Raw genomic sequence first — 56,908 nt, 5'->3', positions numbered from 1 at the left:
CAGCGCGCGCTGATCCGTGAGTTCGCCACCGGCGCCGACGTCACCGAGGTGCCCTGTCCCGGCCTCGCCGACGCCGTCGAGCACGCCGACGAGGCGGCGATCGACGCGGCCGTGGCCGCGGCAGCGGCGCTCACCCCGTCCGGCGTAAGGGCCGTCGTCCTTGGCTGCACCCATTACGAACTGGTCGGTGAGCGGATCGCCGACGCCGTCCGGCAGCACGGCAGCCCGGCCGCCGAGCTGTACGGCTCGGCCGGGGCCGTGGCCGCCCAGGCCCTGCGCCGCATCGGGGCCGGGTCCGCATCCGACAGCCCTCCCGGCTCCCGGCTGACGGTGCTCCTCGGCGGTCGCGAGGGACCGCTTCCCACCGCCGCACTGACCTACGCGGAAGGGCGTCTGCTCCAGGCCGTCAGCCCCGCTCACTGAGCGCCGCTCCCTCCGCCGGACCACCGCCGCCCTCGCGGAAGGTGAGTAGGCTGCTACGCATGAGGGACCACACCGAGCCCGGCTCCCGGGTCTGGACCGGCCATGCGACCAACCGTGTGCAGTGGCTGCTCTCGTTCGCCGGGGCCGCGTGCCTGGCGCTCGGGATCGAACTTGCTGTGGACTCCACCTGGACCGCGGACAGCGTGCCGCTGCTGATGGCCGTGATCGGCTGTGTGCTGGCCGGCCTGATGATGCTCTACGGCACGCTCGCCTTCGTGCATGTCTCGGTGAAGGTCGACGACCAGTCCTTCGAAGTTCGCTGCGGCTACATCGGTCTGCCGCGCCGCCGCATCCTGCTCGACCATGTGGTGGGCGCCGACTTCGATCCGGCCGTGACCCCGCGCCAGTGGGGCGGCTGGGGATACCGGTGGCGACCCGAGAAGGGGACGGCCGTGGTGGTGCGCCGCGGAGAGGGCCTGGTCCTCACCCTGGGGGACGGCCGGAGTTTCACCGTCACGGTCGACGACGCGGAGGCGGCCGTCCGGGTCATCCGCGACCGGCTGCGGCTCTCGCCGGGCTGACCGGCCGCCGCCGGACGCCGGGCACCGGGCACCGCTCCGGTCCGCCCGCGCCGCCCGCCGCCGCTGCCCGCGGGCCGCGCTTGCCCGACGCACAGCCCGCCACCGTAGACTCCGCCTGGTGAGCGCCCCCACCACACCCACGGCCGAGTCCGAGCGGCTCGCCCCGCAGCCCGCCGACGAGCCGCGCGGACGACGGCTGGCCCGCCGCCTCGTACGGCCCGCCGCCGCTGCCGCGTCCGGCCTGCTGCTGTACGCCAGCTTTCCGCCGCGGCCCTTGTGGTGGCTGGCCCCCGTCGCCTTCGCCGTACTGGGGCTCGCCCTGCACGGGCGCCGGGCCCGGACGGGACTCGGCCTCGGCTACCTCGCGGGCCTCGGGTACCTCCTGCCGCTCCTTGTCTGGACGGGCGTCGAGGTCGGACCAGGCCCCTGGCTGGGCCTGGCGGCGGTCGAAGCGCTCTTCATCGCTGTCGCGGGCGCGGGCATCGCGTACGTCTCCCGGCTGCCGCTCGGGCCGCTCTGGGCCGCCGCGGTGTGGATCGCCGTCGAAGCGGCCCGTGCCCGGGTGCCGTTCGGCGGGTTCCCCTGGGGGAAGGTGGCCTTCGGGCAGCCCGAGGGCGTCTTCCTGCCGCTGGCCGCCGTCGGAGGGACGCCGCTGCTCGGCTTCGCCGTCGTCCTCTGCGGCTTCGGCCTGGGTGAGCTGGTACGCCGCTGGGCCACTCTGCGGCACTTCGCGGACCGCCGGATCGTCACCGCCGCCGTCCTCGCCGTCGCGCCGGTCGCCGCCGGGTTCGCCGCGCTGCCGCTGGTCAGTACCAGCGCCCAGGACGGCACGGCCACGGTCGCCCTCATCCAGGGGGACGTGCCCCGGATGGGCCTCGACTTCGCCACCCAGCGCCGCGCGGTGCTCGACCACCATGTGAAGGAGACGCTGAAGCTGGCTGCCGAGGTGAAGGCGGGCCGGGCCAAGCAGCCGGATCTGGTGCTGTGGCCGGAGAACTCGTCGGACATCGACCCGTACCTCAACGCCGACGCGTACGACGAGATCGACGAGGCGGCCAAGGCGATCAAGGCGCCCATCTCGGTCGGTGCCGTCGTCACCCCGGACAACGGGGCGGGTTCGCCGCTCAACCAGCAGATCCTCTGGGACCCCAAGAAGGGCCCCGTCGACACGTACAACAAGCGCCAGCTCCAGCCGTTCGGCGAGTACATGCCCTACCGGTCGTTCTTCCGGCTCTTCAGCTCCGACGTGGATCTGGTCCGCAAGGACTTCGTGCCCGGGCACAAGGCGGCCGACTTCGACATGGCGGGCACCAGGGTGGGCCCTGTCACTTGTTACGAGGCCGCGTTCGACTGGGCCGTACGGGATCAGGTGAAGGCGGGGGCGCAGATCATCTCCGTACCGAGCAACAACGCCACCTTCGACCGCAGCGAGATGACCTACCAGCAGCTCGCGATGTCGCGGGTACGGGCCGTCGAGCACAGCAGGGCCGTGATGGTCCCCGTCACCACCGGGGTGAGCGCGGTCATCCGGCCGGACGGATCGGTCGCTCAGAAGACCAAGATGTTCACCGCCGACGCGCTGGTGGCCGATGTGCCGAAGCGCTCGTCGCAGACCCCGGCCACCCGGATGGGAACGCTTCCCGAGTGGCTGCTCGTCGCGCTCGGCGCGGGCGGCGTCGGCTGGGCGGCCGCCCGCTCGGTGCGGCGGCGCAAGGCGTGAGGGAGCCCGGCCGGGCGGCGGTTAGGGTCGGGGCATGGCTACTCCTGACTTCATCCGAGAGATCCGGGCCACCGCCGGCCACCAGCTGCTCCTGTTGCCCGGTGTGAGTGCCATCGTCTTCGACGACGAGGGGCGGGTGCTGCTCAACCGGCGCGCCGACACCGGCAAGTGGTCGATCATCGGCGGCATCCCGGAGCCGGGTGAGCAGCCCGCCGACACGGCCGTCCGGGAGGTCCACGAGGAGACGGCCGTACGGTGTGTGGTGGAGCGGGTGGTCCTCGTCCAGGCGCTCAAGAAGATCCAGTACCCGAACGGCGACCACTGCCAGTTCATGGACATCAGCCTGCTCTGCCGGGCGACCGGGGGAGTGCCCCGGGTCAATGACGACGAGTCCCTGGACGTCGGCTGGTTCGCCGTCGACGCTCTCCCGGAGCTGGCCGATTTCGCGCTGACACGGATCAAGCGGGCCCTCGCCGACGGCCCCACCTGGTTCGAACCGGCCACTTTCGCTCCCGGACCCGCTGTCTAGGCTGTGGCCCCATGACCATCCACACCGCTCCCGCGTCCGCGCCTGCCCCGCTCGGTCTCGATCTCGCGGGCCGTACCGCGCTCGTCACCGGGGCCGCGGGCGGCATCGGCGCCGCCTGTGCGCTCCGCCTCGCCGCCGCCGGTGCCTCGGTGCGGGCCGTCGACCGCGACGAGGCCGGGCTCGAAACGCTCGCCGGCCGGGCCACCGGGCTGCCCGGAGCCGTCGAGCCGTACGGGCTCGACCTGACCGATCTCGACGCCGCCGAGCGGGCCGCCGCCGGTACGGACGTCCTCGTCAACAACGCGGGCCTGCAACTGGTGCGGCCCATCGAGGACTTCCCGCCCGAGGTCTTCCACACCATCCTCACCGTGATGCTGGAAGCACCCTTCCGGCTGATCAGGGGCGCCCTCCCGCACATGTACGGACAGGGCTGGGGCCGGATCGTCAACCTCTCGTCCGTGCACGGGCTGCGGGCCTCCGCGTACAAGTCCGCGTACGTGTCGGCCAAGCACGGGCTCGAAGGGCTCTCCAAGACGGCAGCGCTCGAAGGTGCCCCGCACGGTGTGACGTCGAACTGCGTGAACCCCGGCTATGTGCGCACCCCGCTGGTCGAGCAGCAGATCGCCGACCAGGCCGCCACCCACGGGATCCCGCGTGAGCGGGTGGTCAGCGAGGTGATGCTGAAGGAATCAGCGCTCAAACGGCTTGTCGAGCCGGACGAGGTCGCCGAGGCCGTGGCTTATCTCTGCACACCTCAGGCCGCGTTCATCACCGGCACCTCACTCTCGCTCGACGGCGGATGGACCGCGCGTTAGCTGCCGGTTCCCGGAGCCGGTGCTCAGGCGAGAGCCTGAAGGCCGACCGGCCACAGCAGAGTGGTGGCCGCCCAGGTGAAGCCTGCTCCGAAAGAGGTCACGAGGACTCGTTGCCCGGCTTTCAGCTGCCCGTCGAGCGCGGAGTGGCTCAGTAGCAGGGGGACGGAGGCCGCAGAGGTGTTGCCGACGTGGGCGATGTTGGACGGAACACGCTCCGGCGGGATTCCCAGCTTGCCGGCCACGGCTGCGCTGATGCGTGCGTTCGCCTGGTGGACGATCAGTCTGTCGATGTCCTGGACGGCCCATCCCGCTGCCGTGGCTGATTCTTGAGTCACCTGGGCGATACGGCGCACCGCGTGACGGAACACTTCGTTGCCTTTCATGTGTACGTACTGATTTTTCAGGTCGCCGGTGGTGTGTGAGGGGCGGCGGGAGCCCCCGTCGGGGATGTGGATGGCGTCCGCGTGTTCGCCGTCGCTGCCCCATGCGGCCGGCCCCAGGGCTCCTGGTTCGTCGGCGCGTCCGGTGGTGAGTACGACTGCGCCTGCCCCGTCCCCGAAGATCGGCGCGGTGGACCGGTCGGCGGGGTCGATGACGGCCGACATCTTCTCCGCTCCGATGACCAGAACGGTGCCGGCGGTTCCCGCGTGGATGAGGCCCGCTGCGACGGTTGTTGCGTAGACGAATCCCGAGCAGCCGGCGCCGATGTCGAAGGCGGGGACCTGACGCAGGCCGAGTCGATGGGCCACCAGAGGCGCGGTGCCGGGCACGTGATGGTCCGGAGTGGCGGTGGCCAGGATGACGGCGTCGACGTGTTCGGCCTTCGCCGATTTCATCGCCCGTAGCCCTGCCTCTACCGCCAGATCACTGGTGGCCGTCGCTGGACCGGCGATGCGTCGCTCGGCAATGCCGATACGGGTGCGGATCCATTCGTCCGTGGTGTCCAAGCGTGACATCAAGTCGGCGTTGCTCACCTTGCGCTGCGGCAGGTAGGACCCCAGGCCGATCAGCCGTGCAATACGTTCCGGCGACGGTGCCGTGGTTCTGCGTGCGAAGATCAACGGATTCGTCTCTTCTGTGCTTGCTGGTTGGCGTCGCCGGAGGCGGAGGTACTGCCTTCGGGCCCGGATGGCCGGTCGCTCCGGTGGTCCCGCTCTCGCCGCTGTGCGGCCGCTGGTGTCCGCGGGCCACTGGCCGGAGCCTCTGGCCGGGGGCTGGGCGCGGCTACGCCTCAGGTACGGCGTGTGTGCGGTCCGACGGTGGGTGAGGGCTCTGTTCTCCCGGGCTCTCGTGGTCGGAGCGTGACGCTGCCCGTCGCGCCACCAGGCTGACCAGGTCGGCCACGGTGGGTGCCTGAGCCAGCTCGGTTTCGGTGATCACGACGCCCATCCGGTCCTCAAGTGTCATCGACAGCACGGCAATGGCCAGGGAGTCGATGCCGGCTTGTGCCTGCGTGGCCCGGAGAGCGATCGGTGCAGCCGGCAGACTTCCCTGTTGGACCAGAATGTCTTTGATGAGCTTGAAATCGATGACAGGTGTGGCATCGCGGTCAGCGGCGGGTGCCGGGAACGTCACGCCGGTGCGGGGAGGTTGGCCCGCCGCCCTGCCCGCCTGCGGGTCGTCCTGAGGCTGCGGGAGTTCGTCCACAGCGTCGTGGAAGAGACCGGGCAGCTCGTCCAGTCCGGGGAGAGCGGCGTCGGTGACAAAGCAGACGCTGGTGACGTCGTTGTAGCTGCAGGCCACGATCGAGGCCGGCTGGTGCCGTGGGAGCCAGTTGAAGGGCTGGATACGGGTGACGGGATCCAGCCGGTAGCGAAGGGGCCGGGAGACGGCGAGGTAGGAAGTGGTGATGGCGGACCGGTCGGGTGTGGTCATCCGGGTCGCCAGAGCCTGGAAGGCGCGTACGGGGACGGCATCCATCAGGGAGCGCATGGCCCTGTGGCGGCCCGGGTCCTTCACGGTGCGGGTGGCGGCGATGACTTGGTCGAGTCGGCCGTCAGCTGTCGGCTCCTGGCAGGGGAGGAGCGCGGGGGCGAAGGCGATGTGGTTTCCGGGCCGGTCCTGTTCCCCGGCGCGGCGCGTATTGACCATCGTGATGGCGGGAAGCGGCCTGTCGGCTCCCCGGGGCCAGGATTGTGATGTCCACGTGCGCAGGGCTCCGCTGAGGGCTGCCAGGAAGCCGTCGTTCGTGTCGCCGCCGCGGGCCGTGGCGGCGTTCCGCAACCGGTGGCTGGGTACATGCGCCCAGCTGATGTCACGGTTGCCGGTGAGGGGCAGTGCGGTGTCGTTCCAGACGTTGTGGGTGGCGCTTGCGGAGAGCATGTCGCGCATGGTGCCCAGGTAGGCTCTGGCGCCTGCCCGGGGCGCGCGCTGCTCGGTCGGCGCGGGCGCGGTGCCGAACAGAGTGGTCAGGGTACCGACCATGCCCATGCCGTCCTGGGTGCTGTGGTGCGCTCGCAGGCAGATGGAATACCGGCCGGGGGCGTATCCGGCGAGCAGCCAGATGTCCCACAGCGGGCCCGTGCCGGGCAAGGGGCGCGCGACGAGGTCGGTCAGGGCCGCTTCGAGGTGCTGCTCGCCCGATGGGCAGTGCTGCTCGCGGACGCGGTTGTTCAGGTCGGGGGAAGGGTCGTGGTGCCAGCGGGCTTTGAGTCCGGGGCCGCGGAGGTAGTGGGTCAGGCGTGGCATGTGCTCCAGATGGGAGGCGACATACCGGCGGAGTTCGCCGAGGGGAGGAGCGTCTCCGTCCAGGTGGAGGATCACTCCGATCGTCTGGGAGATCGAGGGATGGGCCTGAGCCATGGTGTGCATGGTCAAGTCCATGGAGGTGGGACGAAGGGGCACGGTCACGGGGTTCTCCACTGTGGTGGGTTCGACGGGGAGACAGGGTCGGGCCGGTGAGCAGGAACATCCGCGAGCTGCGTCCTGGACGTGGAGCGGAGGAGATGCCGGCGGCCCGGCACGAGGACGCCTGACGGCCGGATGCGTCGGGTGAGGTGGCCCAGGGCGAGCAGGGCGAACGCGTCGGTCAGCAGAGGGACGTGGTACGGGAAGGGGCGCGGGCCGAGCATGTCGGGAACGGACACGATGCCGCCGTCGGAACGCTGTTGGGTGAGCAGGTGGCGGGCGGCGCGCGCAGCGGGAGCAGGGTCGGGCTGCCCGGCCAGGATGATCAGGGCGTAGGCGGTGCTGATGGCATCGCTCGGGGCGTCGTTCTGCTGTCCGAAGCCGCCGTCCGCGTTCTGCGTGGTCCGCACCAGGCCGGCGATCCGGCTGCTCATGTCATGGACGGCCGGTGGGGACTGCCGGTGATGGGAGCGAGTGGCGAGGTACGCCCTGAAGAGGGTGTGCAGGCGGCTGCCGCTCCAGCCCGGGGGAAAGGACCCGTCAGGCATCTGGCGGTCGGCGAGAAAGCGCAGAGCGGCCTGGATGACGTGATGGTGGCGGCCCTGGGCGCTGAGCGCGTTGATCACGGCGGCGGTCATGCACGGCTCGGAGGGAGTGCCTGATCCGTAGGTGGGGAATCCGCCGTCGGCGCCGCGGACCGCGATCAGTGCGTCCACAGCGCGCCGAATCGGGGCGCGGTAGACGTCCGCATCCAGCTGGTGCAGGAATTCGACAGCGACGGTGGTGCAGTCCGTGTCGGAGAGCTGAGCGCGGTCGGTGTAGGACCAGCCGCCGTTCGCGTGCTGGACGCGCACGAGGTGCCCGGCGATACGGTGCAGTACCTCACGTGGCGCGTCGGCGCTGCACAGGGCAAGGCCCGCGATGACGGTGCACCATGTATCGGTGTCCGTGACGAAGGGCAGGCCGCCGTCCTCCCGCTGGTGCGTGAAAGCGGTGCGCAGTCCGTCGTCGACGACGCTCTCCATGCCGGCCACGTCGGCCAGGGCATGCAGCACCGACAGGTGGATGAAGAGGTTTCCCTCCCACACAGTTCCCGGGCACTGGGTGGACACCAGCAGGGTGACATCGTCCCGGTCGACGGGGGCTTCGCCTGTCGCCAGGATCGCTTTCACGGCAACGGCCTGCACAGCAGCCCACGGATGCAGCGTGCCCGTATCGACGGCACGTGAGTCACCGTCATCGCCGGCGTTGTCCACGCCGAGCATCGTGAAGATGGCGTGTACCAGGGCACGTTTGCGAGTTCGTGCGAAGTCCGGCACACGGCTGACGATGCCCTCAAGGGCCTGCTGAGGCGACGGATGCCCAGTGCCCCGGCCCAGAGCGGCAGCGGCCACGGCCGCGTCCATCAGACCTCCACTGCCCCGGTGGCGCTCCAGGTAGCGCACCATGCGGTCACGTGCGCCGACGTGGCCGGATCCGCGCCGATCCAGCAGCGCCAGGGCCAGTGCGGATTCAAGGACCCGGCTTCGACAGGTGTCTCGCACGGCACCGTCCGCTCCCACCCGGTTCAGCACATACGCCAACAGACGACTACGTCCGGCAGGCAGCGCTGCCGGGAAGTACGACGACGGCCAGGCCGGGGAAAGCTGCTCGGCGGCAGGGAGTCTCATCGGGAGCACAGTCCTTGAGGGCACGGCGAACACGGTGACGTGCGAACCGGAGGGGGAGGGCGAACGAGAGCAATCACATGGACCGGCGGCCGAGCGACCAACGGGCGTCGAAGCGATCAGTGACACCAAGCCAATACAGCGTTGCGGCCACGAACGACCCGAGGGCTGCCACAAAGCTCCGTACCCTGTCCGACCGAGACCAGGTCACTGGTCCAGCCGGCCACATCAGCCGCAGCCAGCCGCAACGCACTCATGAGGTCCTCCCCACCGGGAAGCCCGGGCATCACCCGGCAGGCCAGTACCGGTAACGCCGACGCCCGATTCCCCCAGCATCGAGACTCAGCCCAGCGCCGGGACCACATCGACACGGGCCGCGACCGTGGCCAGACTGCTCCCCGTGGGAACCGGCGACGCACCGTACGCCCGGGAGAACACCGCCGCACCGTCCTGCGTCAGCATCGTGTCGAACGGCTTGGCCACGACCGAGCCGGGCGAGCTCAAGGACGGCATGGTGACCGTCATCTTCGTCATGTCGAGTTCGTACGTGGAGAGATCAACGGGCTGCGGGGCTTCATCTCCGACAGCGGCATTTGCCGACAGGGTCCGCCGGGCCAAGTCACCGTGCGCCCCGGTGAAGCTCAGGCTGCGCCCGTCCGTGGCCCTGGTGAAGGTCATGCGACCGTCGGCAGCCCAGGACCCCTCCGCCAAGTCCAGACTGATCTTCCCCTTGATCGGCCACTGCACGCACGGGGCCGGCCCCGAAGAATCGAGCACAGCCGGAGCGGCGGCCGACACCACGACCTTGTCAGCCGCCAGGTGTTGAGCAGCCGCAGAGGACAAGCACCAGGTGACCGTCCCGGCAACAGGCATCACAGGCCCCGCAGCCACAGCGGCAGACACGGCAATGGTGGACAGGGAAACCAGAGCAGTGGCGATCACAGCACGACGCCGCATGGGCAAGCCTTCCGTTGCAGAGGCGCCAGAATCGCCCACAATCCTTCCAGGGCTGGACGAATAAAGGTTTTGGCCCTCGAAGTTCACCTGAAGGCGTGAAGCGGCGGATTCACCGCAGCGCGTACCTGCCCGGTTCTCGGAGGCCGGCCCGGAAGCACCCGGTGCGCAGGTCGTTGAGGTGGGGCTCAGGGCCTGCTTGCGACATAGGCGCGCGCGTCGTTCTCCAGCCGGGACTGGAGCGTGAAGAACAGCTCGGCGGCCCGGATCCCGACCCAGTCGTCCGGAAGCAGCTCCGCCGGGAGCCCCGGATCGAGGTACGGGAGCTGCCGCCAGTCGGTCAGCACGCGGACGTAGTCCACGAACGCGTCCCGCTCGGCAGCTCCGGAGCCGGTTCCGTCGTGGCCCTCGCCCCCGGCCGGCAGGCGGTCCGGCACCCCTGCGTGCTTCCGGACGAACTCGCCGTACAGCAGCTCCAGTTGGTCGAGATCCCACCATTCCCGGACCTTCTCGTCCAGCGGGCCGAACGCCAGATGGTCGGCGCGGAAGAGGTCGGCGTAGCCGTCCAGTTCCAGGCGGCGCAGCATCTCGGCCGTGGCGTCGTACAGATGCGCCGGAGCGATGTAGACCCCGGCGGAGGCCGTGCCGAAACCGAGCCGGGTCAGCCGGGAGCGCATCAGATGCCGCTTGCTGCGCTCGGACTCCGGTACCGAGAAGACCGCGAGCAGCCACCCGTCGGCCGGTGTCGCGCGGTCCCGGCGGAAGATCCGGCGGTCGCCCTCCCGCAGGACCGAAAGGCCCTCGTCGGAGAGTGCGTACCCCGCCGAGCCGTTGCGCCGTTCGGCCCGAAGGAGGCCCCGGCGCTTCAGCCGGGAGATCGACGACCGTACGGCGGGAGCCTCGATGCCCAGTTCCGCGAGCAGCCCGATCAGGGTCGCCACCGAGAGCCAGCCGCCCTCGGTCCTGGAGTACAGGCCGTACACCGTCACGATGAACTGCCGTGGCTGCGCGGAACCGGCTGCTGGCTCCCCCTTCGCGGGTTCATCCGCTTCTGCTGCGATCGTCACCCGGGGAGGCTATCAACGGGGCCGGTCACGGGCCGCGCCGGCGAAGGGCCGGGAGGGGCAGTTCGTACGGCTACGATTGACAAATCCTCTTGCCGGGATGGCAAATAGGGAGAGCGGCGGACCGGGCGACAGTGAAGGGGCAGGGCATGGCCGGAGTGACGACAGGGGCGACGGGCGACGACTTCGCAGGCGTGCTGACCGCGGTGGGCCCCAGGCTGCGCGCGCTGCGCCGGGACCGCGACATCACCCTCGCCCAGCTGGCCGAGGAGACCGGGATCTCCGTCAGTACCCTGTCGCGGCTGGAGTCCGGGCGGCGCAAGCCCACGCTGGAGCTGATGCTGCCGCTGGCCAAGGCGTACGGCGTGCAGCTGGACGAGCTGGTGGACGCCCCGCCGACCGGTGACCCGCGTATCCACCCCCGTCCGGTCAAGCGCCACGGGATGACCTTCATCCCGCTGACCCGCCACCTCGGCGGGCTGCACGCCTACAAGCAGATCATCCCGGCCGGAGAGCGGCGGCCGGGGCAGCTGGAAACGCGGGTGCACGAAGGCTACGAGTGGCTCTACGTCCTGTCCGGGAGGCTGCGGCTCGTCCTGGGTGAGCACGAACTCGTCCTCGGCGCGGGTGAGGTGGCCGAGTTCGACACCCGTACCCCGCACGCGTGGACCGGCGCGGGCCCGGAAGCCGTGGAGTTCCTCAGCCTGTTCGGGAAGCAGGGGGAGCGGATGCACGTACGCGCCCGTCCGGCCGGAGAGCGGCGGACGGCGGACGAGGAGACCGGCGACCGGTGAATCCCGGCTGCGCCCGGGGCTGTTGATCCACCACGGGTCTACGATGTCGTTCTTCCGCGTGCTGCTGCGTCAGGAGGCCGGTGTGCCGGACAGGAGGACCGCACGTCGTTCGCGCCGTGCGCTGATCGCGGGCTGTGCGGCGCTGGCCGCCGTACTGGCGCTCGCGGGAGCCGGGGCCGCCGGGCTGCTGAGCGGCCACGGTCACTCCACCGCCGGGCCGTCCGACGGTCTGCCGCACACCCGGGTCGACGCGTCGGCGGGCAGCTGCGGAACGGGCTGGCACGACCCGCGCCCCGGCACCCAGGTCTTCGATGTGCACAACACGTCGGCCACGCCGGTCGAGGTGTATCTCAAGGACACGTCGAGCGGCGCCGTGTACGGCGAGCTGGAAGGGCTCGGGCCCGGCACCACCCGGGCGCTCCGGGCGACCATCGCGGGCGGTTCCTACGCCTTCGCCTGCTTCCCCGACGACGCTGCTTCGGTCACGGGGCCCACCGTTCGGGTACCGGGCGGCGGTGGCGGTGGCGGCGGTCCGGCGGCGGTGCCCGTCAGCCAGCACGATCTGATCCCGCCGACGCTGAGCTATCAGAGGTGGGTCACCGGCCGGATGGGCTCACTCGTCGGCGCCACGCGGAAGCTCGGCGCCTCGGTCCGCGCGGGCGACCGGGCGCGGGCCCGGAATGCCTGGCTCACCGCGCACCTCGACTACGAACGGCTGGGTGCCGCCTACGGCACGTTCGGCGACGCCGACGCGGCGATCAACGGAACGACCGCGGGCCTGGCCGGCGGCGTCCACGACAAGGACTTCACCGGCTTCCACCGCATCGAGTACGGGCTGTGGCACGACGAGTCCGCAACCGCGCTGCGCCCGTTCGCGGACCGGCTGGTCAAGGACGTACTGGCCCTGCGTACGGACTGGCGGCAGGCCCGGATGGACCCCCTGGATCTCGGGCTGCGGGCCCACGAAATCCTGGAGAACACCGTGCAGTTCGAGCTGACGGGCCGCACCGACTACGGCAGCGGCAGCAATCTCGCGACGGCGCGCGCCAATCTCGACGGCACCCGGGTGGTCCTCTCGCGGCTGCGCCCGGTACTGACGGGCAGGTACCCGCGGCTGAAGCAGCTGGACGGTGAGCTCGACCGGACCGGGGCGGTGCTCGACCGTCAGGAGCACGGAGGGCACTGGACTCCGCCCGCCCGGCTCGGCCGCGCACAGCGCGAGAAGGTGAACGCGGCCGTGAGCGGGCTGGTGGAGCGGCTGGCGGACATCGCGGCCCTCTGCGACGTGCGCCGGTCGTCCTGATCCGGCTTCCTGCCCCACCGTCCTGACGGGCCGTCCGACCGGTGTGTGGTCCAAGCGGTCGACTCAACAGGTTGTTTGCTCAATTTTGTTTTCCCACCGGATGCCAGATGTTCACTCCCGTGTCATGGTGATGCATCGTGTCAGCATATTGAGCAGTGCATGACAGGGTGCACGGCCGGAAGCGGAAGGCGGAAACGCATGGGCAGCAAGGGCAGAGGAGCGGGCGCGCGCCGCTGGGGAGCGCTGGCCGGTGCCGCCGCGCTGACCGTACTCGGCGGCGCCGCACCCGTCTGGGCCACGGCGCCCGCCGCAGTGCACCACGGGAATCACGGGAGTCCTACGGCGACGCCCGTCAAACACCTGGTCGTGCTCTTCGACGAGAACATCTCCTTCGACCACTACTTCGCGACCTACCCGCACGCCGCGAACACCGACGGTACGAAGTTCACCCCGTCCCCGCGAACGCCCCGCGACATCGACAATCTCCGTACGGCCGGTCTGCTCGACAAGAACCCCAACCAGTACCTGCCCAAGCGGCTCACCCCCGACCAGGCCATGACCTGCGACCAGAACCACTCGTACGGTCCCGAGCAGTACGCGTACAACGGCGGCAAGGCCGACAAGTTCGTCGAGAACACCGACTCGGGCAAGTGCTCGGGCAACCTCTTCGGCGAACCCGGCCTGGCGATGGACTACTTCGACGGCAACACCGTCACCGCGATGTGGAACTACGCCCAGCACTACGCCCTCAACGACAACTCCTTCGGCTCCGCCTACGGCCCTTCGACACCCGGCGCCATCGAACTGGTCTCGGGCCAGACGCACGGGGTGGTGTCCACCGACCCCACGTCATCCACCGAGAATCCGAAGCGGACCGACAAGCCCGATCCCGCAGCGGTCGCATCGCCGGACGCGCACGGCGTCGGCACCATGATCACCGACCCGGATCCGGCCTACGACGACTGCTCCGGCAACGACCACACCAGCAAGTCCTCCCTCGCCGAGCTGGGCGGCAAGAACATCGGCGACCGCCTCAACGAGAAGAACGTCAGCTGGGGCTGGTTCCAGGGCGGCTTCCGGCCGAGCACCCCGTGGGACGGCACAGAGGACCATCTCGCCAAGTGCGGCGGCACCACGCACGCCAACGTCGGCGGCGAGCAGGTCGTGGACTACAGCCCGCACCACGACCCCTTCCAGTACTACAGGTCGACCGCCAACCCGCACCACGTGGCCCCGAAGTCGGTTGCCGAGATCGGCCACGCCGGACAGGCCAACCACAACTACGACCTGACGGACTTCGACGCCGCCCTCAAGTCGGGCAACCTGCCGTCGGTGAGCTTCCTCAAGGCCCCCTCCTACCAGGACGGGCACGCCGGATACTCCGACCCCACCGACGAACAGGACTTCCTGATCGGCCAGATCAACAAGATCCAGCAGGCCCCGCAGTGGAAGGACACGGCGGTCGTCCTCGCCTACGACGACTCGGACGGCTGGTACGACCACGTGTACGCGAAGCCGGCCAACGGCTCGCAGGACACCAGCAAGCAGACGAACGGCAGGACGGTGGACTCACCGGCCTGCCAGAACGGGCCGAAGGCGGCCGGAGGTTACGCCGACCGGTGCGGTCCCGGCGCCCGTCAGCCGCTGATGGTCATCTCCCCGTACGGCAAGGTCAACCAGATCGACCACACCAGGACCGAGCAGACCTCCGTCATCAAGTTCGTCGAGGAGAACTGGCACACCGGCCGCATCGGGGACCACTCCTTCGACACCCGGGCCGGATCGCTGGCCGGGATGCTCGACTTCCGCCACCCGAACGGCCAGCAGGTGCTGATGAACAAGGACGGCTCCGTCAAGTCGGCCGGCCCGATCCGGCCCGTGGCACCGGTCGCCGCGCAGATCACCGACCCACAGCGTCAGCGGGTCGCCATCCAGGAGCTCTCCGGGAGCGGAAGTTCCCAGCCTGGGCTGCTGACCGCCGGTGTACTGGGGGCCGTGGTGGTCGGTGGCGCCGGTATCGTCCTGGCGGTCCGCCGCCGCCCCGGCCGGGGCGCCGCCTGAGCCGTACGGCATGACGTGGGGGACCGGGCCGCCCGGCCCGGTCCCCCACGTCATGCGCCGCCCTGCTCCGGCCGTTCTCAGGTGGAGTTGGCCGGGCCGACCGGGGTCCGCAGCTTCGAGATGTCCACCGACTGGTCGGGCGACGGAGTGCTCGAAGGTACGGGTTGGTCGAACCCGGAGAACCCCACGGTCGCCAAGGTGGTCTTATCCATGGCCTTCACCGTGACCTGGACGGGGTAGGGCTTGCCGTGCGTCGCCACGTACAGGGTCTCCCGATGACCGCCGCGCACCCCGCTGACCGGGACGACGTCGATTCCGTGGAGCTTCGTCACCTTGCCCTTGGTGAGGTGACCGCCGCCCGAAGTGTCCGGTGTCGTACTCGTCTTGAGGAACGAGTCCAGATCACAGACCTGCGCGATGCCCTGCAGCGGCAAGTTGCTCGACGAACCCTGGAGGTAGCGCCCGTTGAGGGCCGCCTCGGCGGCGCTGCCTCCCGGCACCTGGTTCTTCCAGAACGCGGCGTCCGGCTTGATCCAGATCTTGCCGCCCCGCTTGACGATCTGGACGGAGCCCTGTCCGCCCAGGCTCACCGAGCCCCGGCAGTTGGCCTGCCGGTCGAGGGTGAGCTCCATGGAGGTGGGGGTGCCTCTCGAACCGAATCTCCCGTGGACGCTGATATGCAGCGACGAGGTCCCGAAGAGGGCGTCGTGTGCCTTGTTGGCGATCTCCTGGGCCGGCAGCGATGCTGTCCCGCCGTCCGCCACGGCTGAGCTGCCCGCGGCGATCGTCAGAACGACTGCTGCCGCACCCGCTGCCAGTGGCTTGGCCATGCGGTGTCCTGTCAACGTCGCCTCCTGAGATGTGCCTGGTCAAGGCCTGTGAGACGTACACGACGAGGCTACGCCCGCCATGCGTGTGCCGCACGGCGGGCGGTTCGCCGAGGCCCGGTGGCCCCCGGGCGCCTACCGGGCGAACACTCCGCGCAGTGCCGCGATCTTGCGCGGCACGTCGTACTCGGCGCCGCCCTCGTGCCCGTTGTACGGGAACACCTCGATCTCGGCGGGACCCGCATAGCGGTGATAGGCGGCGAAGACCGTGGACGACGGACAGATCCTGTCCATCAGCCCCACCGAGAACCACGCGGGCGCGGTGGCACGCGCGGCGAAGTTGACCCCGTCGAAGTAGGAGAGCGTCTCCATCGCCTCCTCGATCCGGAACCGGTGACCGGAGAGCCAGCGGGCTATCTCCGCGTACGGACCCGAGTCGGTGATCTGCGAGGCACGGCGGTAGTGGCAGAGGAACGGCACATCGGCCACCGCCGCCGCCACGTCGTCGCGCAGCCCCGCGACCGCGAGTGCCAGGCCGCCGCCCTGGCTCCCGCCGACGACGGCGACCCGGGCGGCGTCCACCGCCGGATGGGAGCGCACCGCGTCGACCGCCCGCACCGCGTCGGTGATCAGCCGCCGGTAGTAGTGCAGGTGCGGGTCCTCGATGCCGCGGGTGAGGAAGCCGGGCGACGACGAACCGTGCCCGCCCGGACCGATGTCCGGGGTGTCGGCCGTCTGCTTGCCGCCACCGCCCTGGCCGCGGTTGTCCATCACCAGATGGGCGTGGCCCAGTGCGCTCCAGGTCAGCCAGGAGTACGGGACGCCCCGGCCGCCGTTGTAGCCGATGTACTGCACCACGGCGGGCAGCGGCTCCGCCCGGTCGCGGGGCAGCAGCAGCCAGGCCTTCACCGGCTGCCCGCGCCAGCCGCTGAACGTCACGTCGAACACGTCGACCGTCGCGAACCCGGCGTCGTACGGGACGAACTCGGCGGCAGTCTCATGCCGGGCGCTCTCGCCCAGCGTCTTCTCCCAGAACGCGTCGAAGTCCGCTGGTTCCTGCGGCTCCGGCCGGTACTCGCGCAGCCGATCGAGCTCCATGTCGAACAGCAAGGGGCTAGCTCCTCTTCAGGGTGAGGCCGAGGGTCGCGCCGTGGCGGCCCGAGGTGTCGGCGGTGATCCGGATGCCGTCCGGTACGGGGGCCGTGCTCACCCCGGGGTCGGCCGACGCGACGGTGAGGCCGCGCTGCGCCAGCGTGACGGTGACCGAGGCCCGCAGCTGGGTCGGGTCGGAGAGCGCCACGGCGACCGTCTTCCCGTCCGGCCGCACCAGCACCGACGCCGGCCCGTCCGACGCGAGCTCCTGCGCGGTGCCCGCGGTCCAGAAGTTCGCCGCGAGCAGACCGTCCGCGACGCGCCGCACCGCGTGGACCGCGGAGGTGGCCGCGGTCAGCTCGACGGGCGGGGCCTGCGACCAGAGCCGGGTGCGTTCGGCCGACGCGGCGGGGGCCTGGAGCCAGAAGTACCCGGCGCCGTCCGGCGCCTCGCCGTGGTCCTGCCACAGCGTCAGATAGGGGCGCGTCACCGGAGTGTCCGTGCCGTACTTGGTGTTGATCTCACGCCAGGTCGCCGTGCGCTCCTCACGCAGGCCGCGCAGCGCGGCGGGCGCCGGGAAGACATAGCCGCCGGTGCCTTCCAGATGCAGCCAGCGGACCTCGTCGAGCCCGGCCGACCATCCGGTGTCCGTGGAAGCCGGAACCCCGTCGACCAGCAGCGCCGCCTTCGCGTCGCGCAGCTTGCGGTTCTCGACGACGGTCTCGGCCCGGCCCGCGGACGCGGTGATCCCGGAACCGGTGCAGACGATCACGTCATCCAGGCAGAACCAGCTCTTGAGCCCGGTCAGGGTGGAGCCGTACGCCCGCAGCTCCATGCCGTACGCCCCCAGCGTCGTCCCCGCCAGCGCGGTCCCGCCCGCCCAGTCCGCCGTACTGGTGGTGCGCTGCCCGGCGGCGTCCGCCGGACGGCCGGCCACGACGGTGGTCCCGGGCAGCCGTGCCGGGTCGACGGTCGGCCAGTAGTCCTCGCTGTAGTGCCCGAGATCATCGGTGTACAGCAGCACCATCCCGTCCGAGAGGTGCCAGCCGTGCAGGTTCTCGTTCTGGATCGACTCGTAGTTGTAGATCCGCGTCGAGTACGCGGAGACACCGAGCGCGAACGACGGCCGGTGGTGCGCCGCCTTGTCCATCCGCGGGTACTGCTGATGCGCGACCAGCCGGCCGCGAGCCGGGACGGCGGACGCGACGACCTGCTGCGCCGCGACCAGTGACGCCAGATCGGTCACGCCGAGGAAGTCCCGGTAGGTGTCCTCGGCGATCCACTGTTTGACCAGCGCGGTGAAACGCTCGGCGGTCTCGCCGGGGAAGCCGGGGATCAGCCGCACCACCGCCTCGATGACCGTCTGCGCCGACACATGGCCCTGCTTGCTGGGCCGGGCGATCTCGCGGCCGCATACCGAGGCCATCACGTCGCCGCGCGCGATCAGCGGGTCGAACCCCTCGTCGACCCAGCGGCGGACGTTGTCGAGGTCGGGATCGGTGACGGCCCAGCCGGTCCCGGCGAGCAGATGCAGGAGCCGGGAGAGATTGTTGAGCAGCTCCTTGCCGTACCCGCCGTTGTACGGGTGCTTGTAGTGCTGGAGGAACGACCCGTCGGAGTAGAAGCCCTCACCGGTGCTCTCCGCCGCCGCGCTCACGTCATTGAAGGCGAGCACGCTGTTGGCGCCCGAACCCTCGACGTCCGACAGGGCGTCGCGTACTCGCACCAGGTCGTCGCCGTCGTCCCGCAGCACGGCGTTGACGGCGACCACGGTGGAGATCCAGACCCGGTTGGCGCCGGTCGCGATCTGCCGGTCGGCCCGCCAGAGGTTCGGATCCGGGGTGTAGTGCCGCACCGCTTCGGTGATCCGGGCCAGCCGGTCGGCGCCGAGCGCGTCGTGCAGGAGCACCGACGCGTCGTTGAGGGCGAGCGCCGAGCCGATCTCCCAGTCCCAGTCGTTGTCGTACCGGGGGTGGGCAGCTCCGTACCGGTTCGTCAGCATCCAGTCGACCCCGGCCAGCAGCAGATCGCGGAGCGCGGCGTCGCCGTACTGCGGGGTTCCGGGGACCGCCCAGGCGGTCGCGGCCGTGGCGAGCCGCTTGAACGCCGTCGTGACCTGGTTGGAGAGCGTCGTGCCGGTCAGGTCGGGGAAGAGACCGTCGGTCCGGGTGGGGTCGAGCCCCTTCGCCGCGGTGGCCCCCGCCTGCCCGGCCCGTTCGACGGCCGCCGCGATCCGCTGGTCACCCTGGTCCAGGTCGGGGCCGCCGGTGAGCAGGGTGTGCCAGCGCTCCCGCAGCGCGGCGGCGCCGTCCGTCGCGGCCCGCGCCGGGCCCGCGCCCAGGGCGACGGGCAGCACCGCGGCCGCGCCGACCGCCGCCGCTCCGGCCAGGACGGTACGACGGCTGGTCGCTCCGGGCGGAGCGTCGGCACGTCGCCCGGGATCTCTGTGGTGTGAGTGGTCTCTGCGGTTCAGCACGCTGGCCCCTTACTCCGGGTGAAGGCGGTGTGGATCGGGGACGGACTGTCGCCGAAGGAGAGGGCGAGCAGTACCGGAATGCTGGGGCCCAGCAGCAGCGGTCCCAGCGGTACGACGAGAGAGAGGAGTGCCGCCGAGACCACCGCGCCGAGCAGCGCGGTGCCACGGCCCGCCGAGCCGAAGCCGAGCGCGAGCGCGTTCCGGGTCCAGGCGCCGGCCGAACCGTCCGGGTCCCGGCCCGCCTCGGCGGCGAGTGCCACATGGTGGATGACCGCGGCGGCCGCGATACCCACCTGCGCGGCCAGCACCACGAACGTCCAGGGATCCGAACGGCCCAGCAGATGAACGATGTTGGCGGCGAGCACACCGGCGGCAGCGGTGGACACCAGCCCGTGCCGCCACAGGGACCGCCAGTACCGGGGGAACGCCGTGAATGTGTGGACGAAGCACCGGCTGTCGCCGTCCACCCGCCACCGCTGGAGTGCGTGTGCCATCGCGGCCAGCGCGGGCAGCCAGGTCACCACACCGAGCGAGAGCACCGCGAACGCCGCCCCGGCCGCCGCCGGGTACGCGACGAACTCCAGCCGGCGCAGCAGCGTCGGCCAGCTTGGTGAGAGGGTCCGATCCATGGTCAGCCGACCTTCCCGGTGTACGGCTCGGCCGCGTCGAGCAACACCCGGCCGTCCAGTTCGAGCCGCCGGGCCGCCACCACGTACGGCGCCGCACTGTCGGCGAGGAGCACGGCCGCCGCGTCGGCGGTGACCCCGGCCGTCCGGATCCGGTGAGCGGCGGGGGAGAGGAGCACCCGCTCACCGCCGAAGGCCATGCCCTCGCCTGCCGCGCACTCCAGGGCGCGGGCCGTGCCCACCGCACCGGGCTCGACCGCGGTGAGGAACAGTGCCGACGCGGTACGCGCGGTGGTGGAGCGCAGCGTGTGCAGGGTGCGGGTGAGTTTCAGGTCCGGGGTACTGGACGTCGGGTTCGCCTCGACCTCCGTCACCTCCGAGGCCCACACGGCGCCCTCCGGCACGAACTGCCGTACGTGGGCGGTCGCTTCACCCGACCGGATCAGCCGGGTGCCGTCCGGCAGCTCCTCGGTGGGCGCATCGGTCTGGAGCAGGAACGACCACTCCCGGCCGGTGTCCGCCTCGGCCAGGTCGAGCAGCACCAGCCGGCCCGCCGGCGTGAACACCAGAGTGCGGTCGAGCCTGCGCACCCCGAGCGCCGGACCGTACATCGCGGCGATCTCCGCCGTGGCGTGCGCCCAGCCCCCGGCCAGCAGCACATCGCGCTGCCTGGCCTGCCGTTCATGGGGGATGCCCGCGTAGACGTGGTAGCGGTCCTCGTCCGCGTACCCCTGGCCGTCGACCAGCAGCAGATTGTGGTGCGCGGCCCGCTTGCGGTTGCTGTAGCCCTCGTCGACCGCGAGGAAAGCACCCTGCGAGACCAGCACGAAGGAGCCCGAATCGGGGTGGTGGTGACCCTGGTTCAGCGTCTCCCAGCCCTGTTCGGCCCGGTGCTTCTCCGAGGTCTCCCACGCCTTGTGGCCACCGCCGGGACTCGCCTTGAACGACACCAGGGTGTCGTTGGCGTCCCAGCCGGTACGGGCGGTGAGCAGCCCCAGATCCGGGAAGAACGCCCGCGTCCCGGTGGGCCTGCGGGCCGGGACCGACGGGTCGTACCAGAGGTACTCCAGATACGCCTCCGGGAGGATGCCGGGCCGGACTCCGCTCTCCGCGGCCTCCGCGCGCAGCAGCTCGCCCGAAGCCAGATTCCCCATCCACTGCGCCTCGGCGATGCCGTACTGCGCGGCGAGCCGGTAGTAGAGCCCGGCGCTGTGCCCGCTGCGCCGGTCGTGGCAGTCGCCGTGGTCCACGTTGAGTGCGAACCCCGGCGCGGTCTGGTGCAGCCGGTAGTGGAAGGTGCGGGGGAGGAATCCGCCGCGGTCCCACCAGTCGGTGCCTTCCGCCTCCTGGAGCAGGTCCAGATGCATGGCGAGCCAGGGCACCCCGTAGCGCCAGTAGACGACGCCCTCGGCGTGCGAACCGTCATCGGGCAGCAGGTCGAGAACCCGGCCGAGATTGTCCCTGGCCCGGTCGGTCCACTCCTGCTTGCCCAGCACATACCCCGCGGTGGCGAGTCCCGCGTAGCAGATCCAGTTGTGGTTCTGCCAGTACGACGACGACCACCAGCGGCCCTCGGACGCCACCGCGAACTCGTACAGCCGGCGCCCCTGGAGGAGCAGTTTGTACCGCAGCAGCGCGCTCGTGGCGCCGGGCAGCTCGTCCCCGATCCAGCGGTACGCCAGGGAGAGATGGTGCAGCAGCCAGCCCGCGTCCAGATCGTGGTCCGGCATATGGGCCCTGCCCCAGTGCGGCAGCCGTACCGCGGCCTCGATCCAGCGGCGGCTCTCCGCGAGGTGCGCGGAGTCACCGCCCGTCCGGTACGCCAGCGCCGGGTTGGAGGCGGCGGGACCGAGCCAGGTGATGCTGGCCGCCGGATGGCCGGCGGGCGGGGTCAGCCCACGGAGGCGGGCGGCCTCCTCGTACAGCCGGAGCTCCTGAGCGGGACGCGGGCCCGGTGGCGGGGTCGCGGAGAGCAGCACGGTCAGTCCTCCGTCCGGAACAGCGCGGTCGAGCCGTCGGCCAGCCCGACCGTCAGCACGTCACCGTCCAGCCGTACGACGGTGACGGCCGGGCCCGCGCCGGCCGCTTGATACACCGACGCGAAGGTGACGTGCGGCGCCGCGGCCGTGAAGTCGACCCGGGTGCGCACGCGCTGCGGATCGTCGGCAGGACCCGGGCCCGGCACGGTCAGCGGGCGTACCGGGACCCCCGCGGTGTGGGTGTGCAGGCCGTGCAGCGTCTCGTCGCCGTGCCAGGTGGTCCGCACCGGGCCGGTGGCCCGGACCAGGACGTCCAGTCCGGTCCCGGGACGCAGCTGCGCGGTGAACCGGTGGGCGCTCTCGGCGTCCACCGTCAGCAGGTCCACCAGATAGCTGCTGCCGAGGGCGATCCGCCGGACCGCGCGCACCTCTTCGTACGCCCCGCTCACCCCGGCCGTGACCGATGAGCTGTCCGAGCCGAGCAGGAATCCCGCGCACTCGGCCTGTTCCGCGCCGTCCGCGCGGAACGCCGGGTGCGCGTCGGACGACGCGTACAGATCCCGGAACTCCGCGTGTGCGTAGGGGACTTGACCCGGATCCGGTTGCCACGGCGTGGTGTCGCCGTACAGATAGAGCGACAACTTGTCGCGGTGACCGTGCGAGCCTCCGTGCGGGCCGAAGTCCAGTACGGCGTGGATCCCCGCCCCACGCAGCACCGCGTACCCGGTCGCCGGGAACACGGTGACCGCGCCGGGTGCCGGGCGCTGTGGCAGAGCGGGTCCCGCGAACCAGCCGGCCAGCTCCCGGTCGAGCCCGTCGTCGCCGTCCCCCAGCTCCTGCCTGGCCCGGTCCGCGACCGCGTCGAGCCCGGTGGACGGCACCAACTGCTGTGCCAGCGCGACCAGTTCCAGCCACTCCAGGGCGAGCGGGCCGCGCAGATACGGACCGTCGTGCAGGGCGGGCAGGATCCCGCCCGGTGTCGCGACGGCCGCCAGCACATCCGCCATTTCGGCCAGTACGTCCAGGACATCGGCCGGGACTGCCGCCGGATCGGCCGAACGCAGGGCGAGCAGCGCGGCCCGCAGCACGAAGCCGTGGTAGTAGGTGCTGCCCTCCCACTCCCAGCCGTCGTCGGCGACCGCGGCCCGCAGATGCTCGTACAGGCCGTGCTCGCCCTCCAGCCACTGCTTCGCACCGTCCCACTCCTGGCCGCGCACCGCGGCCGACGCGCGGCCGGCCGCCGAGCCCGCCGCGTTCAGCCAGGCGGTGTAGTTGGACGCCAGGAGCCCCTGCCCGGTCAGCACCCCACGGGCGTCGAGAGCGGCCTGCTCCAGGGCGTCCAGCAGCGGCAGCAGCGGGGCCAGGTCACCGGTGCCGCGCTCGGCGAGCGTGCTCACCGCGTGGCCGATGTTCACCGCCCAGATGGCGTCGGTGAGCGCCTGGTGGAAGAGCCGGCCGCGCAGCATCCAGTCCTGCGCCTCCCCGTGCCGGCGGTCCGCGAGCTCCGCGTAGAGCTGCGCGTACTCGGTCAGCCGGGCGACGGCCTCGGCACGCTCGCCCCGGTGCGCGAGCAGCCGCAGCCGCCTGGCCCATGCCTGGTGCGAGAGCACCAGCCAGGCCCCGCGTACGTTCTCGTCGTCCACCCGGCAGCCGTGCGCGCAGCGCGCGCCCTCGTCGGGGAACACCCCGCTGAGCAGATCACCGTGGTCGAGCTCCACCCCGTGGGCCGGGCAGACGTACGCGTGCCACCAGCCGCCGCGCTCGCGGGCGATCCGCTTCAGCGGGGCCATACGCCACCGTCGATGTCCACCGTGGTGGCGGTGAGGAAGCCGGATGCGGGGGACGCCAGATGCACCACGGCCGCACCGACGTCCTCGGGGGTACCGGCCCGGCCGACCGGGATGCCCGCCTCCATGGCCTGCTGCGCGGCGGGTGCGGTGAACGTGCCGTGGAAGGCGGTGCCCTTGATGAAGCCGGGTGCGACGGCGTTCACGGTGATCCCGTCCGCCGCGACCTCCTTCGCCAGCCCCTTGGTGAAGCCGCGTACGCCCGCCTTCGCCGCCGCGTACGCCACCGAGCCGGGGCCGCCGCCGTTGTGCGCGGCGAGCGACGACATCGTGATGATGCGGCCGGCGGACGACCGCGCGAGGTACGGCAGCGCGGCGCGGCAGGTGCGGAACATCGACGTGAGATTGGCGGATACGACCTGTTCGAAGTGGGCGTCGGTCATCTCGGAGATCTTCGCGCGGCCGATCAGATGGCCCGCGTTGCAGACCAGGATGTCGAGGCCGCCGAGGAACCCGGTGGCCTCCTCCACCAGCCGGTCCACGTCCCGGCTGACGGTCACGTCGGCGTGGAACGCCTTGGCCCGGCGGCCCAGCGCCTCGACCGCGGAGACGGTCTGCGCGGCCTCGTCGGCGGACGAGCGGTAGTGCACGGCGACATCGGCGCCCGCGTCGGCCAGGGCGACGGCGATGGCCCGGCCGATGCCGTGGCCGGCTCCCGTCACCAGTGCGCGGGAGCCGTTGAGATCAGCAGACATGGGTGAAGCCCTTTCTGGAGCCGGTCACTTGAGACCGGCGGTTGCGAAGCCCTGCACGAAATAGCGCTGGCCGATGAGGAAGAGGACGACCATGGGGAGAGTGGCCAGGGTGGTGCCGGCCATCAGGTACTGCCACTGGGTGCCGTTCTCGGTCTTGAAGACGGAGAGCCCCACCTGGATCACCCGCAGGTTGTCGCTGCGGGTCACCAGCAGCGGCCAGAGGAAGTTGTTCCACGAAGCCTCGAAGGTGAGCAGCGCGACGGTGGTGAGCGCCGGCTTGACCTGCGGTGTCATGATGCGGGCGTAGATCCGGAACTCGCCGAGCCCGTCGAGTCTGGCCGCCTCCTCCAGCTCGACCGGCAGATCGAGATAGAACTGGCGGAAGAGGAAGACCGCGAACGGGGTGACGGCGCCGGGCACGATCAGCGCCCACCAGGTGTCCAGCCAGCCGCTGCCGCCCTGGCCGAAGAGGTCGTTCCCGCCGGCCAGTGGCATGAAGCGGACGATCAGGAACTCGGGCAGCACCTTGGTGTACGTCGGGATCATCAGCGCGGCGACGAAGAGGTAGAAGATGACCTCGCTTCCGCGGAACCTGATGCGGGCCAGCGAGTACCCGGCCATCGAGGCCACCACCACGTTGATCAGTGTATGGCTGATGGCGATGACGAAGCTGTTCCGGGCGTACGTGGCGAACGGCGCGGCCTTCAGCGCCTCCGCGTAGTTGCTGAACCGCCAGTGCTGCGGCAGGAGTTCGGTGTGGGTCGAGGCGATCTCCACCGGGGTCTTCAGGGAGGTGAGCACCATCCAGACGAACGGCACCACCATCAGCAGGGAGACCACGGCCAGCGTCACATGGAGGGCCACCCGGCCGGGGGCCACCGGCGCGCGGTCGGGCCTCGGCTCACGGCCGGGGCTCGACTCACGGTTGGGCCCCTGCTTGCGGCCGGGCCCCTGCTTGCGGAGTTCAGCTGTGGCCACGGGTGCCTCCCATGATCCGCCGGTTGACCAGGGTGAAACCCATCAGCAGGACGAAGAGCACCAGCGACTGCGCGCAGGCGTATCCGACGCGGAACTCCCGGAAGGCGGACTTGTAGATCTCGTACGTCATCATCGTGGTGCTGTTGGCGGGGCCGCCGTCGGTGAGGATGTAGATCTGGTCGAAGGACTGGAACGCGTTGATCATCGAGGTGATGAGGACGAAGAACGTCGCGGGTTTGAGCAGCGGCAGGGTGATCGAGAAGAACTGCCGCGTCCTGGAGGCGCCGTCCACCGAAGCCGCCTCGTACAGCTCCTTCGGCAGGGTCTGCAGCGCGGCCAGATAGATCAGCATCTTCATGCCGATGCCCTGCCAGATGCCAACGAGGATGACCGAGGGCATCGCCCAGGACGTCGACGACAGCCAGGCCGGGCCGCTGATCCCGGCGAACGAGAGCAGCGTGTTGAACAGGCCGTTTCCCGGGTTGTAGATCCACAGCCAGACCAGGGCGATGGCGACGGTCGCCGTCACCTGCGGCAGGAAGACCGCAGTGCGGAACAGACCGCGCGCCTTGAGCCCGGTGTGCAGGGCCAGGGCCAGCAGCAGCCCCAGCACCATGCCGAACGGCACGGTGAAGAAGGTGTAGACGACCGTGTTGGCAATGGACTTGCGGAAGACCTCGTCGCCCAGCATCTCCCGGAAGTTGTCCAGGCCCACGAAGCGCGGCGCGGTCAGCACGTCGTACTTGGTGAAGGCCAGCACCACCGAGGCGAGTACCGGCAGACCGATCCAGAGCGAGGCGTGCAGCAGCGCGGGCGCCACCATCAGCATTCCGGCGCGGCGGCGTCTGCGGCCGGGGCCCGCCGGGGTGCGACGGGTGCGTACGGGGGTGGTGTTGCCGGGAGGGGAGGGCGGCCGGGCGGGCCGGGCCTTGAGTACGGATGGTGCTCCCACAGTGACGGGTCCTCACATCCGGCCGATGGCGGCTTCGGCGAGCCGGCCGAGTTCCGCGATGGCGTCCTTCGCGGACTGGCCGCCCACGATGGCGGGTTCCAGCGTCGGCTTGATCTTTTCGCGGATCTCCATCCAGGCCGCGGTGCCGCCCTCGGAGCAGGCGGCGCTCATGTTCCGGAGGGAGATGTCGACGAACTTGTTCTGCTTGACGTAGCCGGTGTTGTTGAGATCGCTGAGTCCGGGGACCGAGCCGCGCTGTTCGGCGGCGCCGAGGATGGACGCGGGCGTGGCGAGGTACTCGACCAGGGCACGGGCCGCGGCGGGCTGCTTGGAGCTCGCCGACTGGGTGACGAGGGTGCCACCCTGGAGCATCGCGGGTTTCCGGTTGGCGAGGACGAACGCGCCGACCTTGTCGTCCTTGATGAGCTCGGGGTTCTGCGTTTCGAGCTGCTTCCAGAGGGCGCTGCTCGTCATCATCATCGACGCCTTGCCGGTCTGGACGTTCGACGGGGAGCCCTCGGCGGTCTTCTTCGTGTAGTCCACCGAACCGTCGGCGATCAGGTCCTTGAAGAACTGGAGGGCCCCGACCCCGCGTGCGTCGGTGAACCGTGGCTCCTTGCCGTCGGCGCTGAACAGCGAGCCGCCGTTGGCGTAGAGGAAGGTCTCCCAGCACTGCCGCAGCTCGATGGAGAACGGGTCGAAGCCGATCCGGCCCTGCTTCGTCAACTGCTTGGCCACCGCCCGCAGTTCCGCCCAGTTCGCGGGTGTCTTCCTGATGCCTGCCGCGGCGAAGTGATCCTTGCGGTAGACGACGATCCGGGTGTCGAGGACGACCGGCAGCGCGTACAGCTTCCCGTCGTAGCGGGACGGCTCAAGCACCCGCTTCTCGTAGTCGTGTGCGGTGGCCAGCTTCTCGGGCAGCGGGGCGATCGCCTTCTTGGCGGCGAACGGTGGGATCCAGCCGACGCCCATCATCAGGACGTCCGCCAGCAGTCCGCCCGCGAGGCCGGTGGTGATCTTCTCGTTGAGCTGGGTGTACGTGGTGTAGTCCACGTTGACCTTGACGTGCGGGTACTTCTTGCGGAACCCGCCCAGGATCTTCTGCTCCAGCAGCTGTTTGCCGTCGGAGCCTTCGTAGATCGGGGTGAGGAGAGTGATCTCGCCCTCGGCGGGACCGTTGGCCGAGCCCGCCGCTGTGGTGCCGGCGCCGCAACCGGTGAGGGCGACGGCGGTCCCCGCGCCGATGGCTGTGAGCATCGACCGTCTGCTGAGTTCCATGGGGCACCCCTTTTGAGGTGAAGGTGGTGGATCGATCCAGTGCGTGGCACCAAGCGGATGTGCGTAGCACCCAAGCGGATGGCTGAGATGTGCTTGTAAATCGATGCACTGAGACTAGGAACGCCTCTGGAACGACGTCAACAGCTGGTACGCAAGAATTTTTCGGAGAAGTTAACGGATGTATCGGTGAAGAGAGTTCAGTAAATCGGTACACTAATCTCGCTAGTGCGGTCCGAACCGGAGGTGGCATGAGCCAGGTAACGATCCATCAGGTCGCGGAGGCCGCGGGGGTCTCCGCAAGTACGGTCTCCAACGTCCTCAATGGGCGTACGGACCGGATGCAGGCGGCCACGCTCGCCCGGGTCGAGCAGGCGATCGAGCAGCTCAGCTACCGGCCCAACAGGGCGGCCCGGATGCTGCGCACCGGCCGGATCAAGGTCATCGGCCTCATCGTGCCGTCCGTGGCCAACCCCTTCTGGGGTTCGCTCGCCCGGGAGTTGGAGGCCATCGCGCTCGCCGAGGGCTACCACGTGCTGCTCTGCAACAGCGAGCGCGATCCGGCCCGCGAGCTGAAGTACGGCGAGGAACTGCTGGCCGACGGGGTGAGCGGGGTCGTCCTCTGCTCCTCGCTGCCCACGCTCGACCACGTCACCCCGCTGCTCAGCCGCGGGCTGAAGATGGTCGCCTTCGACCGCACCGCGCAGGCCGGCGACCCGCCGTCGCTGGCCAGCATCAGCGTGGACAACGCCATGGGTGCCGAGCTGGCCACCCGTCATCTGATCGAACTCGGCCACCGCAGGCTGGCGTTCGTCTCCGGTTCCGTGCACAGCGTCAACCGCCGGGAGCGGCTGCGCGGGTTCCACGCCGCGCTGGAGGCGGCAGGGCTCGACCCGCGGGACGCGGTGGTCTGGCCGGGCGCGGTCACCACGGAGTTCGGTGACAAGGACGCGGCCGAGCTGGGCCGGAACGCCGCGCGGGAGCTGCTGACCGGGGACCGGCCGCCCACCGCGTTCGTCGCCATCAACGACATGTGTGCGATCGGGATCTGCCGGGGCGCCAAGGACGCGGGGCACAGGGCGGGGCAGGACGTCTCGGTGGTCGGCTTCGACGACATTTTGCTCGCCGACCTCTTCGAACCGCCGCTGACCACCGTGCGCCAGCCGCTGCCGGAGATGGCGGCCGAGACCTTCCAGCAGCTGCGGGCCTGCATCGAATCCGCGCCCGCGGCCGGCCGGTCCCTGCTGATCCGGCCGCGCCTGGTGGTGCGGGAGTCCACCGCACCGGTACGCAGCGGACGGTCCGGCCGGGTGGCGCGACGTGAGCCCGTTACCGGGATGTAATAGAAATTACAGTAGAGCAATAATTACATGAGTGTGTAACGTGCCAGATGCCATCCGGCGGTGAACCCACCGCACGGGACATCCGTGGGAGGCATCTGTGTTGCACACCCGCTCATTCCGTCGCGCAGCAGCGGCAACCGCACTGTCCATTTCGTCGGCCATCTCGCTGTCCGCGTGCGGAGAGCACACGGACAGCGGGGGAGCGGCCCAGCCGGCCACCGCGAACATCGCCGGTGTGCATGTGACGCGCGACGCGGCACTGCACGCCGCTCTGCCCGAGCCGGTCAGGTCCTCCGGAACGGTCCGGGTCGCCACCGACGCGCCGTACGCGCCGTTCGTCATGTTCGTGACCGACGGCGAGCCCGCGCTCACCGGCATCGACTACGACCTCGGGCAGGCAATCGGCGCCAAACTCGGCGTGCGATTCGCCTTCACACCACAGAAGTTCGACGGCATCGTGCCCGCCATCCAGGCGGGCAAGTTCGATGTGGTGATGTCGGCGATGACCGACAGCGAGGCGCGCCGGCGGGTCCTCGACTTCGTGGACTACTCCGTTTCCGGCTCCGGGATTCTCGTCACCAGGGGAAACCCGCACAGGATCGCCCGCCTGGACGACCTCTGCGGCAGAAAGGTGGGTGTGGAGGCCGCGGCCCACCAACTGGACGTGCTCAAGGCGCATCAGTCCGCGTGTGCCCATATCGGCAGGGCCCCCATCGCGATCCAGAGCTTCCCCAAGGACTCCGACGCGCAACTCGCCCTGCGCTCCGGGAAGGTCGCCGCCGATCTGCTGACGGAACCCGCGGCCGGGTGGACGGCGCGGACCGCCGACGGGGGCCACACCTTCGCACTCGTCAAGGACCCGGCGCACGGCGCGGGTTACGACGCCACCCCCAACGGCATCGGCGTCACCCAACGGCTTCCCCGGCTGACCGGCGCGATCCGGAAGGCCCTGCGGGAACTGATCGGCGACGGCACACTCAGGAAGATCTGCGCGAAGTACGGTGCAGCCTCCATCGCCGTGAAGGACGCGACCAGCAACCCGGCGGTGTCCTGATATGCATGCCACCACACCCTCGGGAGCCACGCAGGGCAGCGCCACGACCGTGGCACCGCCCGTGCCGCAGAGCCTCACCGTCGTACCGGTCCGCCACTGGGGCCGCTGGATCGCCGCCGCGGTCGCGGCCGTCGCTCTCGCCGGACTGATCGGTTCGCTGGCCGGAAACAGCAACCTGCACTGGCCCGTCGTCGGACGCTACGTCTTCAACGGCCTGGTCTTCCGCGGTCTGGCCACCACACTCTGGCTCACGGCTGCCGCCATGGCGCTCGGCCTCGGCCTCGGTGTCCTCGTGGCCGTGCTCCGCCTGTCGCACAACCCGGTCCTGAGCACCCTGTCGACCTCGTTCGTCTGGTTCTTCCGGAGTACCCCCCTCCTGGTCCAGATCATCTTCTGGGGATACGCGGGCGCGCTCTACCACCACGTACTGATCGGCGTCCCGTACACCCACATCACCTTCCTCAGGGCGGACACCAACTCACTGCTCACCCCGGCGGTGGCGGCGCTGCTGGCCCTGGGGCTGAACGAGGCCGCGTACATCAGCGAGATCGTCCGGGCCGGCATCCAGTCCGTCGATCCGGGGCAGGCCGAGGCAGCCCACTCGCTGGGGATGGGGCCCGCCCTGACCACCCGGCGCATCGTGCTGCCCCAGGCCATGCGAGTGATCATTCCGCCACTGGGCAACGAGACGATCAACATGCTCAAGATGACCGCTCTGGTCTCCGTGATCTCGGCGCACGACCTGATGTCCAACATCCAGGACGTGTACGCCCAGAACTACCAGGTCATGCCGATGCTCGTGGTCGCAGCCATCTGGTACCTGATCCTGGTCACCGCGCTCAGCCTGCCGCAGGCCTGGCTGGAGCGACGGTACGGCCGCGGCGCGACGGTACCGGCCGCCGGTCCCGTGAAGCGCCTGGTGACGGGCGCCTTCCTGCGCATCGCCCGGCCCGGCCCCCGACCCGACGAACCGGACATGGAGCGATGACTGTGGTAACACCGATGGTGCACGCCGACGGCGTACGCAAGAGTTTCGGGAAGGCCGCCGTGCTGCGGGGCATCGACCTCACCGTGGAACGCGGCCAGGTCTGCTGTCTGCTGGGCCCCTCCGGTTCGGGGAAGTCGACCTTCCTGCGCTGCATCAACCACCTGGAGAAGCTCGACGCCGGCACACTGACCGTCGACGGAGCCCCGGTGGGCTATCGCCAACAGGGCAGCAGGCTGCACGAACTGAGGGAGCGTGAAGTCGCCCTCAGGCGGCGGCATATCGGGATGGTCTTCCAGAGGTTCAATCTCTTCCCGCACATGACGGCGGTGCAGAACGTGATGGAGGCCCCCGTGAGAGTGGCCGGCGTCCCGAGGGCCGCGGCGCACACCGATGCGCTGCGCCTCCTCGACCGGGTCGGCCTCGCCGACCGCGCCGACTGCTATCCCTCCCGGCTCTCGGGTGGGCAGCAGCAGCGTGTGGCGATCGCCAGGGCGCTGGCGATGCGGCCGGAACTGATGCTCTTCGACGAGCCCACGTCGGCACTGGATCCCGAACTGGTCGGCGATGTACTCGACGTCATGCGTCAACTCGCGGCGGACGGCATGACGATGATCGTCGTCACCCACGAGATCGGTTTCGCCCGGGAAGTCGCCGACACCGCCGTCTTCATGGACGGCGGGGTCGTGGTCGAGTCGGGAGATCCGCGGCAGGTGCTCGGCGAGCCCCGGCACGAGCGCACCCGCGCCTTCCTTTCGAAGGTCCTGTGATGGCCCGCGTACGGCAGCACGGCACGGCTGCCCACGCCGCTTCCCTCCTGCTGCCCGACGCCGTCGCCCGTCAGGACCGGTACCTGGCCGATCTGGCACACCTCGTGTCGATCGACTCCGGCTCCTACACCCCCGCGGGAGTCAACCGGGTCGCGACCTGGACCGTTCGCCGGCTGGCGGCCATGGGATTCGAGACGGACCGGATACCGGTCACCGTCGACCGCGCCCATGGCGCTGACCGCCCCGGTCCGGAGTGCGGTGATCTGGTTGTGGGACGACTGCACGGCCGCCTCCCGGTGGAAGAGGGCGGGCGGCGCATCCTGCTGGCCGGGCACATGGACACCGTCTTCGAGGAAGGAACCGCGGCGGAGCGGCCCTTCGCCGTGGACGACGGATTCGCCCGCGGCCCCGGATGCAGCGACGACAAGGGCGGCCTGCTGGCCGGTCTCGCCGCGGTCGAACTCCTGGTGCACCGGCGGATGCTGGATTTCGCCGAGATCGTCTTCCTCGCCACCCCCGACGAGGAGATCGGTTCCCCGGCAAGCCGGCCCGTGACGGCCTCGCTCTGTGCGGGCATCGACTACGGTCTCGGCCTGGAGTGCGCGCGGGAGAACGGTGACCTGGTCATCGCCCGCAAGGGTGTGGTGGACCTCCTCGTCACCGTCACAGGGCGGGCGGCCCACGCCGGTATCGAACCGGAACGCGGCGCGAACGCCGCGCTGGCCGCCGCGCACCTTCTCATCGACTGCCAGCGGCTGAACGGACGCTGGAGCGACGTGACCGTCAATGTGGGGATGGTCAGGGCGGGCAGCCGTATCAACATCGTCTGTCCCGAAGCCGAGTTGCACGTGGAGATACGGTCGTCGACCGCCGAGGGCATCCGGTGTGCGAAGGAGGCGGTCGCAGCCGCCGCTGCCCGGCTGTCCGTGCCGGGCACCACCGCGACCGTACGGCAGACCGACAGCTGTCCGCCGATGGAGGACACCGCGCGGGCCCGCGTCATGCTCGGACAGGCGCGGGAGGCGGCGGAGGCTCTGGGAATCGGTCTGGGAGCCGCTGCCACCGGCGGTGTCGGTGACGCCAACACCATCGCCGGAACCGGAGTACCCGTCCTCGACGGTCTCGGCCCGGTCGGCGGTGGCGATCACAGCCCGGACGAGTGGCTCGACGTCAGCACGGTGCCCGTCAGGACCGCCCTGCTGGGTGCCCTGATCGTGGCGCTCGGGGACGCGCGGAGCGGCTGACCGGCCTCGCGGAGCGGGCCGCCGGCGGGCGGCCCGCCCACGCGATGTCACGGGGAGCGGCCCGCCTGCGTAATCTGAAGCCTCTGAAAGGTGGCGTGGTCCATGTCCTCACTTGCCGAAGAGATCCGGCACAGACTCGGCGACCTGAGTCCCGCCGAGCGCAAGGTGGCCCGGGTACTCCTCGCGGGCTACCCGTCGGCGGGCTTCGAGACCGTGGCCACACTCGCCGAACGGGCCGGGGTGAGCGCCCCCACCGTGATCCGCTTCGTCAACAGGCTCGGATACAAGGGGTTCCCCGGCTTCCAGGCAGCGCTCCGCGACGAGCTGGAGGAACGCAGCGCCTCGCCGCTGGAGCTGTACAGCACGCGCGGATACGGCAGTGGTCCGCTCCTCCCGCAGCCGGGCGACGCACCGGACGAGGGAGCGCGGGAACAGGAGGAGGAGCAGGGAGAGGGCGAACGGGAACAGGACGTGTTCAGCGCGGCGGTGGCCCGTACGCTGCGCGAACTGCCGCCGCACGACCTGCGGGCCGCGGTCGGTCTGCTCAGCCATCCCAAGCACCGTGTCGTCCTCGTCGGCGGCCGGTTCACGCATCTGCTGGCCCAGTACCTGGCTCTGCACCTGATGCAGCTGCGCGACGATGTGGTGCTCCTGCCCGACCGTGACGTGGAGCGGACCGCCGTGCTCGCTGGACTCGGCAAACAGGACGTCCTCGTCGTCTTCGACTACCGCCGCTACGAACCGGACAAGAGCGTCATCGGTGAGATGGCACGGCGGCGCGGCAGCAAGATCGTGCTCTTCACCGACACCTGGCTCTCCCCGGTGACCAACGTCGCCGATGTCGTCCTGCCGAGCCAGGTGGCCGCCCCCTCTCCGTACGACAGCCTGGTGCCGACGCTGGCCACGGTGGAGACGGTCCTCGCTGGGGTGCTCGGACAGCTGGGCGAGGCGGGACGCAGCCATCTCGCGCACAGCGAGGCGGTGGCCCGGCAGGCAGGGCTCCAGCCGGAAGGGGGCAGCTGATGGCTTCCCGGGTCAGGGCCGCGCTCTCGGGCCTGCGGCGGCCGTTCGCCCCGCAGGGTCCGACCCTCCGGGAGCTGACCGTGCAGGCGCTCTCCTCGATCGAGCGGGGTTACGACCTGCTGGCACCGAAGTTCGACCAGACCCCGTTCCGTACGCCCGACCGCGTCCTGGACGCGGTCGGCGGCGCACTGCGCCCGCTCGGCCCGTTCGGGGCGGGGCTCGATGTCTGCTGCGGGACGGGAGCGGGCACCCAGGTGCTGCGCTCGCTCTGCACGGAGCGCGTCACCGGGGTGGACTTCAGCGCCGGGATGCTGGCCGCCGCCCGCCGGGCGGAGGCGGGTGCCGCCGTACCGGTGGCCGAGTGGGTACGCGCCGACGCCCGGGACCTGCCGTTCCGGAGCGCCTTCGACCTGGCCGTGAGTTTCGGCGCTTTCGGCCACTTCCTGCCCGCTGAACGCCCCGGCCTGTTTGCCGGGGTCCACCGGGCGCTGCGGCCCGGCGGAGTCTTCGCCTTCCCCATCGGGGCGCCGCAGTCCTTCCGTGACCCGCTGTACTGGACGCTGCTCGGCTTCGACTCGGTGATGCGGGTGCGGAATCTGGTGTGGCGGCCGCGGTTCGTCATGTACTACCGGACGTTCCCGCTGGGCGCGGTGCGGGACGATCTGACCCGGGCCGGATTCTCGGTGGAGCTGCTGCCGCTGGAGGAGTTCGGCCGGAGGCCGGACGGCAGCCCGCGCTGGCGCCTCGTGGTGGCCCGGCGGATGTGACCGGGGCGCGCCGTAGCGACCTGACACATCATCAACTCCACTCTCCAGTAGGGGGGGGTACAGGGCAAACACTCAGGAACGAACTGGTCTGGACCCTTGACGTCATGATGGTCCAGACCAATCATGGGGCCCGGTCCGCCTGTTGTCCCACCCCACTGGGAGCCCCCATGAGACTGATGAGATCCGTTCGCGCCCTGCTGACCACCCTGGCGACCGCCGCGGCCTCCGCCGGGATGGTCCTGACCGGAAGCGGCGCGGCGCACGCGGCCGCGACCCCCCTGCCCGCGCACGTCTTCGCCCCGTACTTCGAGGCGTACAACGGCGACAGCCTCGCGGACCTCTCGCAGCAGTCCGGCGCCAAGTACCTGACCATGGCCTTCCTCCAGTCCGACGCGCAGGGTTCCTGCACGCCCTACTGGAACGGCGACACGGGCCGGCCGGTGTCCTCGTCCGTGTACGGAGCGGACATCACGACGATGCGCTCGCGCGGCGGCGACGTGATCCCGTCCTTCGGCGGGTACGCGGCGGACGACGGCGGCACCGAGATCGCCGACAGCTGCACCAGTGTGGACTCCATCGCCGCGGCGTACGAGAAGGTCATCACGACCTATGACGTCTCGCGTCTCGACATGGACGTCGAGGACAACTCGCTGACCAACAAGGCGGGCATCGACCGCCGCAACCAGGCGATCAAGAAGGTGCAGGACTGGGCGGCGGCCAACGGCCGCCCGGTGCAGGTCTCCTACACGCTGCCCACCACCACGAGCGGCCTCGCGAGCAGCGGGCTCGCCGTGTTGAAGAGCGCGAACACCTACGGTGCCAAGGTCGACGTCGTCAACCTCATGACGTTCGACTACTACGACAACGCCACCCACAACATGGCGGACGACACCCGGACCGCGACCAGCGGTCTGGAGAAGCAGCTCGCCTCGCTGTACCCGTCGAAGACCGAGGCGCAGCTCTGGGGGATGATCGGCGTCACCGAGATGCCGGGCATCGACGACTTCGGGGCCGCCGAGACGTTCACCACGGCCGACGCGGCCTCCGTCTACGACTGGGCCACCACCAAGGGGCTCAGCACCCTCTCGTTCTGGGCGCTGCAGCGCGACAACGGCGGATGCCCCGGGACGGGTGGCTCCGACACCTGCTCCGGTATCGCACAGGACACGTGGTACTTCAGCCACACCTTCGCCCCCTTCTCCGGCGCTGGCAGCGCGCGGGGGAGCGACGGCGTTCCGCTGAGATGAGATGACCTGAGCCGAGCCGCCCCGGGCCCGGCCGGTGGCCGAGGCGGATACCGCGCCCGTCACCGGCCGGGCCCGCCGCCGTACGGCGGGGCATCCGCCGAACACGCCGCAGACCCGTGAGGATGAGCTGACAAACTGATTCCGACGACCGATGTGGAGGAGTGGGCAGATGGCGCACGAACGAGCGGGGCAGCCGGCGCGACCGGAGGACCTCACCGATGTCGCCCGGCTGGTGACCTCGTACTACGCGCTGCACCCGGACCCCGACGAGCCCGCCCAGCGCGTGGCGTTCGGCACCTCGGGGCACCGTGGCTCGTCCTTCGCCACCGCGTTCAACGAGGACCACATCGCCGCCACCAGTCAGGCGATCTGCGAGTACCGCGCACAGCAGGGGACCGACGGTCCGCTCTTCCTCGGCGCCGACACCCATGCGCTGTCCGAACCGGCCCGGGTCACCGCCGTCGAGGTGTTCGCGGCCAACGAGGTGACCCTGCTTGTCGACTCGGCCGACGGCTACACCCCGACCCCGGCCGTCTCGCACGCCATCCTCACGTACAACCGCGGCCGGACCTCGGGGCTCGCCGACGGTGTGGTGGTCACCCCCTCGCACAACCCGCCCGCCGACGGCGGGTTCAAGTACAACCCGCCGAGCGGCGGCCCGGCCGGATCCGACGCGACCGGCTGGATCCAGGACCGGGCCAACGAGATCATCGCCGCCGGTCTCAAGGACGTACGCCGGCTGCCGTACACCCGCGCGCTGGCCGCCTCCACGACCGGGCGCTACGACTTCCTCGGTACGTATGTGAGCGACCTGCCCGCCGTGCTGGACCTGGACGCCGTGCGCGCCGCCGGCCTGCGGATCGGCGCCGACCCGCTGGGCGGGGCATCCGTCGCGTACTGGGGCCGGATCGCCGAACAGCACCGCATCGACCTGACGGTGGTCAATCCGCTCGCCGACCCGACCTGGCGGTTCATGACCCTGGACTGGGACGGGAAGATCCGGATGGACTGCTCTTCGCCGTACGCGATGGCGTCGCTGATCGAGCGGTGTGACGAGTACCGGATCGCCACCGGCAACGATGCCGACGCCGACCGGCACGGCATCGTCACCCCGGACGCCGGGCTGATGAACCCCAACCACTATCTGGCCGCCGCGATCTCGTACCTGTTCACCCACCGGGAGCGGTGGCCCGCGGGCGCGGCCATCGGCAAGACGCTGGTCTCGTCGGGGATGATCGACCGGGTGGCGGCCGGCCTGGGCCGCGAACTGGTCGAAGTTCCGGTCGGGTTCAAGTGGTTCGTGGACGGCCTGGTGGACGGTTCGCTGGGCTTCGGCGGCGAGGAGTCGGCGGGAGCGTCGTTCCTGCGCCGCGACGGGTCGGTGTGGACCACCGACAAGGACGGCATCATCCTGGCCCTGCTCGCTTCCGAGATCCTCGCGGTCACCGGGAAGACCCCGTCCGAGCACTACACGGCGCTCACCGAGCGCTTCGGCGCGCCCGCCTACGCCAGGATCGACGCCCCTGCCGACCGTACGGAGAAGGCGGTGCTCGCCAGGCTCTCGCCCGGGCAGATCACCGCGGACACCCTGGCGGGGGAGCGGGTCACGGCGGTGCTCACCGAGGCACCCGGCAACGGCGCGGCCATCGGCGGCATCAAGGTGACCACGGAGAACGCCTGGTTCGCGGCCAGGCCGTCGGGTACCGAGGACGTCTACAAGATCTATGCCGAGTCCTTCCTGGGGGCCGGCCATCTCGGGCAGGTCCAGGAGGAGGCGAAGGCTGTCGTCTCGGCGGCCCTGGCCGGCTGAGGCTCCGCGGCGGGGGCCCGTGCGCCGGGAGATCAGGCGCCGGGGACCGTGCGGTGGATCTGGCGCAGGAAAGCGGCGTTGTCCGGCGTGTGCCGGATCTTGTCGAGCAGCGCTTCCAGCGTCGTCTGCCCGTCCCTGGAGCGCAGCGCCCGGCGCAGCCCCCGCACGACGGCCAACTCGCCCTCGGCGAGGAGCAGTTCCTCGTGCCGGGTGCCCGAAGGTGTGATGTCGACGGCCGGGAAGACGCGCTTGTCGGCCAGCGCGCGGTCCAGCCGGAGCTCCATGTTGCCGGTGCTCTTCAGCTCTTCGAAGAAGTAGTCGTCGGCGCGGGAGCCGGTGTCGACCAGTGCAGTGGCGAGGATGGTCAGCGATCCGCCCTCCTCGGCGAGGCGCGCGGCGCCGAAGAGCCGCTTGGGGCCCTGCACCGCCGCGGCGTCGACACCGCCCGACAGGGTCCGGCCGCCCGATGCGGCCGTGTTGTTGTGCGCCCGGCAGAGCCGGGTCAGGGAGTCGAGCAGGATGACGACGTCCTCGCCCTGTTCGACCAGGCGCTTGGCACGCTCCACCGCGAGGTCGGCGAGTGCGATGTGCTCCTTCGCCGGCCTGTCGAAGGTCGACGCGAGGACGTCGCCCCGTACGGAGCGGCGCATGTCGGTGACCTCCTCGGGGCGTTCGTCGAGCAGCACCACCATCAGATGGCACTCCGGGTGATTGGCCGCGACGGCGGCCGCGAGCTGCTGGAGCAGCACGGTCTTACCGGTCCTGGGCGGCGCGACGATCAGGCCGCGCTGCCCCTTGCCGATCGGGGCTATCAGGTCGATGAGGCGGGTCGCCGCGGCGCCGCCCGGCGTTTCGAGGCGCAGCCGCTCACGCGGGTGCAGAGGTGTCAGGTCGCGGAAGTGCCGGCGGCCCCGAAGGGCCTCGGGCGGGCGGCCGTTGACCCGGTCGACCCGGGCCGGGGCGCCGGGCCGTGCACAGGTTCCTTCGACGAAGTCGCCTGCACGCAGGCCGAACTGGCGAATCTGAGCGGCCGTCACCTGGACATCGTCGGGCGACGGGCGGGAGCCCGGCCCGGCGTGGGTGCGCAGCAGGCCGTGCCCCCGGCCGGTGACATCGAGGACGCCGGAGGCGGCGACGGACAGATCCTGCTGGACAGGAGGGCGTTCGAGTGTGGTGGTCATGGCGAGTCCTTTCGCGGGCATGCCGTCTCGGGGCATGCGGAGGAGAGACCCGGCGGGGGCGGTGTCGGCACGCCCCGTGCGACGGGCGGAAGAGCCCGGGCCGGGAGAGGTGGTGCTTGTGAGCCGGATCGCCGATCATGAGAAGAAAGGCGCAGCAGCAAGAGAACGCGATACGCGGTAAATGCGATAACTGGCACCGGCGCCCATCGAGGGGCGTACACAAGTGCTGATCGCACCGTACCACATATCCCGCACCGCGCCGCCGGCCCGTATCGGCCGGTACGGCTGCGGCCCCCGCTGGGCCGTCCGGGACCTGCGGCGTTGTCGTGGCACGGATATGCGAGCACGCTGGAAGGAAGGCAGGTCCTGCCGGGCGAGCGGCCCGGAGGCATGAACGGACGCACCGAGGGACGGACGGAGGAGCACACCGTGGCGATGGGAGCGGACGACGCCAGGGGTGACGACGTCTACCAGCCGGACGGCAGTGAAGTCACCGAGGACTCGGGCATTCTCGACCGCGAGGACACACTCAACGGCCGTGCCTCCGATCCGTACGACGAGGGCTGGTCCCCGCCGGAACGGCCGCTGGGCGTCTACCACGCGGGAACCACCCAGGGTGAGCAGGAGGCGGGCGAGACGCTGGACCAGCGCCTGGCCGAGGAGGTGCCCGACCCGGCGCTGCTCCGCGCATCGGGCGGCGACGGCATCGGCGACACGTCCGACAGCGACGGGGAGCCGCTGGACGATGAGGTGGGCGACGGCCGGTCGGGCCGACTGGTCGCCCCGGACGAAGGGGCGCACGAGGAGGCCGAGAAGGACATGCTCGCGGAGGACGTGGGCATCGACGGCGGCGCGTCATCCGCTGAGGAGGCCGCCGTGCACGTCGTCGGTGACCCGGCGGCGGCCGAAGGCGGCCGGCCGCCGGGCCAGTAGCGCGGACAGGGCCTGTAGCGCGGACCGCAGCCACGCGGTCAGTAGCGCCGCCACGCGGTCAGTAGCGCAGGTCGGCCGCGATGCGGTCGTGGTCGGCGAGCGTCCCGTCGGGGAGGAAGACGACCTCGGCCCCGGTGTCGAGGGCCAGCTCCACGAGCTCGTCGACGATGTCCTCACGGACGGCCTCGCCGTTGGAAGCGGGCGCCCCCGTTTCCTCCGGATCGACCGGGATCAGGTGGCCCTCCTTCACCCGTACGGTCCGCTGGAAGTTCTCCTCGACCGCCACCAGGGCGACGCGGCCCTCCCGTACCGACTCCCACACCTCGTCGAGGCCCGCGGCGAAGGTCCGCCTGCCGCGCGCGGCGTTCAGCCGGTCCGCCGTCCGTTCGGCCGTCTGCTCGCGGAATGCGCGCAGGCTCGGCTCCAGCTCCCTGTACAGCGCGGGTGCCGGGCCGTTCACCAGCCCGCCGGTGAGGACCTTGGCCACCGCGTGCCGGGTGGCGGTCCCCACGTCCTCCAGGAGACTCAGCGCGGGGGCCAGGCCCACCACGTAGAGCGGGCGGGGGGTCGCGGCGAGGACCGCGGCGAGCGCGCTGTCCACGTCACGGAGGAACCGCCGGGTCTCCTCGTCCTGGAACGTACTGGCCACGTCGCCGATGCGTTCCTCGCGCTGCACATCGGTCTGCAGCTCGTCGGGGGTGACCGGGAAGCTGTTGCCCGTGTGCTCGCGCACCGTCCCCTGCGACCCGTGCCAGAGCGTGGCACGGGTCGCGGCCACGACGAGCACCCAGTACGGGGTGGCCCGGGCCCGCGCGGCGACCAGGTTCCTGGTGAGATAGCTGTCGCTGATCACCACGCGCTCCGGAACCGCTCGCGGCAGTACCCAGCTCTGGTACGCGTCGGCACTCGCGAAGATCACCAGCCCGTCCAGGGAGTACCGCAGGTCGACGTCCGCGTGCGCCCGGTCGAGCTGGGCCCTGAGCCCGGCCCGCACCTCCCTCGGCAGTGGTTCGCCGGAGTCGTCGGTCCAGGTGTCGATCCGGTGGCCCGCCTCGGTCACGAGATTGCGCAGCCGTACCGCGTCCTGGGCGTTGTCCGGCTCGCGCCGGTGCGTCGGCATACTCACGGACACCACCGGACGGGGCTGCTTCTTGCGCAGGCTCTGCAGGACCGCAGGCGTCAGAGCGTTGGTTTCCATGACTCCCTTTCTGGTGCTGGTGCCCCTTCACGATCCACCAGCCGCCGCACGGCTGCATCCGGACGCGGCCCGCCCACATCCGTGATTAGCATGACGAATGGCGAAGGACAGCCCCGTACTCGACGTGGTGACGGAATCCCTTGCGGAGCTCCACGACCGGCTCGGCGCACTGCGGGACGGCGCGGTCGCCACCTACATCCCGCAGCTGGCGCTCGCGGACCCGGACACCTTCGGGCTCTCGCTGGTGAGCATGTACGGACACCGGTACCGGGCGGGCGACGCGGAACTGCCGTTCACCATCCAGTCGGTGTCGAAGCCGTTCGTGTACGCGCTCGTCCTCTCGCTGCTCGGCCTCGACGAGGTGACCCGGTGGGTGGGTACTGAGCCGAGCGGCGAGGGTTTCAGCGCCATCAGCCTGGAGCCGGACACGGGTCGGCCGGACAACGCGATGATCAACGCGGGGGCCATCGCCACCACCGCCCTGGTGCCGGGGCCCACCGACGCGGAGCGCTTCGAGCGCATCCTGGACTGTCTGAGCCGCTTCGCCGGCCGCCGGCTGGACGTCGACGAGACCGTGCACGCCTCCGAGGCGGAAACCGGTGACCGCAACCGCGCGCTCGCGTATCTGATGAGCAGCCTCGGGGCACTGCCCGGTCCGCCCTCGGTCGTGGACACCTACTTCAGACAGTGCGCGGTACGGGTCACCACCGGCGACCTCGCGGTGATGGCGGCGACCCTGGGCAACGGGGGCGTCAACCCGGTGACCGGCGAGACGGTGGTGTCCGAGACCGTCGCCTGCCAGGTCCTCGCGGTGATGGCGTCCTGCGGGATGTACGACGCGTCCGGTGCGTGGCTGCTGCGGGTGGGTCTGCCCGCGAAGAGCGGGGTGTCCGGCGGGCTCATCGCGGTGAGCCCGGCCCGGTTCGGGGTCGCCGTACACAGTCCGCCCCTCGACGCCACCGGCACTCCGGTGCGCGGTATCGAGGCGCTGCGGGAGCTGTCCGAGCGGTTCGGGCTGCATATGATGCGCCACCCCACGCTGTCCGCCCCCACCATCACCGAGGCGGACCACGGGACGCGGACGGGGCTGGTGGCCGCACAGGGCGCCCTGGACTTCACCGCGGCCGAACGGCTGCTGCACGGGCTGTCCGATGTGGTCCCGGAGTCCGGCGGCTGGGTGGTGCTCGACCTGCTCGACGTCACCAGCGTGGAACCCTCGGGCGCCTCGGTCGTGGCCTCCGCGCTGGCCCGGCTGGAGGGGGAGGGACACCGGGTGGCCGTCGTGGTCGATCCGCGCGCGCCGGGCGGAGCGAGACTGACGCCCTGGCGGCGGTTCCCGTCCCGTGAGGAGGCCGTCGCCTGGTGCGAGCGGGGGCGGTCCGCCGGGAGCGCGAACGACCCTCGTCCCGGGGCGGGCTGAGGAACTCAGGGCCGCTGCCGGCGCCGGACGAGCCGATCGGGGGCGGACCCGCGCAGTCTCGCGGATCCGCCCCCGCGGGTGTCTCAATGCGGGCAAGTCGCCGTGCTGTTGGTGTGCTGGTGCCGCCGTGTCCGAACGCAGCCGTGTCTCAGTGCTGCCGGGCTGTCCCGGCCGCTGGTGCGGTGTTGCTGGTGGTGACCTGCACGTCGTCGACGACCAGCTGCTGCGGGAAGGCGGTGCTGCCGTCCGGGTCGCCCGGCCAGTATCCGCCGACGGCCAGGTTGAGGATCAGGAAGAAGGGCTTGTTGAACACCCACTGGTTTCCGCCCACGTCGGCGGGCGTACGGGTCTGGTAGACGTTCCCGTCCACGGACCACTTGATGGAGTCGGGCGCCCAGTCGACGGCGAACGTGTGGAAGTCGTCGGAGAACGCCTGCCCGCCCGGGAGTGAATAGGGGGCGCCGATGCCGGCCGAGCCGGAGTAGCCCGGGCCGTGGATGGTGCCATGGACGGTCGACGGTTCGAAGCCGACGTTCTCCATCACATCGATCTCACCGGAGTTGGGCCAGCCGACCTGTCCGATGTCGTCACCCAGCATCCAGAACGCGGGCCACATGCCCTGCCCCTTGGGGATCTTCATCCGGGCCTCGACATGGCCGTACGCGGCCGAGAACTTGCCCGAGGTGTTCAGCCGTGCCGATGTGTACTCGCACGAGCCGTACCAGCACTGGTAGTTGTTCGGATTCTCCTTGCGTGCCGTGATGACCAGATGGCCCTGGCCGTCGAGCGCGGCGTTGGCGTTGCCCGGGGTGTAGTACTCGCGTTCGTGGTTGTCGACGTTGTCGCCGGTCTCCGTCTGCCACTTGCTGCCGTCGACGGCGGAGCCCGCCGGACCGTCGAAGGTGTCGGAGAAGGCTCCGCCGGCCGCCTTCACTGCCGGACGGCCGGCGGTGGAGGAGGGGTTGTCGGCGCTCGCGGTGGACGCGACGACCGGGGCGAGGAGCAGGGCTGAAGCGGTGGCGACGAGGAGCCGCCGGGTCAGGCGTGTGGAGGCCATGGTTCTCCCTTCCGGTGCACGGATCAGGTGCACTGAACGGGCATGTATGACATGGATATGACAGACATGCGCAACAAGGCCGCCCGGGGGAGCGCGGCGGCCGGGGTGGGGGGTGCGCGGTTCACTTCGAGATTTAAGAAGTGAACCAACCCGCTGTCAAGGCCTTGGTATGTACCACTCCGGGTAAAGGTGAATTCATGCCTGAACGCATGGAAGTGAAAAGGGATATGTGTCCGAGTTGCGTGTTCGAGAACTGAAAGGAGAGCGTGCCGGGAGGGCTTGACGATCCGTCCGGACCGGACCCCCGGAATTCACCAGGGCGACAGGGGCCGGGACCCCGTACGCCAACTGACCGGTGATCCACGGTGATTGGTTACGGGAGTGAAGCCCGGGGCGCCTGTGCGACCGGTGGCGCGGGGGCGGTACCCTGCGCGCGCACCGCCAAACGGGCGGCGCAGCATGTGTGGAGGATTCTGTGACCGTTTCCAATAGATCGTGGCGGCTCCGGGGGGCTTTCATAGCCGCAGCGGCGAGTGTGGTCGGCGTCGGTCTGTGTGCTGTCCCGGCTCAGGCGCACACTCCGACGTGGAGCGTTTCGTGCTCCGAGGTCACCCTTGACCTCACGGCGTACAACCCCGGCGTCACCAACACCGTGACCGTCAGCGTGGACGGGAAGGACATCCTCCCCACGGAGAAGTTCGGCTCGTCGGTCAACAAGACCCTGCCGCTGGGTGAGCACACCAAGCCGCTCACCGTGCACCTGGTCGTGAAGGCCGGCGACGGGGACCAGTTCTCGAAGGACGACACGAAGACGGCACCGGTCTGCGCCACGCCGCCCCCCACGGCGCCGCCCGTCACGCAGACCCCGACGGGGGCCCCGAGCTCCGCGGCCCCCGCCCCGAGCAAGTCCCCGAGCTCCGCGCCCAGCAGCCCGGCAGCGGCGGCCCCCGCGCCGTCGCCGAGCGCCAGTGCGCCGTCGGACCTGGCCGAGACCGGTTCCTCCAGCGCCACGCCGCTCATCGCGGGTGCGGCTGCCGTGGTCATCCTCGCCGGTGGCGGCATCATGTTCGCCGCACGCAAGCGCCGCAGCAGCGAGAACTGAACCACCACGACTGCCGGCGCCTCCGTGTGAGCGCCGGCAGTTCTGTGTGCGGGGGCTTCGGCGTCCCGTTCCGGAGGACATGCCCTACTGCCCTACCGGCTCAGCATGGCGCCGCCATTGACGTGCAGGATCTGTCGGTTCAGGAGAGCCGGATGCCCTCACACCTTGCGGTAGTCGTACGCCTCCACGGCCGCGGCCTCCACCGCGTCCAGGTCTCCCCCCGCAGAGGCGGTGACCATGGCCGCCACCGAACCCTCCAGGAACGGCGCGTCCACCAGCCTTGTGCCGTCCGGGAGTTCGTCGCCCTCGGCCAGCAGCGTCTTCACGGTCAGTACCGCGCTGCCGAGATCCACGAGGACCGCCACACCGGCACCCCGGTCCACTGCCGCGGCTGCCGCCGAGATCAGCTCCGAACTGGTACCGAGGCCGCCGTCCGGAGTTCCGCCCGCGGCGGCGACCGGAGCGGTTGTCGCCCCGCCCGCCAGACCGGTCGCCAGCTCGGCAACAGCCGCCGCGACCGGCGCACTGTGGGACACCAGGACGATCCCGACCAGGGCGCTCATGCGGCGGCCTCAGCCAGGGCGCCGAACAGCAGTGCCGAAGACGTCGCCCCCGGATCCTGGTGCCCGATGCTGCGCTCGCCGAGATAGCTCGCCCGGCCCTTGCGCGCCAGCATCGGTACGGTCGCGAGAGCACCGTCACCCGCCGCCTTCGCCGCCGCGGCGAAGGACTCCCCGAGCGCGTCGGCAGCGGGCAGCAGCGCATCCAGCATCGTCTTGTCGCCCGAGGCCGCGCCACCGAGCCGGCCCACCGCCTCGGTCCCGGCCTTCAGCGCAGCGGACAACTGCTCCCGGTCGACGGAGGGGGAGTCGCCGAGCGTCTTGCCGGTACGGCGCAGCAGCGTCCCGTACAGCGGTCCGGACGCCCCGCCGACGGTGGAGATGAGCTGCCGGCCGGCCAGAGTGAGGATCGCGCCCGGAGTCTGCGGGGCCTCCTTCTCCAGCGCGTCCTGCACGGCGGCGAACCCGCGCCGCAGATTGCTGCCGTGGTCGGCGTCGCCGATGGCCGAGTCGAGTTCGGTCAGCCGGTCCGCCTCCCTGTCGACGGCCGCGGCCGTCCCGGCCATCCAGCGGCGGAAGAATTCGGCGTCGAGCACAGGTCCTCCTTGGTGAGTCGGTGCACGGGACGGTCAGCAGCCCCAGCGCAGCGCGGCGGTGCTCACCGGCGCGTCCCACAACCGCAGCAGCTCCTCGTCCACCTGGCAGAGCGTCACCGAGCAGCCTGCCATGTCGAGTGAGGTCACATAGTTCCCCACGAGGGTACGGGCGACGGTCACGCCACGCTCGGCCAGTACCCGGTGCACCTCGGCGTTGAAGCCGTACAGCTCCAGCAGGGGAGTCGCCCCGGCGCCGTTCACCAGAGCGATGACCGGAAGGTCCGGCCGCAGATCCTCCAGGACGGCGTCCACCGCGTAGTCCGCGATCTCCCGCGAGGTCATCATCGCGCGCCGCTCACGCCCCGGCTCGCCGTGGATCCCGACGCCCAACTCCAGCTGCCCGGACGGAAGATCGAAGGTGGGGCCGCCCTTGGCGGGCGTACTGCAGGCGCTCAGAGCCACCCCGAAGGACCGCGCACTGGCACATACCTTCCGGGCGACGGCCTCGACCCGCTCCAGCGACGCGCCCTCGTCGGCCGCGGCCCCCGCCAGTTTCTCCACGAAGAGAGTGGCCCCGGTGCCGCGCCGGCCGGCGGTGAAGGTGCTGTCGCTCACCGCCACGTCATCGTTGACCAGCACCTTGGCGACCCGTACGCCTTCGTCCTCCGCGAGCTCGGCCGCCATGTCGAAGTTGAGCACGTCGCCCGTGTAGTTCTTCACGATGAACAGCACGCCTTCACCGCTGTCGACGGCTGCTGCGGCCCGCACCATCTGATCGGGCACCGGAGAGGTGAACACCTCGCCGGGGCAGGCGGCGGAGAGCATCCCGCGCCCGACGAACCCGCCGTGCAGCGGCTCGTGCCCCGACCCGCCGCCCGAGACCAGCGCGACCTTCCCGGCCACGGGTGCGTCGCCCCGTACGACCACCCGGTTCTCGACATCGACGGACAGCTCCGGATGCGCGGCCGCCATGCCTCGCAGGGCGTCCGCGACCACCGTTTCCGGGACATTGATCAGCATGTTCATTGGTGTCCTCCAGTGACGCAGGCGGGTAGGCCGCTGAGCTGTCTTTTCCCTGGTCGGGCAAGGTGCCGCTAGTTGTTGGTCCTGGATTTTTATCAGCATAGTCGTCAGGCGGGGGAGTGTGGAGGACAACCAGCGGGTGTCGGGTGCGAGCGGGACACCGGAGCACAAGCCGATGTACGGCGCGGTGGACCGCGTGGTGCGGTGCCCGGAGGACCGGTCCGGTCGGGCCGGTCTCGCCCGCGCCTTCCTGAACGCAGTCTGAACACGTTCGTCCCCGGCGTGACCCGTGTGGGACGGGCGTTGTTGGACAGCGCGGAACTGGGCGACCTCCGGTAAGGGAGATGGATTGATGCGTCACGGAAACGCGCTGCGCGATGCGATCGGTGCGGCGGGAACGACGCCCTTGATCGGCGTGTACGACATGTACTCGGCCTCGATCGCGGCCTCGCACTACGACGGGATGTTCGTGTCGGGCTTCGGCTTCGCGGCATCTCACTACGGGCTGCCGGACATCGGGTTCATCGCCTGGCCGGACATGCTGGCCTTCGTGGAGCGGCTCCGCGGAGCCTTTCCGGCCCATCATCTGCTGGTGGATGTCGATGACGGCTACGGCGATCCGGAAGTGGCCTGCCACGTCGTGCGGCGTCTGGAGCGTGTCGGCGCATCGGGTGTGATCCTGGAGGACCAGAAGCGCCCCCGCCGGTGCGGACACGTGGCCGGGAAGCAGATCCTGCCGCTCGACGAGTACCTCGACAAGCTGGAGCGTGTGCTGGCCTGCCGGACCGATTTGCTGGTGGTGGCGCGGACGGATGCCACCGACGAGGACGAGATCCTGAGGCGGGCCAAGGCGCTGGCGGCCACCGACGCGGACGTGGTGCTGGTCGACGGGGTGCGCGATGTTGCGGCGATCCGGCGCATCCGGGAAAGCATCGGCGACAAACCCCTGCTGTTCAACCAGATCGCGGGAGGCCGCTCCCCGCGGCTTTCCCTGCCCGAGCTGGGCGAAGTCGGTGTCGACGTGGCGATCTACAGCACGCCCTGCCTGTTCGCCGCGCACGAGGCGATGGACAGAGCGCTGGCCGGCCTCCGGGCCGCGGACGGGCGACTGCCTGCCGCCGAGGACGAGCACGGCATCGGTGTCGTTCAGTCCATCGAGCTGTTGAACCGCAATCTTCGGGGCACGGCTCCTGCGCTATGACGCCCGGCATATGAGGGCCAGGGCGCAGCGCTCAGGATGTGTTCAGGTTCCTGATGGCACGGTCTGGCGTCATGACATCCGATACGTACAGCAGGCCCGGCGCAGCTCGTGGTCACGGTCTGCGCTGGAACAAGGTTCCCGAGGTCACCGTCTACTTCTGGGTGATCAAAGTGCTCTGCACGACGGTCGGCGAGACCGGGGCCGACTATCTCAATTCCCAGCTGGGGCTGGGGCTGACCGGTACCTCGCTCGTGATGAGTGTGTTGCTGGTGGTGGCCCTGGTCGTGCAGTTTCGCTGCACCGCCTACCGGCCGGGGATCTACTGGCTGGCTGTGGTGCTGATCAGTGTGGTCGGAACCCTGATCAGCGACAATCTGACCGACAACGTGGGAGTGCCGCTGCAGGACACCACCGCTGTGTTCGCCGTGGTGCTCGCGGTGGTGTTCGTCGCCTGGTTCAGGGCCGAGCGGACGCTCTCCATCCACAACATCGACACGGTGAGCCGGGAGGTCTACTACTGGCTTGCTGTGCTGTTCACCTTCGCGCTGGGCACGGCCGCCGGTGACCTCGTCGCCGAGCAACTGGCCCTGGGCTACTGGGTGTCCGCGGTGCTGTTCGCGCTGGCCATCGCCGCGATCGGGGTGGCGCACTTCGCGATGGGCCTGAACGCCGTATGGAGTTTCTGGATCGCCTATGTGCTCACGCGCCCGCTGGGAGCATCCATGGGTGACTACCTCTCGCAGCCGACCGGCGACGGCGGGCTCGGCCTGGGAACCGTGGTGACCAGTGTGTTGTTCCTGGCGGTGATCCTGGGACTGGTCGTGTATCTGACCGTCGCGCGACGGGATGCGACGGAGCCCAGGGAGCTCATCCGGTCGGCAGACTGACCACGAACCGTGCACCGGTGGTGTGCAGTTCGTCGTAACGCACATCACCACCCGCGGAGCGGGCCAGGCGTCGCGCGAGCGACAGGCCGAGGCCCGCTCCGGTGTGCTCGTCGTCGGGGGCAGCGCGCCGCCCGGGGTGGAACAGGTACGGCACGAACGGCTCCGGCACGCCGGGCCCGTCATCGGTGACCTCGATCCGTACGCCGTCCGGCAGGCGGGAAGCGTGCAGGCTGACGCCCGATTCGGCATGGCGCAGACCGTTGTCGAGGAGCGGGCCGACGATGCGTTCGAGCAACGCGGGGGAGACCCCGGCAGATACTTCCGGGTCTCCACCCACGACGGTGAGCCCCGGAGTGCGGGGGCCATTCGGGCCCTCGGCCAGCCGGTTCAGCACCGGCAGCACGACGGCGGTGCCGGGTGTGCTGCGAGCGCCCGCGCGCGCGTCGTCCAGCAGGGTCTCGCAGATCGCCTGCATGGACTGCGCGGCGTCGGCGACGGCCAGGTGGCAGGTGCGGGTGTCCTGCGCCGAACGGGGACGGGCCTGCAACCAGTCGAGTTCGGCGACGATCCTGGCCAGTGGATTGCGCAGCTCGTGCGACAGCTCCTTGGTCAGCTGCTGCTCGTGTCGCAGCACCGCCCGTATGCGGTCCAGGAGCGCGTCCAACGAGCTGCCCAGTTGGGTGAGTTCGGTCGGACCCGCTCTGCCGCGGAAGCGTTCGTCGGAGTCGGCGGCACTCCATCGGGTGGCCTGGTCCGTCATGGTGTGCACCGGGCGCAGTGCCCGCCCCACTGCCAGTCGGGTGAGGGCGTAGGTGCAGGCCAGCATGGTGATGTCCAGTGCGATGGACGCGAAGAGCATGGTGTCGGCGGAGCTGAGGTAGGGCGCGAGGTCCAGTGCGGTGACCACGACTGCGCGAGGTGCGGCGCCGTCGGTCGTCGGGACGGCCACGGCACACAGCCGGACCGTTCTGCCGGTGTGCAGGGTGGTGCAGCCCTGCCCGCCGTGTCCGGCGAGGGTGTCTGCGGCGCGGGTGAGGGGCTGCACATCGGAGCTGTTCGGCGGATGTTCGAGCAGGAGCCCGCCCGCGTAGATCCACACGTTGTCGTCCAGCAGTGTGTCGTTCGGCGATTCCAGCACTCTTACGGAGCCGCCAACCGTGTCGACCGTCGTGGCGACAGCGGTGGCCCGGGTGCGCAGATGGTCGTCGGCCTGGTGCTGGAGGCGCTGCTGGACGATCGTATTGAAGACGACAGTGAGGATCGCCATCAGCAACAGGGCGGTGGCCACCGCGACCAGGGAGAGCCGGCCGCGCAGGGTGCGTGGCCACCAGCAGGTCGGACGGGCTGTCATGAGAGGCGGTGACCGACACCGCGCGCGGTGCTGATCGTCAGCTCGCTGCCCGCGTCGCGGAGCTTCCGGCGCAGCCGGGTGAGGTACTGGTCCAGGGTGTTGTCACTGACCTGGGCGCCCTCCGGCCAGCCCGCCCTGATCAGCTCGCGCCTGCGGACGATCGCCCCCGCCGCTGCCATGAGTGCGGCCAGCAGTCGGAACTCCGTCGGGGTCAGCCCGGCTGAGGTGCCCCGGACCGTCATCGAGTGCCGGACGGCGTCCAGGACCAGGTCGCCCGTCGCGGTGGGGGAGGGTGGTCCGGTCCGCTTGAGTGCGGCCCGCAACCTGGCGGCGAGCTCGGCGAGATGGAACGGTTTCGGCAGGTAGTCGTCGCCGCCCGCCGAGAATCCGGTCAGCCGGTCGGTGAGCCGGTGATGGGCGGTCAGGAAGACGACGGGGGAGAGGAAACCGTTCGCCCGCAGTGCCTGGCACACATCCCGTCCGTCGGCATCGGGCAGTCCCACGTCCAGCACCACCCCGTCGATGTCGGCTGTCGCCAGCCGCAGGGCGCTCGCGCCGTCAGGTGCGGAGACCGTCTCGAAGCCCTCGTCGCGCAGGCCGCGCCGCAGGACGTCCCGCAAGGCGTGATCGTCCTCGACGACCAGGATCCTCTGCTGCTGCACGGCTCGGGTCTCCTTTCTGCGGTTCTCGATGGAGCGGCTGGGCCGTCGGCCGGCGGATGAGGTGGGGACCGGTGCGGGGCGAGAGGCGTGCTCGGGCGCCGGATCGTGCGAGGGGAAGCAGACCGGACCGGAGTGACTCCACCTGACACCTGAACCCATTGTCTACATGACTGTAGACGATAGCTGGAAGTGGGGATTCCGGGGTGCCTGCTGTGAAATGCCCGGCGGGCCCCCTGGGGTGCCTCCTCCGTCGCGCCTCTACATCGTGTAGTAGTTTCCTGCGTGCATGCCGCGTGTCGACGCCTGTGCCGACATGTGCACACGTGTGGTTGCGGCTGCCGCCGGGGGTTCGGGGCTCGTCGCGATGTACGTTCCCATAGTTCTACATCATGTAGTAGTTTCGGCGGCGGCCCCCGCTCCGGCCCGAGCAAGCAGACCGTTCCGGGCGGCGCCGTCCTCGCACGCCTTTAACCGCGGCTCGCCGATGCGACCGAGGCAATTCCCTTTCGCGCCCTTTCCAGCATGGAGGCTGATCGGCTGTGCCCCACCGTGGCAATCCTGCGAAGGCGTGGGCTCCCCCGCCGTCGTCCGACGTCCGGCCGCGGACGCCGTCCGCCCCTCGGGTCGTGATCATTTCGGCGAGTGTGGGCGCGGGGCATGACGGCGCGGCCGACGAACTGGCGCGAGGCCTCCAGGCCGCCGGGATTCTTGTGGATCGGCATGACTTCCTCGATCTGCTGCCCGCCCGGCTGGGGAGGCTGCTGTCCGGCGGATACCACCGGCTGCTCACCTGGGCGCCCACGGGATATCAGCGGATCTACGCCGCCACCGAACGCACCGGGCGCCCGGGGCTCCTGGTCCGCTCCCTGTTCCGTAGCGCGGAGCGCCGTACCCTGCGGGCCATCACCCCCGATACTCGCGCGGTCGTCTCGACCTACCCCGGAGCCGGTCAAGTGCTCGGCGCGATGCGCTCGCGAGGGCTTCTCGGGGTGCCCGCCATCACCTACCTCACCGACTTCTCCGTCCACTCCCTGTGGGTCGCGTCCGGTGTCGACGTACACCTCGCCGTACACGCGATACCGGCCGGACAGGCTCACGTCCAGGGTGCCGCCGGGGTCACGGTGACCGGCCCGGTGGCTGCCGCCCGATTCACCCCCGCCACCGTCGAGGAACGGCGTGCGGCACGCGTCCGCTTCGCTCTCCCCGAACGGTCCCCACTCGCGCTGCTGGTCGCCGGTTCCTGGGGGGTGGGTCCTGTGGAGCAGGTGGCCGCCGAGATCCAGGAGAGCGGTTCCGCGGTGCCCGTCGTGGTGTGCGGCAGGAACGAGGCCCTGGCCGAACGCCTCCGCAAGGCCGGTGTCGAGCATGTGTACGGCTGGGTGGATGACATGCCGGACCTCATGTCCGCCGCTGACGTCCTGGTGCAGAACGCGGGCGGCCTCACCTCGCTGGAGGCATTCGCCAGCGGCCTGCCGGTCGCGAGCTACCGCTGCATACCCGGTCACGGACAGACCAACGCCGCCGCACTCCAGGAGGCCGGTCTCGCCACCTGGATCCAGGATCCAGCCTCCCTCAAGCCGGTACTCGACGAACTGCTCCACGGCTCCCTCGGCCACCAACAGCGCGCCCGGGGGCTGCAGTTGTTCCGCCCCGGCGACGGCCCGGTGCAAGCCGTGGCCGCCGTGGCGAAGGGCGCAGTTCCCCTTCGGGACAGGGCGGAGAGCTCCATGGTCCGACGTCCCGGCCGACGCGTACGCCTCGGAGTCCCGGTCGTGACCGCTGCGGTCGCGGCCACCGTGCTGCTCGGCGTCGGCGCCCCGATGGCCGAGGCATACGGCGACTCCCCGGCGCACCTGGGCGCACTCACCCGATTCCTGGACGGACACGAACGATGACCACGGCCCGAACCCTCCTGCGCGCCGGAGCCGTGACGCTGCCCGCGCTCGCCGCCCTGCACGCCGCGCCGGTCATCTCCACCTTCGGGCCGCTGCGCAACCGGCTCATGCCCCGCCTCTCCGGCCGAGGGCGATCCGGCCACGTCGCGCTCACCTTCGACGACGGCCCCGACCACCTCTCCACCCCGCATTTCCTGCGTCTGCTGGAAACCCGGGAGTTGTGCGCGACGTTCTTCCTGCTCGGCTCCATGGCGGTGCGCTCACCCCGGCTGGTGAAAGCCATGCACGGCGCCGGGCACGAGATCGCGGTCCACGGCTGGGCCCACCGCCCGCTGCTGTTGCGGGGCCCCCGGGCCACGTACGACGATCTGGCCCGTGCCCGCGACACGATCGGCGGCCTCACCGGCACCCTGCCCCGTCTGTTCCGGCCCCCCTACGGCGTCATGACCACCGGCACATACCTGGCATGCCGCCGTCTCGGCCTGACGCCGGTCCTGTGGAGCGCCTGGGGCGAGGACTGGCGTGCCCGGGCGACACCGGATTCCGTCTACGACACTGTCGCCCGCGATCTGCGCGGCGGAGCCACCATCCTGCTGCATGACTCCGACTGCACCTCCGCCACCGGATCCTGGCGCAACACCCTCGGTGCGCTGCCCCGCATCCTCGACACCTGCCGAGAAGGCGGTCTGAGGGTCGGACCGCTTCGCGATCACACCTGTACGAGCCCGCTGGAGCAGGGAGCACCCGCGCGGTCCTTTCTACAGGGTGTAGTACCTTGAGTGCTCCGTGCACTCCGTCATGTCAGTCAACGACCGAGGCCGACGACCAGGTCCGGTGGTGGGTCGCGGGGTGCCGACGACAAGGGGTGGTGAACAACGGTGGGAAGCGTGAGCGGGCAGGGCGCTGCGGGGGCAGGCCGACGGGCGCCCGGCGAACTGGAGAGCGAAGTCCTGGCGGCCCTGTGGGCGGCGGGAAGGCCGGTGGGCGCGAGCACGGTACGTGAACAGGTGGCCGGTGACCCCGCTTACACGACCGTCCTGACGATCCTGACCAGGCTGCACGACAAACGCCTGGTGACCCGTGAGCGCTCCGGCCGCAGCTACCTGTACTCACCGGTCCAGGACAAGGCCGGGCACACCGCGGCAGGAATGCGCGACCTGCTGGACCGTGGTGGAGACCGGGCTGCCGTCCTCGCCCGGTTCGTCTCCGAGCTTCCGGCCGAGGACGAGCAACTGCTGGAGCAGCTGCTGCACGGACCAGCGGAGGACTAGACGGTGTGGATCAGTCTGTGTACACCGCTGCTGGTCAGCCTGATTCTCACGCTGACCGCGCCGTGGGCCGCCCGGAGGCTGCCACCACGGACGGCAGCCTGGACGCTCGCCTCCGCCGCCGTGACAGCCGCCGGCGCGTGGGTGACAGTACTGGCGATGGCGGGTTTCACCCTGGTCGGCCAGGACCCGGAGGTGGCCGAGGAGGGGCGCTGGTCTCCCCGCCTGCTCGCCACCGACACCCCCATCAGCCGGCCTGTCGCCGCCGCTTGCACACTGGGTGTACTCATCTGTGCGGTCACCCTGACCGTGACGGCCTGGCGCCGGGTGAGGGTCCTTGTCGACACCCGGCGCGACTGCCGGGACCTTCCCGCCGCCGGAGACCTGGCCGTGCTCGAAGACCCTGTGCCCACGGCCTTCGCCCTGCCCGGAACTCCGGGCCGGATCGTGGTCTCATCCGGCATGCTGCAAGCACTCACCCCCGATGAACGGCGCGCCCTGCTGGCCCACGAACGCGCCCATCTCCACCGCCGCCACCATCTGTTCCTGCTCGTCCTCCAACTCGCGGCAGCAGTCAACCCACTCCTGCGCCCCCTTGCCCGAGCGGGTGCGTTCGCACTGGAACGCTGGGCCGACGAAGAAGCGGGCACCGTCGTAGCCGACCGCGGCCTCGTCGCCCGCGCTGTCGCGCGGGCAGCGCTCGCCACCAAGCGCACCCCGCAACCAGCACTCGCGGCCACCGGCGGACCGGTGCCCCAACGCGTACGAGCCCTGCTCGCCGCGCCCACACCCTTCCGCCGAGGTCTGGCCATGGTGTTCCCGGCCTTGATGATGGTGTGCTGCGCCAGCCTTGCCCTGGCCGCCCACGACATGGACCAGCTGTTCGACAGTGCTACGTCCTCCCACACCACCACGCAGGCCCGCTGAACAGCCCCTGCCCAACCCGGCCGGGCGCCGGACGTGTGGAGGGGAACGGCTCATTCCTGAGCGACCGTGAGTACGATCTTGCCCTGGATGTGTCCCCGGGCGGCGCGTTCGTGCGCTGCCCGGGCGTCCGCGAGCGCGAACGTGCTGTCGATCGCGACGCGGACCGTGCCCGCGTCGAGCAGGCCTCCCAGGTCGGCGAGTTGCGCGCCGTTCGAGCGGACCTGGGTGCCCGAGACCGTGACGCCCAGCTTCGCGGTCTCTCCGTCGTCGTATTCGCCGAAGAACACCGGGTACAGGGCGCCACCGCGCCTGAGCGTGCGCAGGAAGCGGCTGCTCTCGCGACCACCGACGGTGTCGAGAACGAGATCGACGCCGTGCACGAGTTCCTCGGGCCGCCTCTTGGTGTAGTCGATGAACCGGTCGGCGCCCAGCTCGCGCAGGAACGATTCATGCGCGCCCGACGCCACCGCGATGACATGTGCACCCTTCCATTTCGCCAGCTGTACGGCGAAGTGCCCCACGCCGCCCGCGGCGCCGTTGATGAGCGCCGTCGTGCCGGCGTCGAGCGCCATCGGGCGATGCTGAGCCGCCTGGAAGGGCGAGGGGTGATCGTGTCCGAGCTCGATCAGGAACTGCCACGCCGTCAGCCCGGCCATGGGCACCCCGGCAGCATGCACATGATCAATGCCGGCCGGCTTGCGTGCGAGGTCCGACGCGGGCGCGGTCACGTACTCGGCGTATGTGCGGCCGTCGAAGCTGGGGAAGCGCAGAAGACCGAAGACCTCGTCGCCGACGGAGAGGCCGTCCGCGTCCGCGCCGACAGCCTCGACGACGCCCGACAGGTCCGTTCCCGGGATCACCGGCAAGTCGAACTTCGGCCTCGTCTCGGGTGGCAGGTTGGTCAGCCCGTCGCGCAGGTACCAGTCCGGAGGATTGACGCCGACCGCGTGCACACGAACCAGCACCTCGCCCGGCCCCGGCTCGGGAATCGGCACCTCGTCGTAACGCAGGACCTCGGGGCCGCCGTGCTCATGGAGCCGGATCGCCCTCATCGTGCGTGTCGGCATCGTCTTCTCCTGTCCGTGCTGCGGGGTAGGCTTATTCGGATCAGCGGTCCACATAAGTGAACCACTGATCCGAATATATGGACCACTGATCCGGATAGTCAAGAGGGACAGATGCGGGCCGATGCCAGGAAGAACCGCGACCACCTGCTCGAAGTAGCGGGCACCGCCATCACCGAGCAAGGCGTCGACGTATCACTGCGCGACATCGCGCGCAGGGCCGATGTCGGGCTCGCGACGCTGCTGCGGCACTTCCCGACGCGCGAGGCGCTGCTCGATGCCCTGCTCCGCACGAGCTTCGACGAACTGACAACAAGGGCAGGCGAGTTCGAGACGTCGAACTCGCCCGAGGACGCTCTCGTCTCGTGGCTGCGCGACTGCGTCGCCTGGACAACCGAGTACCGGGGCGTGACCGTGCTGATGGCAGCCGCCATCGAGGACACCGAATCCGCACTCCACGCTTCGTGCGTCACCCTGCGCGCAGCCGGTGCGCGGCTCCTCACCCGGGCCCAGGCCGCGGGCATGGCGCGGAGCGATATCGATGGCGCCGATTTGTTCGCGCTGATCGCCATGCTCGCTTGGCTCGGCGACCAGCCCTCGCTCGCACCACGTGCCGACCGCCTCTTCGAGGTTGTCGCGAGCGCGATTCTGACGAGCGCAGGAAGCAGCCGTGCCCGGCACACTTCTTCGGGTGTCCGGGAGGTGTCAGTGCCGGATTGAGCCGCCGTCGATGACGAGGGTCTGGCCAGTGATGAAGGACGCGGCGGGCGACAGCAGGAAGCGGACCGGCTCGACGTAGTCCGCCCGCCACGGGATCCGGTCAGGCATTCCGGCA

The 56,908-nt window shown here is 70.5% G+C and carries 51 protein-coding genes and 2 pseudogenes (2 of these 53 cut by a window edge); 28 read left to right on the top strand and 25 right to left on the bottom strand.

Annotated elements, in window-relative coordinates:
- The 5 genes from OHB13_RS02320 to OHB13_RS02300 form a co-directional block, all read left to right on the top strand.
- A protein-coding gene (locus OHB13_RS02320) for a glutamate racemase (protein ID WP_328375199.1) crosses the window boundary here: on the top strand, positions 1-423 show its 3' portion. The gene continues 363 nt to the left of window position 1, outside the view; the window shows 423 of its 786 coding nt (coding positions 364-786); its start codon lies off the left edge, out of view; it ends in the stop codon at positions 421-423.
- A gap of 59 nt (positions 424-482) precedes the next feature.
- Positions 483-1,004 (top strand): hypothetical protein, encoded by a 522-nt coding sequence (locus tag OHB13_RS02315; protein ID WP_266859801.1) that lies wholly within the window; start codon positions 483-485, stop codon positions 1,002-1,004.
- Positions 1,005-1,122: 118 nt separating this feature from the next.
- Positions 1,123-2,724: an apolipoprotein N-acyltransferase gene (gene lnt, locus OHB13_RS02310; protein WP_266859803.1), complete on the top strand. Its 1,602-nt coding sequence runs from the start codon at positions 1,123-1,125 to the stop codon at positions 2,722-2,724.
- Between the two features lie 34 nt (positions 2,725-2,758).
- Positions 2,759-3,253, top strand: coding sequence for an NUDIX hydrolase (locus tag OHB13_RS02305; protein ID WP_266859805.1), 495 nt, complete (start codon positions 2,759-2,761; stop codon positions 3,251-3,253).
- 11 nt (positions 3,254-3,264) lie between these two features.
- Positions 3,265-4,068, top strand: coding sequence for a 3-hydroxybutyrate dehydrogenase (locus tag OHB13_RS02300; protein ID WP_328375195.1), 804 nt, complete (start codon positions 3,265-3,267; stop codon positions 4,066-4,068).
- Between the two features lie 23 nt (positions 4,069-4,091).
- Here the strand turns inward: OHB13_RS02300 and OHB13_RS02295 are convergent, their stop codons facing one another.
- The 5 genes from OHB13_RS02295 to OHB13_RS02275 form a co-directional block, all read right to left on the bottom strand.
- Positions 4,092-5,129 carry a beta-ketoacyl-ACP synthase III gene (locus OHB13_RS02295; RefSeq protein WP_328375193.1) on the bottom strand — a complete coding sequence of 346 codons (1,038 nt, stop codon included), beginning with the start codon at positions 5,127-5,129 and terminating at the stop codon, positions 4,092-4,094.
- 163 nt (positions 5,130-5,292) lie between these two features.
- A complete protein-coding gene (locus OHB13_RS02290) occupies positions 5,293-6,918 on the bottom strand; it encodes a wax ester/triacylglycerol synthase domain-containing protein (protein ID WP_328375191.1) in 1,626 nt (541 codons plus the stop codon).
- Positions 6,915-8,585, bottom strand: a complete 1,671-nt coding sequence (locus tag OHB13_RS02285; RefSeq protein ID WP_328375189.1) for a prenyltransferase/squalene oxidase repeat-containing protein — start codon at positions 8,583-8,585, stop codon at positions 6,915-6,917. Before OHB13_RS02285 ends, OHB13_RS02290 begins: the two co-directional genes overlap by 4 nt.
- A 339-nt stretch (positions 8,586-8,924) precedes the next feature.
- A complete protein-coding gene (locus OHB13_RS02280) occupies positions 8,925-9,260 on the bottom strand; it encodes a hypothetical protein (RefSeq protein WP_328375187.1) in 336 nt (111 codons plus the stop codon).
- Between the two features lie 464 nt (positions 9,261-9,724).
- Positions 9,725-10,597: a PaaX family transcriptional regulator gene (locus OHB13_RS02275; protein WP_266861278.1), complete on the bottom strand. Its 873-nt coding sequence runs from the start codon at positions 10,595-10,597 to the stop codon at positions 9,725-9,727.
- Between the two features lie 152 nt (positions 10,598-10,749).
- Here OHB13_RS02275 and OHB13_RS02270 point away from each other — a divergent pair, with 152 nt between their 5' ends.
- From OHB13_RS02270 to OHB13_RS02260, 3 genes are all read left to right on the top strand, one after another.
- Positions 10,750-11,394, top strand: coding sequence for a helix-turn-helix domain-containing protein (locus tag OHB13_RS02270; RefSeq protein WP_328375184.1), 645 nt, complete (start codon positions 10,750-10,752; stop codon positions 11,392-11,394).
- A 43-nt stretch (positions 11,395-11,437) separates the two neighbouring features.
- A complete protein-coding gene (locus tag OHB13_RS02265; RefSeq protein ID WP_328375182.1) occupies positions 11,438-12,697 on the top strand; it encodes an EfeM/EfeO family lipoprotein in 1,260 nt (419 codons plus the stop codon).
- A 198-nt stretch (positions 12,698-12,895) separates the two neighbouring features.
- Positions 12,896-14,758, top strand: a complete 1,863-nt coding sequence (locus OHB13_RS02260) for a phospholipase C (RefSeq protein ID WP_328375180.1) — start codon at positions 12,896-12,898, stop codon at positions 14,756-14,758.
- Between the two features lie 77 nt (positions 14,759-14,835).
- Here OHB13_RS02260 and OHB13_RS02255 read toward each other — a convergent pair whose 3' ends face one another.
- The 10 genes from OHB13_RS02255 to OHB13_RS02210 all read right to left on the bottom strand — a co-directional run bounded on the left by OHB13_RS02255 (position 14,836) and on the right by OHB13_RS02210 (position 27,508).
- Entirely contained in the window at positions 14,836-15,588 is a 753-nt protein-coding gene (locus tag OHB13_RS02255) for a hypothetical protein (protein ID WP_328375178.1), read from the bottom strand.
- Positions 15,589-15,720: 132 nt separating this feature from the next.
- Positions 15,721-16,695, bottom strand: coding sequence for an acetylxylan esterase (locus tag OHB13_RS02250; RefSeq protein WP_328375176.1), 975 nt, complete (start codon positions 16,693-16,695; stop codon positions 15,721-15,723).
- Positions 16,696-16,699: 4 nt separating this feature from the next.
- Positions 16,700-19,153 carry a polysaccharide lyase 8 family protein gene (locus tag OHB13_RS02245; protein ID WP_328375174.1) on the bottom strand — a complete coding sequence of 818 codons (2,454 nt, stop codon included), beginning with the start codon at positions 19,151-19,153 and terminating at the stop codon, positions 16,700-16,702.
- The gene (locus tag OHB13_RS02240) at positions 19,147-19,782 is read right to left on the bottom strand and encodes a DUF624 domain-containing protein (RefSeq protein WP_328375172.1); all 636 of its coding nucleotides are present in this window, start codon (positions 19,780-19,782) and stop codon (positions 19,147-19,149) included. Before OHB13_RS02240 ends, OHB13_RS02245 begins: the two co-directional genes overlap by 7 nt.
- 2 nt (positions 19,783-19,784) lie before the next feature.
- On the bottom strand, positions 19,785-21,758 hold the full coding sequence (locus tag OHB13_RS02235) for a hypothetical protein (RefSeq protein WP_328375170.1): 1,974 nt from the start codon (positions 21,756-21,758) through the stop codon (positions 19,785-19,787).
- Between the two features lie 2 nt (positions 21,759-21,760).
- Positions 21,761-23,548, bottom strand: a complete 1,788-nt coding sequence (locus tag OHB13_RS02230) for a heparinase II/III domain-containing protein (protein ID WP_328375168.1) — start codon at positions 23,546-23,548, stop codon at positions 21,761-21,763.
- Positions 23,536-24,300 carry an SDR family NAD(P)-dependent oxidoreductase gene (locus tag OHB13_RS02225; protein WP_328375166.1) on the bottom strand — a complete coding sequence of 255 codons (765 nt, stop codon included), beginning with the start codon at positions 24,298-24,300 and terminating at the stop codon, positions 23,536-23,538. Before OHB13_RS02225 ends, OHB13_RS02230 begins: the two co-directional genes overlap by 13 nt.
- Before the next feature lie 24 nt (positions 24,301-24,324).
- Positions 24,325-25,278 (bottom strand): carbohydrate ABC transporter permease, encoded by a 954-nt coding sequence (locus OHB13_RS02220; protein ID WP_328375164.1) that lies wholly within the window; start codon positions 25,276-25,278, stop codon positions 24,325-24,327.
- A complete protein-coding gene (locus OHB13_RS02215) occupies positions 25,265-26,230 on the bottom strand; it encodes a carbohydrate ABC transporter permease (protein WP_266859835.1) in 966 nt (321 codons plus the stop codon). Before OHB13_RS02215 ends, OHB13_RS02220 begins: the two co-directional genes overlap by 14 nt.
- Before the next feature lie 12 nt (positions 26,231-26,242).
- Positions 26,243-27,508 carry an extracellular solute-binding protein gene (locus tag OHB13_RS02210; RefSeq protein WP_266859837.1) on the bottom strand — a complete coding sequence of 422 codons (1,266 nt, stop codon included), beginning with the start codon at positions 27,506-27,508 and terminating at the stop codon, positions 26,243-26,245.
- Positions 27,509-27,756: 248 nt separating this feature from the next.
- Between OHB13_RS02210 and OHB13_RS02205 the strand changes: the two genes are divergently transcribed.
- The 9 genes and pseudogenes from OHB13_RS02205 (at position 27,757) to pgm (ending at position 37,748) form a co-directional block, all read left to right on the top strand.
- Complete coding sequence (locus tag OHB13_RS02205) at positions 27,757-28,848, top strand: LacI family DNA-binding transcriptional regulator (protein ID WP_328375162.1); 1,092 nt, start codon at positions 27,757-27,759, stop codon at positions 28,846-28,848.
- A gap of 235 nt (positions 28,849-29,083) precedes the next feature.
- Complete coding sequence (locus tag OHB13_RS02200) at positions 29,084-29,902, top strand: ABC transporter substrate-binding protein (RefSeq protein WP_328375160.1); 819 nt, start codon at positions 29,084-29,086, stop codon at positions 29,900-29,902.
- A gap of 1 nt (position 29,903) precedes the next feature.
- Positions 29,904-30,890, top strand: a complete 987-nt coding sequence (locus OHB13_RS02195; protein WP_328375158.1) for an amino acid ABC transporter permease — start codon at positions 29,904-29,906, stop codon at positions 30,888-30,890.
- Positions 30,887-31,657, top strand: a complete 771-nt coding sequence (locus OHB13_RS02190; protein ID WP_328375156.1) for an amino acid ABC transporter ATP-binding protein — start codon at positions 30,887-30,889, stop codon at positions 31,655-31,657. The genes OHB13_RS02195 and OHB13_RS02190 overlap by 4 nt, the downstream gene beginning before the upstream one ends.
- The gene (locus OHB13_RS02185; protein WP_328375154.1) at positions 31,657-32,901 is read left to right on the top strand and encodes a M20/M25/M40 family metallo-hydrolase; all 1,245 of its coding nucleotides are present in this window, start codon (positions 31,657-31,659) and stop codon (positions 32,899-32,901) included. Before OHB13_RS02190 ends, OHB13_RS02185 begins: the two co-directional genes overlap by 1 nt.
- 102 nt (positions 32,902-33,003) lie before the next feature.
- Positions 33,004-33,924: a MurR/RpiR family transcriptional regulator gene (locus OHB13_RS02180; RefSeq protein WP_328375152.1), complete on the top strand. Its 921-nt coding sequence runs from the start codon at positions 33,004-33,006 to the stop codon at positions 33,922-33,924.
- Complete coding sequence (locus OHB13_RS02175; protein ID WP_328375151.1) at positions 33,924-34,691, top strand: class I SAM-dependent methyltransferase; 768 nt, start codon at positions 33,924-33,926, stop codon at positions 34,689-34,691. Before OHB13_RS02180 ends, OHB13_RS02175 begins: the two co-directional genes overlap by 1 nt.
- A gap of 167 nt (positions 34,692-34,858) precedes the next feature.
- Positions 34,859-35,920 (top strand): annotated as a pseudogene (locus OHB13_RS02170) (chitinase); the annotation flags it as partial.
- Between the two features lie 187 nt (positions 35,921-36,107).
- The gene (pgm, locus tag OHB13_RS02165; RefSeq protein WP_328375149.1) at positions 36,108-37,748 is read left to right on the top strand and encodes a phosphoglucomutase (alpha-D-glucose-1,6-bisphosphate-dependent); all 1,641 of its coding nucleotides are present in this window, start codon (positions 36,108-36,110) and stop codon (positions 37,746-37,748) included.
- Positions 37,749-37,780: 32 nt separating this feature from the next.
- Here the strand turns inward: pgm and rho are convergent, their stop codons facing one another.
- On the bottom strand, positions 37,781-38,929 hold the full coding sequence (gene rho / locus OHB13_RS02160; RefSeq protein WP_328375147.1) for a transcription termination factor Rho: 1,149 nt from the start codon (positions 38,927-38,929) through the stop codon (positions 37,781-37,783).
- A 435-nt stretch (positions 38,930-39,364) separates the two neighbouring features.
- Here rho and OHB13_RS02155 point away from each other — a divergent pair, with 435 nt between their 5' ends.
- Positions 39,365-39,862, top strand: a complete 498-nt coding sequence (locus OHB13_RS02155; protein ID WP_328380197.1) for a DUF5709 domain-containing protein — start codon at positions 39,365-39,367, stop codon at positions 39,860-39,862.
- 58 nt (positions 39,863-39,920) lie between these two features.
- On the opposite strand, the gene OHB13_RS02150 is transcribed toward OHB13_RS02155, so the two are convergent.
- Positions 39,921-41,060 carry a baeRF3 domain-containing protein gene (locus tag OHB13_RS02150; RefSeq protein WP_328375145.1) on the bottom strand — a complete coding sequence of 380 codons (1,140 nt, stop codon included), beginning with the start codon at positions 41,058-41,060 and terminating at the stop codon, positions 39,921-39,923.
- A gap of 97 nt (positions 41,061-41,157) precedes the next feature.
- Between OHB13_RS02150 and glsA the strand changes: the two genes are divergently transcribed.
- Positions 41,158-42,480 carry a glutaminase A gene (glsA, locus tag OHB13_RS02145; RefSeq protein WP_328375143.1) on the top strand — a complete coding sequence of 441 codons (1,323 nt, stop codon included), beginning with the start codon at positions 41,158-41,160 and terminating at the stop codon, positions 42,478-42,480.
- Between the two features lie 163 nt (positions 42,481-42,643).
- Here glsA and OHB13_RS02140 read toward each other — a convergent pair.
- Positions 42,644-43,537: pseudogene (locus OHB13_RS02140) on the bottom strand (glycoside hydrolase family 16 protein); the annotation flags it as partial.
- Between the two features lie 475 nt (positions 43,538-44,012).
- Between OHB13_RS02140 and OHB13_RS02135 the strand changes: the two are divergent.
- Positions 44,013-44,639, top strand: coding sequence for an LAETG motif-containing sortase-dependent surface protein (locus OHB13_RS02135; RefSeq protein WP_266859861.1), 627 nt, complete (start codon positions 44,013-44,015; stop codon positions 44,637-44,639).
- Positions 44,640-44,797: 158 nt separating this feature from the next.
- Here the strand turns inward: OHB13_RS02135 and OHB13_RS02130 are convergent, their stop codons facing one another.
- From OHB13_RS02130 to dhaK, 3 genes are read right to left on the bottom strand one after another with little or no spacing between them, the layout of a single operon-like run.
- On the bottom strand, positions 44,798-45,202 hold the full coding sequence (locus tag OHB13_RS02130) for a PTS-dependent dihydroxyacetone kinase phosphotransferase subunit DhaM (protein ID WP_266859863.1): 405 nt from the start codon (positions 45,200-45,202) through the stop codon (positions 44,798-44,800).
- The gene (gene dhaL / locus OHB13_RS02125; protein WP_328375142.1) at positions 45,199-45,795 is read right to left on the bottom strand and encodes a dihydroxyacetone kinase subunit DhaL; all 597 of its coding nucleotides are present in this window, start codon (positions 45,793-45,795) and stop codon (positions 45,199-45,201) included. Before dhaL ends, OHB13_RS02130 begins: the two co-directional genes overlap by 4 nt.
- A gap of 33 nt (positions 45,796-45,828) precedes the next feature.
- Positions 45,829-46,821 carry a dihydroxyacetone kinase subunit DhaK gene (gene dhaK, locus OHB13_RS02120; protein ID WP_328375140.1) on the bottom strand — a complete coding sequence of 331 codons (993 nt, stop codon included), beginning with the start codon at positions 46,819-46,821 and terminating at the stop codon, positions 45,829-45,831.
- A 118-nt stretch (positions 46,822-46,939) separates the two neighbouring features.
- Between dhaK and OHB13_RS02115 the strand changes: the two genes are divergently transcribed.
- The 3 genes from OHB13_RS02115 (at position 46,940) to OHB13_RS02105 (ending at position 48,906) form a co-directional block, all read left to right on the top strand.
- On the top strand, positions 46,940-47,083 hold the full coding sequence (locus OHB13_RS02115) for a hypothetical protein (protein ID WP_328375138.1): 144 nt from the start codon (positions 46,940-46,942) through the stop codon (positions 47,081-47,083).
- Between the two features lie 87 nt (positions 47,084-47,170).
- Positions 47,171-48,019, top strand: coding sequence for an isocitrate lyase/PEP mutase family protein (locus tag OHB13_RS02110; RefSeq protein WP_328375137.1), 849 nt, complete (start codon positions 47,171-47,173; stop codon positions 48,017-48,019).
- A gap of 71 nt (positions 48,020-48,090) precedes the next feature.
- A complete protein-coding gene (locus OHB13_RS02105) occupies positions 48,091-48,906 on the top strand; it encodes a COG4705 family protein (protein WP_266859871.1) in 816 nt (271 codons plus the stop codon).
- On the opposite strand, the gene OHB13_RS02100 is transcribed toward OHB13_RS02105, so the two are convergent.
- Positions 48,887-50,257: a sensor histidine kinase gene (locus OHB13_RS02100; protein WP_328375134.1), complete on the bottom strand. Its 1,371-nt coding sequence runs from the start codon at positions 50,255-50,257 to the stop codon at positions 48,887-48,889. The two genes, OHB13_RS02105 and OHB13_RS02100, sit on opposite strands and share 20 nt — an antisense overlap.
- Positions 50,254-50,919 (bottom strand): response regulator transcription factor, encoded by a 666-nt coding sequence (locus OHB13_RS02095; RefSeq protein ID WP_266859875.1) that lies wholly within the window; start codon positions 50,917-50,919, stop codon positions 50,254-50,256. The genes OHB13_RS02100 and OHB13_RS02095 overlap by 4 nt, the downstream gene beginning before the upstream one ends.
- A gap of 626 nt (positions 50,920-51,545) precedes the next feature.
- Here OHB13_RS02095 and OHB13_RS02090 point away from each other — a divergent pair.
- The 4 genes from OHB13_RS02090 to OHB13_RS02075 all read left to right on the top strand — a co-directional run bounded on the left by OHB13_RS02090 (position 51,546) and on the right by OHB13_RS02075 (position 55,009).
- The gene (locus OHB13_RS02090) at positions 51,546-52,814 is read left to right on the top strand and encodes a glycosyltransferase (RefSeq protein WP_328375131.1); all 1,269 of its coding nucleotides are present in this window, start codon (positions 51,546-51,548) and stop codon (positions 52,812-52,814) included.
- Positions 52,811-53,593 (top strand): polysaccharide deacetylase family protein, encoded by a 783-nt coding sequence (locus OHB13_RS02085; protein ID WP_328375129.1) that lies wholly within the window; start codon positions 52,811-52,813, stop codon positions 53,591-53,593. Before OHB13_RS02090 ends, OHB13_RS02085 begins: the two co-directional genes overlap by 4 nt.
- Before the next feature lie 108 nt (positions 53,594-53,701).
- Positions 53,702-54,085, top strand: coding sequence for a BlaI/MecI/CopY family transcriptional regulator (locus OHB13_RS02080; RefSeq protein WP_266859879.1), 384 nt, complete (start codon positions 53,702-53,704; stop codon positions 54,083-54,085).
- Positions 54,086-54,088: 3 nt separating this feature from the next.
- Positions 54,089-55,009: a M56 family metallopeptidase gene (locus OHB13_RS02075; RefSeq protein WP_328375126.1), complete on the top strand. Its 921-nt coding sequence runs from the start codon at positions 54,089-54,091 to the stop codon at positions 55,007-55,009.
- 50 nt (positions 55,010-55,059) lie between these two features.
- Here the strand turns inward: OHB13_RS02075 and OHB13_RS02070 are convergent, their stop codons facing one another.
- Complete coding sequence (locus OHB13_RS02070; protein ID WP_328375124.1) at positions 55,060-56,076, bottom strand: NADP-dependent oxidoreductase; 1,017 nt, start codon at positions 56,074-56,076, stop codon at positions 55,060-55,062.
- A 111-nt stretch (positions 56,077-56,187) separates the two neighbouring features.
- Between OHB13_RS02070 and OHB13_RS02065 the strand changes: the two genes are divergently transcribed.
- Positions 56,188-56,793, top strand: coding sequence for a TetR/AcrR family transcriptional regulator (locus tag OHB13_RS02065; RefSeq protein WP_328375122.1), 606 nt, complete (start codon positions 56,188-56,190; stop codon positions 56,791-56,793).
- Here the strand turns inward: OHB13_RS02065 and OHB13_RS02060 are convergent.
- Positions 56,779-56,908, bottom strand: the 3' portion of a protein-coding gene (locus OHB13_RS02060) for a hypothetical protein (RefSeq protein ID WP_328375121.1). The gene runs 44 nt beyond the window's last position; only the last 130 of its 174 coding nucleotides appear in the window; the start codon falls outside the window, past its right edge; the stop codon is at positions 56,779-56,781. The genes OHB13_RS02065 and OHB13_RS02060 overlap by 15 nt on opposite strands.

It is taken from the genome of Streptomyces sp. NBC_00440, from assembly GCF_036014215.1.
In the GTDB taxonomy this organism is placed as follows: domain Bacteria; phylum Actinomycetota; class Actinomycetes; order Streptomycetales; family Streptomycetaceae; genus Streptomyces.
This window is presented reverse-complemented; position numbering and strand designations above follow the sequence as displayed.

Excerpts from the sequence above, each read along its gene's own strand:
- OHB13_RS02110 (WP_328375137.1), top strand. The coding sequence starts at position 47,171 with ATGCGTCACGGAAACGCGCTGCGCGATGCGATCGGTGCGGCGGGAACG.
- rho (WP_328375147.1), bottom strand. The coding sequence starts at position 38,929 with ATGACCACCACACTCGAACGCCCTCCTGTCCAGCAGGATCTGTCCGTC.
- OHB13_RS02270 (WP_328375184.1), top strand. The coding sequence starts at position 10,750 with ATGGCCGGAGTGACGACAGGGGCGACGGGCGACGACTTCGCAGGCGTG.
- OHB13_RS02305 (WP_266859805.1), top strand. The coding sequence starts at position 2,759 with ATGGCTACTCCTGACTTCATCCGAGAGATCCGGGCCACCGCCGGCCAC.
- OHB13_RS02070 (WP_328375124.1), bottom strand. The coding sequence starts at position 56,076 with ATGCCGACACGCACGATGAGGGCGATCCGGCTCCATGAGCACGGCGGC.
- OHB13_RS02265 (WP_328375182.1), top strand. The coding sequence starts at position 11,438 with ATGTCGTTCTTCCGCGTGCTGCTGCGTCAGGAGGCCGGTGTGCCGGAC.
- OHB13_RS02085 (WP_328375129.1), top strand. The coding sequence starts at position 52,811 with ATGACCACGGCCCGAACCCTCCTGCGCGCCGGAGCCGTGACGCTGCCC.
- OHB13_RS02230 (WP_328375168.1), bottom strand. The coding sequence starts at position 23,548 with ATGGCCCCGCTGAAGCGGATCGCCCGCGAGCGCGGCGGCTGGTGGCAC.
- OHB13_RS02240 (WP_328375172.1), bottom strand. The coding sequence starts at position 19,782 with ATGGATCGGACCCTCTCACCAAGCTGGCCGACGCTGCTGCGCCGGCTG.
- OHB13_RS02300 (WP_328375195.1), top strand. The coding sequence starts at position 3,265 with ATGACCATCCACACCGCTCCCGCGTCCGCGCCTGCCCCGCTCGGTCTC.
- OHB13_RS02175 (WP_328375151.1), top strand. The coding sequence starts at position 33,924 with ATGGCTTCCCGGGTCAGGGCCGCGCTCTCGGGCCTGCGGCGGCCGTTC.
- OHB13_RS02195 (WP_328375158.1), top strand. The coding sequence starts at position 29,904 with ATGCATGCCACCACACCCTCGGGAGCCACGCAGGGCAGCGCCACGACC.
- OHB13_RS02260 (WP_328375180.1), top strand. The coding sequence starts at position 12,896 with ATGGGCAGCAAGGGCAGAGGAGCGGGCGCGCGCCGCTGGGGAGCGCTG.
- OHB13_RS02155 (WP_328380197.1), top strand. The coding sequence starts at position 39,365 with ATGGGAGCGGACGACGCCAGGGGTGACGACGTCTACCAGCCGGACGGC.
- OHB13_RS02065 (WP_328375122.1), top strand. The coding sequence starts at position 56,188 with ATGCGGGCCGATGCCAGGAAGAACCGCGACCACCTGCTCGAAGTAGCG.
- OHB13_RS02285 (WP_328375189.1), bottom strand. The coding sequence starts at position 8,585 with ATGAGACTCCCTGCCGCCGAGCAGCTTTCCCCGGCCTGGCCGTCGTCG.
- OHB13_RS02150 (WP_328375145.1), bottom strand. The coding sequence starts at position 41,060 with ATGGAAACCAACGCTCTGACGCCTGCGGTCCTGCAGAGCCTGCGCAAG.
- OHB13_RS02315 (WP_266859801.1), top strand. The coding sequence starts at position 483 with ATGAGGGACCACACCGAGCCCGGCTCCCGGGTCTGGACCGGCCATGCG.
- dhaK (WP_328375140.1), bottom strand. The coding sequence starts at position 46,821 with ATGAACATGCTGATCAATGTCCCGGAAACGGTGGTCGCGGACGCCCTG.
- OHB13_RS02205 (WP_328375162.1), top strand. The coding sequence starts at position 27,757 with ATGAGCCAGGTAACGATCCATCAGGTCGCGGAGGCCGCGGGGGTCTCC.
- glsA (WP_328375143.1), top strand. The coding sequence starts at position 41,158 with ATGGCGAAGGACAGCCCCGTACTCGACGTGGTGACGGAATCCCTTGCG.
- OHB13_RS02255 (WP_328375178.1), bottom strand. The coding sequence starts at position 15,588 with ATGGCCAAGCCACTGGCAGCGGGTGCGGCAGCAGTCGTTCTGACGATC.
- OHB13_RS02100 (WP_328375134.1), bottom strand. The coding sequence starts at position 50,257 with ATGACAGCCCGTCCGACCTGCTGGTGGCCACGCACCCTGCGCGGCCGG.
- pgm (WP_328375149.1), top strand. The coding sequence starts at position 36,108 with ATGGCGCACGAACGAGCGGGGCAGCCGGCGCGACCGGAGGACCTCACC.
- OHB13_RS02105 (WP_266859871.1), top strand. The coding sequence starts at position 48,091 with ATGACATCCGATACGTACAGCAGGCCCGGCGCAGCTCGTGGTCACGGT.
- OHB13_RS02225 (WP_328375166.1), bottom strand. The coding sequence starts at position 24,300 with ATGTCTGCTGATCTCAACGGCTCCCGCGCACTGGTGACGGGAGCCGGC.
- OHB13_RS02185 (WP_328375154.1), top strand. The coding sequence starts at position 31,657 with ATGGCCCGCGTACGGCAGCACGGCACGGCTGCCCACGCCGCTTCCCTC.
- OHB13_RS02190 (WP_328375156.1), top strand. The coding sequence starts at position 30,887 with ATGACTGTGGTAACACCGATGGTGCACGCCGACGGCGTACGCAAGAGT.
- OHB13_RS02280 (WP_328375187.1), bottom strand. The coding sequence starts at position 9,260 with ATGACCTTCACCAGGGCCACGGACGGGCGCAGCCTGAGCTTCACCGGG.
- OHB13_RS02210 (WP_266859837.1), bottom strand. The coding sequence starts at position 27,508 with ATGGAACTCAGCAGACGGTCGATGCTCACAGCCATCGGCGCGGGGACC.
- OHB13_RS02180 (WP_328375152.1), top strand. The coding sequence starts at position 33,004 with ATGTCCTCACTTGCCGAAGAGATCCGGCACAGACTCGGCGACCTGAGT.
- OHB13_RS02130 (WP_266859863.1), bottom strand. The coding sequence starts at position 45,202 with ATGAGCGCCCTGGTCGGGATCGTCCTGGTGTCCCACAGTGCGCCGGTC.